This is a genomic window from Demequina sp., from assembly GCF_016278765.1.
Taxonomy (GTDB): Bacteria; Actinomycetota; Actinomycetes; order Actinomycetales; family Demequinaceae; genus Demequina.
This window is the reverse complement of the sequence record NZ_JADQBE010000033.1, coordinates 1-41518: the sequence shown is the minus strand read 5'-3', so window position 1 is coordinate 41518 and position 41518 is coordinate 1. Positions and strand designations below refer to the sequence as shown.

Here is a 41518-nt window from a genome sequence, read left to right as displayed (position 1 = left end):
CTCATGTGCCCAGCATCAAGCCAAAACCCCGCTCAACATTGGAGACACGCCCTAGCTCAGCGGCGCATTTCCCGCACGAAGATCCAGATCAGCCAGAGCCCCCCGGTGATGAGCACCAGGATGACATCGAAGGCAAAGCTGAGGAGACCGTACTTCTTGCGCGCCATACTTGAGCCTTTCGTGAGATCCGGTGATGCCGTTCAATAAACGGGGAGCACTTCGATCCTAACGACACCTCGCGTGACGTCTCGCGGTGCGGTCGGCTTGCGTCAGCCAGCGATCTCAGGCTTCCACTTCTCAGACTCGGAATCCCCGGCGATCCACCAATCGATGCCAAAGGCGTTGGCGGAATCGCTCAGTTCTCCAGTGTCGGAGTCGTATCCCCCTTGGTACCAAGCAACCCAGTCCGACAGCAGTTTCGGATCGATCACATCATTGAAGTACGCCATGTCGTGTGAACTGGTGAAATCGGCGATGGTGGTGTTCGACCTTGCGGCTGCGATCTCGGCATCGGTAACCACTTGCACGATGACCGAGGCAGTGCCCGCCTGGCGCGCAACGTCGGCAATGATCAACTTGACCTGATCCTTGTAAGCGTTCGTCGAGTAGTCGAGCTTGTCGGTGAGAACCCAGTACTGGTCCAATACGGAGAAGCCAGCATCTTCGTCGACGGTGATGATCTCGTATCCCGGACCTTCGTAAACGTACGGCGCAGCTTCCGGTGTGGGCGAGGGCTCCACTGAGGGAACGTCGTCTCCGGCCTCCGCTTCGTCACCGCAGGTGCGGTCGACTGTGAGTTCAGGAGTTCCCGTCACGGTCGCTCCCGCCGCTGGCGACTGGTCGCACACCTGCCAATTCGACTCGACGACAATGCCAAAGAGGCCGCCTCCGAGGACTTCGACATCACCCGTGAAGCCTGCGTCGTTGATGTCGCTCTTCGCGACGTCGAGCGCCTTTCCGGCTACATCGGGCATGACGATATCTGTTCCTGACCCGCAACCCGCGAGAGAAAAGAGCAGCAAGCAAGCGGCAGCGAAGCGAGTTGTTCGCATGTTTGAACCCCCAGGTGTCGACTCAAGACCGGGTCGAGCGTAGCGCTCAGGAAACGGCGCCCTGGGGGACCTTTGCCGCTCGACGTGTGCGCCGGGCCAACCCACCCGTGCTCATGGCGCCCATCGTGACATGGCAGTCCAGCTTCAGTTTGAGCATCGTCGCGTTTTGCTCGCTACGTGCGAATAGCTACTCGCCCTGTGCTCGAGGCTGAACCGGCCATCGCGCTAGCAAGCTCGTCTACCTGCGCCAAGATCGCGCGCGGTTCGACCGACAGATCAATGGGCCATTCCACGATCTCGATGCCTGTGTTCACGATCCTTCGCACACCGGGTCCTCGGTCACCGCGCGCGTAGATCAGCCAGCCCCGTTCGAGGCCTAGGGCCGTGCAGTACGCGAGCATCTGATACTTGTCGGCGTTCGGGTACTTCCCGCTGGCGCTCTCGGCTTTGTACTTCGCGTCGGCGACGACCACGGGCACACCTCGCATGAGGTGAACGATGTCAACGTCCATGTGCACCGCCGGCAGTGAACTTGGTCGGACATCAAGGTTGACGGGATACTGCTCCCTGGTCTCGCCTCGAGTTGACGACAGGGCGGTACGCAAGGCGGTGCCCACGAAGTCCTCAAACACCTTCCACATCGGCACCACGAACGCAGCCATCTCGACGTCACCCGCGGTGGTGGATGCGGACTGGTGCCGGAGGACGATTTCAGAGAGTCGGAGCGCATTGTGGTAGCGCAGGTTGAGGCGAGTCGGCACCCATTGGGGGAGCGGACGGCCGTGCTCGATGACTCGGACGCCATCAAGTTGCGCATCGACGATGGAGAGTTCGGTTCGCACCCGTTCCCCGACCTGGGGAAGCCGCGCCATCAGGCGTACCGCGCTGCGCAGGATCTGGTTCTCGGGCACGTCCGGGCTGTAGTCGTCGTACGTCACCTCAAGCGGGACTAGCAGGCCCGGTCGTCGGGTGATCTGATCTCCAATGCGAATGCGGCCTCGCACGGTGCGTGCGGCCTCATCCACGGAGACATACGCGTGGTGGACGCCTCGAGCGATCGCGCGGCGTGCTTGCCGGGCGAGGCTCTCGGCGAGGGCTGAGAGTAGGTGCTCATCCGTGGTCCCGCCTATGTCATCAAGCCTGAAGCCCGGGTCACGGGTGTATCCGAGCAGGAAGAGGAGTTGAGCCACACCGACCTTGTCTTTGGGGCGGACTTCGATTTGGAGATCACCGAGGCGTACGGCACCCACGTTGCCTCGCGGCAGCACCTCGTAACCTCCGCCCACCCGAGGTCGGAATTCCACCAGTTCGGTGGACTCGAGGCTGGCGACGGCATCTTGGGATAGGTGAACTACAGGACCGTGCGAATCGAGTTCGTCGAGCACGATCGAATGCGTCATGCGAGCTCGTCTTCTCCTGGATTCTCGCCAGTACTCGCGACGGCTTCTGCTACCGGGTATGACGCATCGATCAGCTCTCGAATCGCGTCGAGCCCAAACTCGGCCGTCACGACGGCCGCGTCCTTCGAACCGTAGAAGTGTTCGACGAGCAACGGAAGGATGTCGTAGTCCCAGATCTGGGCGAGACCGGTTTCGGTAGCTGCCTCGTCGCGCATGAAGTAAGAGGGGCCGACGCGCAGGTCGCGGACGTCGATGCTCAAGTTGAGCGCCTTCAGAAGGCGAGCCCTCTCGTCGGGAAAGCCCTTCTTCTTGAGAAAAGCCGAGAGCACGCCCTCGACCGGAGATGAGTCCGGGTGCAACTCAATGAACGGGAAGCGGCGCCGAATTGCAGCGTCGACGAGTCCGACGGATCGGTCGGTGGTGTTCATCGTGCCGATGATGAACACGTTCGGCGGGAGCGCGAACCTCTTCTCGGGGCTGTACTGGAGGGCGACGGCTTGGTCGCGATACTCGAGTAGGAAATACAACTCGCCAAAGACTTTGGCCAAGTTGCCGCGATTCATCTCATCGACAATGAGGAAGTACGGCCGTGAAAGATTCTCGGGCTTGCTTGCCTCGTCCGCCAAGAGTCGCAGTGGTCCCTTGGTCAACTTGAAACTCGCTTGGCCTCCATCGGTTACCGAGGGTCGGTAGCCCTCGAAGAAGTCCTCGTAGGCGTACGACGGGTGGAACTGCACGAGCGACATGGCATCGGTTCGCTTCCCTCCAGAGAGGTGCCGTGCGAGCCGCCTCGCAAGGTAGGTCTTCCCGGTTCCAGGCGGACCGTAGAACACCATCTGCTTTCGGGTCTTGAGGGCGTCGACGAAGCGTTGGACTTCCGACATCGGCATGTGAATGTCGCCGCAGAATTCGGGGGTGAGCGGTGCGAACATCTCGCCGTCGATCGGCTCTTTACCCGGCTCATCGCCGGGGTCGATCAGGCTGTCTATCGCGGCGATGACCGTCGTCAGCTCAATGACCACCCCGGGAGACTCGAGGGCGGCCTGGACTTGGGGTGGTGCCGCATCGAGTTCAATGAGACCAGGAAACCAGGCGACTTGGATCGCTAGCTCACCTGCAGAGTCCGTCTGGGGCGCAAGCGCGCCAAGCGACTCGCCAACGTGCAGGCTGCCGTCCACAGCGGTCACGAAAAGGTCGCCGGACTTGGCTCGTGACACAAAGGCGAACACTTCGCGCGCGCGGCGATCGCGAGCATCGGCGTCCATATCGAGGTGGGCGCCGCCGACGAGGTGCGTGACGGTGTCGAGGCTGGCGCCAGCGATTTCAGGAGTCACCTCAGGGGCCAACAGGCTCACCTCTTGCTCTTCCACCCAACGGTCCCAGGTCGCTTCACGATCCGCCGCGAGATTGACGAACCAAGCGCGCCGAGTCTTGTCGTTCTGCCACTGCTCGCCATAGGGGCTCTGGTAGAAACTCATGAGCGATCCCGAACGGTCTTCGAGCACCTCTCTGATGTCATAAATGTCACGAGAGATCGCGATGTCGGAGTCGCCTGAGGCGCCGCCGATCTCGTCGGCAAACGCGTCGCGAATCTTGCGCCGGTGGTCGGGGGAGACGATGTCCATGAACACGTTCGGCCACGCGTAATAGGCAAACACGTAGCGCATCGCAGGGATGTCGGGATCAAGACCCTCAAGCACTCGCGCAAACTCCCACGGGTTGGTGAGAGCAGAGGTTCGTGCCGACTCCGTGAGGGTGTCCCACTTGCCGACGAATTCGCAAAACCACAACATGTGGCGCCAGCGTTGTGCGCTGTACCCCTGACCGCCGTTGAAGGCACCACCTGCCTCTGCGGCGCTGCGGAGTTCCTCTGGAATCTCCCACGCTTCGCCGGACCAGTCGCGGATTTGTTCAACGCGCTCGAGCTTCGTATCTCCTCGCACGTTTACTAGCGGTAGCAAGTTCAGGTAGATGAAGTCCGCTGCAAGCCGATACACGGGTGCCGGAGCGCCGTCTAGCTGACGATGCAGCTTTTCCATATACGTGCCCGCGCCCGCCAGATCCTCGTCGGAGCACCTGCGACCGAGCTCGGCGGCGGTTTCCTGGGTCCACGCGCTCGGCGTTTGAGAAAGCGGCGATGGCTCGGACTTGAGACCCGCCAAGAGCACGCGCCAGCCACCGTCTTCGACAATCGGCTGTTGATGATTGCGTCGCTTGACGGACGCGGTGCCGCCGCCCACGACCCCCGTCCGCCACTCATCGAGATCGAGCGCTAGGGCACGATCTGGCACGGACTTTGCCCCGTAGTGCATGAGAGCCCAGAAATAGCCCTGGGCGTCGAGCCGGTCACGCACTTGCAGGCCAGCGGCTCGTAACCGCATTCCGAGTTCGTCCATGAGCCTTACAAACTGATCCCATCGGTCAGCGACGCTGTAGTCGTCCGCAGGCTCCTCGCCAACGAGGCGCGCAAACTTCTTGACTACTTCGCTGCGGTAGGGCGCAAACTCGCGCGATTCATCGGCGAAGAGCAGTACTGAACCAGTTGTGAGTGCGGCGCCAATATAGATCTTGGGATCCCGGCCGTTGAGGTACTGATGCCACGCGACCTGAGCGGCAGTCTTGTCCGTTTGGTTCCACAAGTTAAGGAGCGCGCTGCGAGCGCCTTCACGATCACTCTGCACGACTTCCGAGACTTTCATGATCGTCGTGAAGTGGATCAGATTCCCACGAAGGGCCCGGACGAGAGCCTGGGGCCACTCGGGATCGTCTGACTCGACACTCGAGCGCACCGCCCGCATGCGTTCAGAAATCTCTACCTTGTAGTCGCGCTCATGCTCGTCGAAGTCGACTACCTTTGATAACCGCTCTGCAAGCGCAACGACTTCGCGCCAATCCGATTCAGCCACGATGCTCCAATCCCCCGGGGTCCTCTCACCCTAGTGCGCACAGCGCAGGCGCTTCTGGTGCCGTGAGCCCTCGACACGATGGTGATCGACATTCCGTTGGATCTGCCCGCACAAGCTATCTGGTTCTAGCGTGAGCTGGCGAAGCCCTCATCTCCGCTACTTGCGCGGCTAGCTCCGCACCACAGAGACCTTGGGCTTGCCGTCTCCCGGCGAGCGTGACTGCACGTCGTAGCCAGGGTGCGCCTTGAGCAGTTCTGTGAGCTTGGATAATCCCCGCGAGCGGGTGTCAAAGTCGGACGCAAGCCGCGACAAGTTGGACCCGGCTGCTCCCAGGTGAGCCAGCCGTCGTCGTCCGGCAGAAAGCGAAGTCGGTAGGTCGCGATACGTTCTACTCAGCGCCGACACGCCGTCGGCGTTGCCACGACTGAGGGGGATCCCATGATCGATTTTCAGAACGCATCCTTTGTGAAGCTCCGTCGAGTCGACGACTCCGAGGCTGACTCCAAGCTTGCGCACCTGCTGCTTGACGGCGAGACGATGATGATGAGTTTCCGAGGCATGCGCGACATGGTGGTGTTCACGTCCAAGCGGATCATTGCGCTCAACGTGCAGGGCATGACCGGCAAGAAGAAGGACTACACGTCGTTGCCGTACAACAAGGTGCAGGCGTGGTCAGTGGAGACGGCGGGCACCTTCGATCTCGACGCGGAACTGGAACTGTGGTTTTCCGGACTTGGCAAAGTGCGCTTCGAGTTTGCGGGCAACGTGGACGTGGCGTACCTGTCAAAGTTGATCGGGCACTTTGTGCTGAACTAGCGCGCACTCGAGGGGCACTCGCTCGGACCTCCAACCTTCTGATCCGGAGTCGCCAACAAGCTCACGTCTTTACCGATCCGGTAAACGCTAGTATCGTGGACCGATGGAGGTGGATTATGAGAGTCCGCGTTTTGAAACGCTCCTTCACAACGAGCGAGCCCTGAAGAAGGCTTACGGAGCCGAGGTCGTCAAGAAGCTGGCGATCCGAATCACCACCATCCGCGAGTCCAAGAACCTCGCAGAGTCGCACTTCCAGGCCGGGCGGACCCACCCGCTCACCGGACTGAGGTACACACCATGACCACGACACACCCGCCCGGCCACCTTGTCGCCTCTCCAGGCGCCGTCCTGGAGGAGTGGCTCGACGAACGGCGCATGTCGCAGCGCGAGCTTGCCGACCGCACCTCCAAGTCCGAGAAGTTCATCAGCCAACTCATCAACGCCAAGGCGTCGCTCACCGCCGACACAGCCCATGACCTAGAACTCGTCACCGGCGTCAGCGCGGACACCTGGCTGCGGATGGAGGGCTCGTACCGAGCCATGCTGAGGCGACGCGAAGCCATCGAGGCGGCGGGCGCCTCCGATTCCCCCGTCGAGGCGTCATTACTGAAGTTCCTTCGCGATGCGGGGCTTGTGACTGCGCCGGCGCGAGCAAAGGGCGAACAGCTCGTTCAGGTGTTCGGCCTGCTCGGCGTGAGCTCGACCGACGGCTTGGACAGGTTGACGCGGCGGCATGCGGCAGCATTCCGGGTATCGGCCTCGTTCACGCCCCACCCCGTCGCCACCGAGGTGATGATCGCGCTGGCTCAACGCCAAAGCTCCCTGATCACCACAGAGGCATTCGCACCGGACGTGGTGCAGGCGACACTTCCGGCGCTGAGGGCGCTCACCCGCAACCAGCCCGCCGAGGGCGCGCGAGAGGCGCGCGCCTTGCTCGCATCGGCCGGGGTCGCGCTGGTGTTTCTTCCCAACGTCCCCAAGGCGCACTGCAATGGCGTGACGCTGTGGGGTCCCCATGGGCCCATCGTTGCGATCACGGACAGAGGCAGGCGCGAGGACATCTTCTGGTTCACGCTCTTCCACGAACTGTCGCACGTGCTCGACGGCCAGCGAGACGCGATCTATCTTGAGGGTCCCCGTGGCGGCGAGAAGTCCGAGGCAGAGCGCCGTGCCGACGAGTTCGCGACGGAAGTGCTCGTGCCGCGCGAGCAGGAGCACCTCTTGGCACACATCGAATCCTTCGACGATCTGGCTGTCGTGGCCCGGGAGTTGGGGCTCGGAACTGGAGTGATCATCGGGCAACTCCACCATCGCGGACTCAAGTTGCCTTCGTGGGGGCAGCGGCTCTTGGCGAACGTCGTTGTCGCTGGGGCGTAGGCGATCCACGACGCCCCCGGTAGGCACTCTGCAAGACCGAGACCGCCCTCACCTTTCCCGCAGCGATGAGCCGGCACTAGATCACTCTGGCCGACAGTGATGCCTGGTCCCTGGCTCGATGGGCACAGCGTCGTACGTGGTTCAGGGTCTCGGCAACGCCGTGGCGCTGAACTCCTCGCCGCACGGGGCCGGCCGGGTGTTCTCAAGGTCGGCCGCCAGGAAGCAGTTCAGCAGGGAGGACCTGCGGGCCTCCATGGTGGGCATCGAGTACGAGGACTCCGATGCGTTCATCGACGAGATTCCTGCCGCGTACAAGGACATCGATCAGGTGATGGCGGACGCCGCCGACCTGGTGGAGATCCGGCACACGCTCAGGCAGATCGTCAACGTAAAGGGGGACTGACGCTCTGAGTGGTCGCGCACGGGGCGCGGGCCTCGCCGAGAGGCGACGCGCCCGCCACGATCGAGTGCCACGTTGGCATTTCAGTCCCTACTTAAACGCTCCAGAATTGGCGTCGACCACCCACTCGTCGCCCGCATCGTCGCGTGTTGAGGCACTCTGAAGGTTTTCCACAGGGCCGAGCGCGAGCGTCGTGCCGGGCTCTAGCGTCGGCCCCGTGAGCAACAGCATCGGGCACAGGAGTCTATCGAATTGCGGTAGACACAATAAGGAAAGCGGGGGATACTGAGCCTTGTCGATCATGTGGGCCGCCAGTGCGGCCAAGCACGGTATCCCGCAGAACGAAGCGCTCTACGCGATCGCAAACGCGGAAATGTTCATCGAGTCTTTCGGACGTCCCCGAGTTGGCGATCAATCACCATCGCTCTTCATCGGTCCCAGTAGGTTCGGCACTCTCGAGGTGCTCACGATCATCACGCCGCCACGCGAGATCTGGATCTTTCATGTGATGGCACTGCGAGAGAGCACGGCAAGGGCGTCCGGATATGGCCGCTAGACGGGAGGACAGCATGACCGCGAGTCGCGAAGAGCAGGCGGCACGCTTCGCCGCGTCCCCAGAGGGCTGGGGCGAGGCCCAAGGTGTCCGCACCGCGGCGGACGCCGCAGCTCACGGACGCGCCGTGCTCGAGGCCGCAGGTGTGGACGTCGAGGCAGTCGAACGTCGCGTCGGCCGGCCGCGCATCGACGGCAAGGCGGGGCGCAAGGGCGAGCGCAGCGCGCGCCTCAACTTCGCCGTGACCGACGCCCAGGCCGCGCTCATCGACCGACTTGCTGGCAGTGGGCGGACCCGCAGCGACATTGTGCGCGAGGCGCTCGACGAGTACCTCTCCGCGCGGGCTTAAGCCAGAGTCAGCCCGCGCAACGCGAGACCGAAGGTCGCCGCGGGGCAGGAAGAAACCGGCTATCCCGTTCTCACAGGAAGAGGTCCCCTGGACCCCTTGTCACCGGCACTTTCGAGCATATGCCCAGTTCTGCTCAGGTGCATAGTGGGGCACCTCGAGTGTGGAGAGGACCTGTTCGAACGCGACTTGCGCTGACGAGTCCTCCCGCGCCGCGCGGCCACGATCCACGTGCACAGCAACGGCCTTTTCGCCCCTGGCTTGCTAATCCGCATGACTTGGGGTTATGATCCTGCTCATACGCATTAGCAAACGCGACCACTCTCCGGTCAACGGAGCGTGAGATAGACCGAAGGGCATCAATGACGATCTCCAAGGCCCCTGGCCCTCGCATGACTCAGCGCCGCATCGCCGAGCTCGTGGGCGTCAGCCAGGCAACCGTCTCGCTCGTGCTCAACGGCAAGGCGGACGAGGCGAGCCGCATCCCGGCCGCCACCCGCGACCGCGTACTCGAGGTGATCCGCGAGACCCGCTACGTGGCGGACCCCGCCGCCAGGCGTCTGGCCGGAGTGGGCAACAAGATCCTTGGCGTCTTCACCTACGAGTCGGCGTTCCCGACCGCGACCCAAGACTTCTACACCCCGCTCCTCACCGGCATCGAAGCAGCAGCGGAGGAGCTCGGTTGCGACCTGCTCCTCCTCACCAGCGCCCCCGTGATCGACGGCCGTCGACGTCTGCTTCACGAGCAGAACCGGCTGGGCCTCGTGGACGGTTGCCTCCTCCTCGGTCTCGAAATGGACACCGCGGAACTCGAGCAGTTGGTCGCGGAAGGCTTCCCCTTCGTGGCCATCGGTCGCCGCGAGGCCCAAGGCGTGCCCTACGTCGGCGCCGACTACGTGGGCGGCACCGCGGAACTGGTGCGGCGCGCGTACGCGCTGGGTCACCGGCGCTTCGCCTACGTGCACCTCACCAGCACAGGGGAGTCGATCCTTGACCGTCAGCGTGGGCTACACGAGGAGATCGCCGCGCTGGGGGACGCGACAGTGCTGATGCGCCCCTCCGACGGCACCGACTCCTCGGCGGACTGGCGCGCGGTCCGCGACTCGGGCGCCACCGTGCTCATCGCCGAGACGGTCCGCATCGCCGATGACCTGCTCGACCACGCGAAGGCGGACGGCGTCGACGTGCCGAGCGACCTGTCGGTGATCGCGCTCGGAGACGTTACCACCGCATCGCGTCAAGACGTTGACCTCACTCGCCTCGTGCCGCCGCGCACGCTGCTCGCCTCAGAGGCGACGCTGCTGCTCGCCCGCATCCTCGACCCCTCGCACGAGGTATCGCCAGAAGAGGCCCGAACCCTGCTCGATTGCGCCATCGTCGACGGCGCTACCCTCGCCCCCCTGCGAGCCACGCCATGACGGGCCCAGCCATGACGGGCCAAGCCATGACACGCCTACCCACAGAAAGCGAGACCACACAGTGATGCAGACGCAGAGGCGCACCCAGGTGCTTGTGGTTGGTGGAGGGCTCGGCGGCGTGGCCGCAGCGCTCGGCGCTGTCCGCCACGGTGCCCAGGTCATCCTGACAGAGGAGTTCGCGTGGCTCGGCGGCCAGTCGACGTCGCAGGCCGTCCCACCCGACGAGCACCCTTGGATCGAAGAGATCGGCTGCACGGCGAGCTACCGCGCGTACCGCGACGGCATTCGCGACTACTACCGCCGCTACTTCCCGCTCACGGACGAGGCCAAGGCGAGGCCAGACCTCAACCCCGGTGCCGGGTGGGTCAGCAAGTTGTGCCACGAGCCGCGCGTTGCGGTCGCCGTGATCGAGGCGATGCTCGCCCCGTACCGTAGTTCGGGCCGCCTTCCGGTGTTGCAGCCGGTGCGCCCCGTCGCGTGCGAGACAGACGGTGATCGGATCACCGCAGTGTTGCTGCGCTCGGTCGACGGCACCACAGAGACCATGGTGCACGCGGACGTCGTGATCGACGCGACCGAGACCGGCGAGCTGCTGCCGCTCGCGGGCGTCGAGTACGTGACGGGTTTCGAGTCCCGGGCCGAGACGGGGGAGCCCAGCGCGCCCGACCAGGCGCAGCCCGACAACATCCAGGCACTGTCGATTTGCTTCGCGATCGAGCACGCGGACGGCGACCACACCATCGACCGGCCCGAGCAGTACGACCACTGGCGCTCGGTGCGGCCGGATTTCTGGGGCGGGCCGCTGCTCGGTTGGGCGGCGCCGCACCCGCGCACGCTCGAGATCACCACCCGCACCTTCGAGCCCAACCCAGGCGACGACGTGCAGGCTGTGTTCGCCGACCAGAGCCAAAACCCGGGTGACGGCAACCTGTGGACGTTCCGGCGCATCGTCGCCCGCGACTTGTTTGTCCCCGGCGCCTACAGCAGTGACATCACGCTGGTGAACTGGCCGAGCATCGACTACTTCGAGGGCCCCGTGCTCGACGTCGACGAGCAGACGGCCGCCAGCCGCCTCGCCGACGCCCGCCAGCTCAGCCTCTCGATGCTGTACTGGCTGCAGACCGAAGCCCCCCGCCCGGACGGCGGCCACGGCTGGCCGGGCCTGCGCCTCGTGCCAGAGGTGATGGGAACGGCCGACGGGTTGGCTCAGGCCCCCTACCACCGCGAGGGCAGGCGCATCAAGGCGCTCCAGACGGTCGTCGAGCAAGACGTCTCCCTGGCCATACGGGGAGAAGCCGGGGCGAGGCGCTACGAGGACAGCGTCGGCGTCGGGATGTACCGGATCGACCTGCACCCGAGCACGGGCGGCGACAACTACATCGACGTGGGAGCGGAGCCGTTCGAGATTCCGCTCGGAGCCCTCATCCCGCGGCGCGTCCGCAACCTGCTTGCGGGTGCCAAGAACATCGGCACCACCCACATCACCAACGGTTGCTACCGGCTGCACCCCGTCGAGTGGAACATCGGCGAAGTCGCCGGCGTGCTCGCGGCCACCTGCCTTGAACTCGGACTCGACCCGCAAGAGATCCACGCCAATCCCAGCCACGTCACGCAGCTCCAAGCGGCGCTCGTCGCCGACGGCGTCGAACTTCACTGGCCCGACACCGTCCACGGTTACTGACCGCCTGGCGGCACGGCCCACCCGACTTCCACTTCCGACACACCACCACCAAGGAGAGAACAATGATCCACCGTCGTACCACTGTCAGCATCCTTGCCGCAGTCGCGCTGAGCACCAGCCTGGTTGCGTGCTCCGCAGGCTCCGATCCTGATCCATCCGCGACCAGTACAGGAGCCGCTCCACCGGCCGCGCCCGTGAACCTGACGATGACCGTCTGGACGGCCAACGAAGACCAACTCGCGCTCTTTGACGAGATCGCGCAGGGATACATCGCGGAGAACCCCGACAAAGTGGCCAGCGTCGACTTCGAGGTGATCCCGTTCGCGGACTACACCACCACGCTGACCACTCAACTGGCTGGTGGCTCCCCACCTGACCTCGCCTGGATTCTTGAGAGCAACGCTCCCGAGTTTGTGCAAAGCGGCGCCCTGACGGACCTGCGCGGCACGCTCGAGGGGACACCGGGCTATGAGGTAGACGACCTGGTCAGCAGCGCGCTCAGCCTGTGGGAGGACGGCGACAGCTTGTACGCATACCCGTTCTCGAGTTCGCCCTTCGCGATGTTCGTCAACACCGACCGCATCGCCGCGGCCGGGACGGCGAACCCTGCCAACCTTGTCAACCAGGGCGAATGGACGTATGACGCCGCGCGCGACATCTCCGCGGCCTCCGTTGCGAAGCTCGGCGGAGCGGGCCTCGTGGTGCGCGACTTCGAATACACCGTGTGGGAGAACCTCGCGACCGTGTGGGGCGGCTGGGGAGCCTCACCGTGGTCGGAGGACGGCACCACGTGCACCTTCACAGAGCCGGAGATGGTCGACGCGATGACGTGGATCCACGAAGCGATCTTCGCTGACAGTGCCATCCCTGGACCGGGAACGTCGGCCGACTTCTTTGCCGGTGAGACGACGATGACCGTCACGCAGATCTCCCGTGCATCGGCACTCGATGGCAGCTTCGAGTGGGACCTCCTCCCGCTTCCCGAAGGCCCAGAAGGCAGGCAGAACGTGATCGGGCAGGCAGGTATTGGCGTGTTCGCTCAAGGCGCCAACCCGCAGATCGCCGCTGACTTCCTCGCCTACTTCACCAACCCGACCAACGCCGAGCGCCTGGCGACGTACTTCCCGCCGCCGCGTGAGTCTCTGCTGACGGCAGAGGTGCTTGCTCAGGCCAACCCGCTGCTCTCAGAGGAGCAACTGCAAGCCGTGGTTGTCGACGGTATCCAAGGTGCGAAGACCAAGCCGTCGCACCAGAACTTTGCCCAGTTGCAAGACACGGTGCGCGCAGAGCTCGACGCCATGTGGCAGCCCGACGCCGACGTCGAGTCAGTGCTAGCCGACGTGTGCACGGCGATCGACCCGCTGCTCCAGGGCTGAGGAATGCCCTCAACCATCACCAGCCTCCGGGTGGGCCGGCCGACGCGCCGGTCCACCTGGAGGCGACGGGACAACGCCGTCGGCTACCTCTTTGTCGCTCCACAGGTGCTTGGCACTCTCGCGTTTGTTGTTGCCCCGCTCGTGATGGTGGTCTGGTACAGCCTGCACGAGTGGAACGTCCTGGCGAATACCTTCACCTTTGAAGGGGCAGGCAACTACGAGCGCATGCTTGAGGACCCCGGCCTGCGCAACTCGCTGGTGGTCTCCGGCTGGTTCTCGCTCGGACTGGTCGTCCTCAACATCTCGCTGGCGATGGTGCTCGCGTTGCTCCTTAACCAAAAGTTGCGGGGAACCACGGCGTTCAGGGTGATGTTCTTCTCGCCCGTCGTGGTCTCCCTCGTGGCATGGACGATCGTCTGGGGCTTCCTGCTCCAGGCCGACGGTGGCATCAACGGTTTCCTTTCCACCCTGGGCATCGAGGGACCCAACTGGTTGCGCAACGGCAACACCGCGATGATCTCCGTGATCGTCGTCCAAGTCTTCAAGAACGTCGGCCTGAACATGATCCTGTTCCTCGCAGCCCTGCAGGGTGTGCCCACCGAGATCCAGGAGGCGGCACAACTGGACGGAGCGAACGCCTGGCGACGGTTCTGGGCGGTCATCGTTCCGCTGGTCAGCCCGACCATCCTGCTGGTGTCCATCATCACTGTTGTCGGATCGCTTGAGGTGTTCGCCCAGATCGACGTGCTGACCCAAGGCGGGCCAGGGCACTCCACCACGGTGCTCGTCTACTACCTCTACCAGCAGGCGTTCGAGTTCAACCAGTTCGGGTACGCCAGCGCCGTGTCCGTGCTGCTGTTCGTGATAGTCCTCACGCTCACGCTCATTCAGTGGCAGACAAGAAAGAGGTGGGTGTTCCATGAGTCCTGATAGCCAACTGGAGCGACAGGACGAGGCGGTGACTGAGCCCCGCGATCCCGGCGGCGCGAGCCACCACGGAAAGCGTCGGACCTCTGGCGAGCGGGCCATGCGGGCATCCTTGTGGATGCTGATGGCGCTCGCGGCGGTGCCGTTCGTGTTCCCGCTGTGGTGGATGGCGACGTCCAGCCTTAAGTCGACGAGCGAGATCCTGCGCATACCGCCGACGCTGCTTCCGGAGTCGCCGACGTTCACGCCCTACCGCGAGGTGTTCGAGCTCCAGCCGTTCGCCCAGCAGTACTGGAACAGCATCTACATCGCCGTGCTGGTCACCGCAGGCACCATCCTGCTGTCCTCGCTCGCGGGGTACGCCTTCGCCCGGATCAAGTTCCCCGGGGCGAACGCACTGTTTGTCTTGGTGCTGGCAGGAATGCTGATCCCTGCGGAGGTGACGATCGTGCCGCTGTTCCGGTTTGTCAACAACTTGGGGCTGATGGACACACACTGGCCGCTGATCATCGTGCCGATCTTTGGGGCACCCAGCGTCCTTGCGACGTTCATCATGCGACAGTTCTTTCTGGGGCTGCCCTATGAGCTTGAGGAGGCTGGTCGGATCGACGGCCTTGGCCGCGCGGGGCTGTTCTGGCGGATCGCCTTCCCGCTGGCTCGGCCGGCGATCGCCGCCGTCGCGATCTTCACGTTCCTCAAATCGTGGAACCTGTATCTCGAGCCGATCGTGTACCTGTCCAGCCGGGACAAGTTCACGATCCCTCAGGCCCTGACACAGTACGTCGACGCATACGGCGGGCCAATGTGGAACGTCCAACTCGCGGCGACCACGCTGACCGTCGTGCCAGTACTCATCGTCTTCATCGTCGCGCAGCGGCAGTTCGTGCAGGGACTTGCCCATACGGGGCTCAAGGGCTGATCGTGCTCGGCCCGGGCGAGTCTGATCGTCCGGGCTGCGCCGACCAGGGCCCCAAAGGACGTGGTCTCCCCGGGAGTCGGCCAGCCGTACATGGCCGTGTATGCCGTTCTTGGGCTGGAGCATCGGCGTCGCCAGCAGCAACTCCTAACTCACCGCGCACATTTGACAACGGGGACACGCGACTGCGGGAAGGGTCCTGTCTCGCCCACGCTACTTGCGCGGCTTGCTCCGCACCACGGAGACCTTGGGCTTGCCGTCTCCCGGCGAGCGCGACTGCACGTCGTAGCCGGGGTGCGCCTTGAGCAGGTCCGTCAGCTTGGCGAAACCCCACGATCGGGAGTCGAAGTCCGACGCGAGCCGCGATAGGTTCTGGCCAACCGAACTGAGATTCGCCCAGCCGTCGTCGTCGGCCGAGGTCTCTACCGCCTCGGACAAGAGCCTGTCCAACTTCGTGTCGCCCTTGAGCGCAGGCTTCGCCTTCGCTGCGGTGCCCTCGGGAGTCGCTGCGGGCTTCGCCTTCGTCGCCTTTGCCTCGGGAGCCGCGGCCGCCTTGGGCGCAGCCTCCGCGCCGCCCAGGTTCTCCACGTAGACGAACTTGGTGCACGCCGCCACAAAGGGCTTGGGTGTCTTCTTCTGACCGAAGCCGTAGGCCATCAGGCCCTGCTCGCGGATCCGCGCCGCCAGCCGGGTGAAGTCGCTGTCGCTCGACACCAGGCAGAAGCCGTCCACCGTGCCACCGTGGAGCAGGTCCATCGCGTCGATGATCAGCGCGCTATCGGTGGAATTCTTCCCGGTCGTATAGCCGAACTGCTGGATGGGCTGCACCGAGTGCGCGAGCAGTACCGGCTTCCACTTGGCCAACTGCGTCGACGTCCAGTCGCCATAAGCTCGGCGCACGGTCGCCGTGCCGTACTTGGCGATCTCGACCAGCAGGCGCTCAAGATGCTGGGCGCTCGCGTTGTCGGCGTCGATCAGGACTGCGAGTCGGGCCTCGTCCGTAGGTTTTGCCATGGATCCACTGTGCCACCTAGCCAACCTGAGCGGGCGTTTTTGCGCTGCGTTGTCCACAATGCCCCGCGCAGCGGCAGTCGCGGGAGTACCGTCTGGGCATGGGGGATTGGGACCGGGCACAGGTGGTTGAGCGGGCACCGCACCTCGCGGCCCATGGGCATGAAGACGTCGCGACGGTGCTCGTCACCGTGAAGGCGTACCCGGCTATTGGCAAGCAGACCGGTGAGGCAGTCTGCGTTGCGGGCGTGCGTCTTGATCGAGAAAAGCCAGAGTGGATTCGTCTATTTCCAGTCGGGTTCAGGGCTCTTCCAGCCGACAAGCAGTTTAAGAAGTACCAGGTGCTGAAACTCAAGGTGCTGCCTGCCGCAAGCGACCGGCGCCCGGAGAGTCCCAAGCCAGATCTGAGTTCGATGCGCGTCGGAGACGTCATCCCGTCCGCTTCGGGTTGGGCGCATCGCCAAGCACTCATGGAGCCCCTCATCGGTGCGACCACCACGTGCGAGTTGCTTGCGGGTGTCCGAGCGGACGCGGGGGCGGCGCCCTCGCTGGGGCTGATCAAGCCGCGCGTCAGCGACCTGACGGTGACCGTGAATCCCGCCTACAAGGCGGTCGATGCCGGGACCGTCACGACTGACCTCTTTGGGCATGAAACGGACCTGCTCGAGGAATCTCCGGTGATCGCGAAGTTCAGGTACCACTGCGAGTCTCGCGACTGCGGCGGCCATCAGCAAAGCCTCATTGACTGGGAGTCAGGCCAGCTCGCGCGACGCAATCGGACTCGCGGAGCGGCCGAGATGCTCCGGCTCCACCGAGAGCGGTTCCTCGACCAGCTGTGTGCACCGGATCGCGATACCCATTTCTATGTGGGCAACATGCACCAGCACCCCCGGGATTTCTTGGTGCTGGGCCTGTGGAGTCCCCCAGCAGACGTCGCCGGACAGGCGACGTCTGCTGGGGCTCTAAGACTGCCTAGATAGTTGCCCTTGCTTGAAGCAGGGCGCGCTGGACTTCGGCGCGGTGGCACTGACTGGTTTCGGCCTCGAAGCACAGGAGTACCACTCCATCGCGGGCGCCGAGTTCCGTGAGTCGGTCTAGGGCCGCGGCGGCCACGTCAGTGGCAAGGACTTCGGTGCGGTAGCGCTCGCGCGCCACGTCGCCAGCGACTCCCTCAACGTCGGCGAATCCGGCCCTGTTGTCCTTGGGGTTCCCCAACTCCGGCAGGTGAAGATACTGAAGTCCATGCTCGGCCAATGCCGCGGCAAGCGCGCGCTTGGAGAATCCGGGTTTGCGTGACAGGGGGTTGAGTCGGACGTCGACTACCCACTCGGCTCCCATCGCCCGCGTGAACTCCACAAGGTCCGCGACCGTGCGTCCCTCGTAGCCCCAGCCTGCGATGCCGCTCGCCATGTCACGTCCTCCGTCGGTGTCGCTGAATGCGTCTTCACCGACACTACCTCGGCTCGTGTCCGTCGGAGCGCGGTCCACAGCGGAAATTTGAGTCGGCTGGGGGACTGTCAGGTGTACATATGTAGTCTGTACATTCAACAAGGAAGAAGAGGGAAGACGAGATGGCCACCGCGAAGACTCGCATCAACATGCGTATTGACGAAGAGAACCTCGCTCTCATCAAGGAAGCCGCTGATGCCAACGGTCAGGACATGACGTCCTTCGTGCTCGGTGCAGCGCTCGACCGCGCCCGCCCTGTGGTGCTTGAGGCGTGGGTCACGCGGTTGAGTGCCTCGGAGGCCGAGCGCCTCGAGGCCGCGCTTGACGCCGAGCCCAGCGTGATCCCCGAGCTCGCGGAACTCTTCCGAAGCGCGCGGGCGCAGGTGGTCCGAGCACAGGTGGCTGCGGCGCAGTAGTGTCGGGGCGGAGGGGGAAACCATGACCGACATCACCATCACGCGCTGGACCAAATACGGGCACCGGCGCGGGTATGCCACAGCAGCCGACGGCGCCAAGTTGGGTTGGATCGACCTGAAGACTGGCGCGGTGACCATCGAGGACGGCGCCGACGCGGTGGCTGTGACTGCCGCACTCGAGGCCTGGGGTGGCACCCCGGCGCCAGCGGCGACTGCGTCCGAGCCCACACCGGAACCCACCTGGACCGACCTTGCCACCCGCCGCCCGGGCCAATTGGTCCGGGAACAAGCCGCCGTCGCGTGGGAGTCCAGCAAGGATCGCTCCAAGATCCTCGCCTACGGCGCGCGGGTATTCAACGTTCACACCGACGAGCGGGCCTGGCGCGTCGGCGCGGATGGCGAGGAGGCCGTCGGCGCCCGCCTAGAGAAGCTGCGCGACCGTGGCTGGTACCTGCTCCACTCGGTGCCCGTCGGCAAGAAGGACTCGGACATCGACCATGTCGCGATCGGGCCCGGCGGCGCGTTCACGCTCAACACCAAGAACCACCCTGGCGGCAAAATCTGGGTGGCGAAGTATCAGATGCGCGTCAACGGACACGTGGTCCCGTACCTGCGCAACGCGAGTCACGAGGCGACCCGCGCGTCGAAGCTTCTCACCAAGGCGGCCGGGTTCGAGGTGTCGGTGCGCTCGTGCGTAGTGGTGCTGACCGGCTCAATCGTGCCTGAGGTCAACATCAAGCAGATGCCCGACGACGTGATGGTGCTGGACCGCATGGACGTGCCTCGCTGGTTCAAGAAACGTCCGGCGGTTCTCACCCCCGAACAGGTCGAAGCGATCTACGCCGCAGCCCGCCGCTCCGACACCTGGGTCTAGTGGTTCTCGCTGATGACGTCGGTGACCGGGCGCGCGTCACGCAAAGCAAGTACTGCAAAAGTATCTCTATTAGTGATATATTCGAAGCATGAAGTCCGCCACCGCGATGCGCGAGATCGCGAAAATCGCCGAAACGCAGGACGGCCTGGTGACCACCAGTCAGGCCGTCCGCGTCGGCGTGCCCCGACTTAATCTGGCGCGACTCGCTGAAGCTGGGGACGTGGAGCGGCTCGCTCACGGGGTATATCGCGTGCGCGGCGCCGATGCTGACCGGCTCACGGAACTCCGCGCAGCATGGCTCGCCGCCGACCCCGCGCGCAACGCCGCCGAGCGCGCTGCCGACCTGGGCCACCCGATCGTCGTCTCTCATCGCAGCGCCGCCGCCGTGCACGGCATTGGGAACATGTATGCAGACCGTCACGAGATGACCGCGCCCGTCCGCAAACAGAGCCGACGAAGTGACGTCATCGTCCACCGTGCAGAAGTCCCGCGGTCCGACATCACCATTGCCCGCGGCATGCTGGTGACCACTATTGAGCGAACGGTTGCCGATCTGGCGCGCACCGAGCCCGAACTTGGCGATGTGGCCGATGCGCTCGCGGACGCCTACCGCCGTGGGGCCGTGGACCTTGGGGCGCTCGCGCCGATGCTGGACGCGGCCGCGAGGCATCACGGAGCGCATGACGGCGCCGAACTCCTGGAGCGCATGCTCGAACTCACGGGGCTCGACGCCACGTCGGCGCTCGCGGAGCTGGCGCGGCAGCCAGATCTGAGCCGCCTCCTGGGCGCGGCCTGGGCGCCCGCAATCCAGAGTGCAGTCGAGGCGGCGGTCCGCGACGCTCTGGGGTCACGCAATCCAACTACCGCGGTGCTCGCTCGCGACCTCGGCCGGTATGACGATATGGCTCGCCTGGCACGACAGGTTCTCGTCGGACTGCCGTCCGGCATCGTCCGCGAGGTTGAACACGATGAGTAGGGAACCGGGGCTGCCTCTGAGTGCGGAGTCGATCAGAACCCGCGCACGGAACGCGGGGCTCAAGCCGGAGCGGGTCATACGCGAGGTCGCGATCAATCAGATGCACCATCGACTTGCGGCGGGAGCCATTGACTGGATCGTGAAGGGAGGCGAGGCGCTTGTCGCTCGCCGAGTCAGCAACCGCGCCACTCGCGACCTTGATGTGCGAGTGTCCGACCAGGATCTAGACGCGGCCGTTGCCTCACTGCGCCGAGCAGTCGAGCGCGACCTGGGTGACGGTCTCAACTATCAACTGTCGCTGCCCCGTCGGGATCTCTCCGACCTCAACACTGGAGGCTACGCCGGATGCACGGTGACGGTGACGGTCGCGCTGGGTGTCAAGCACTTTGATCGTTTCAACATCGATCTGGTGGCGGGCCGGGAACTGACTGGCTCTCCGACGCGTGCCGCCAGCCCACTTTCGCTTGAGATGCTCGGGCTCGAGCAGGCCTCCTTGCTGCTCTACCCATCGGCGGACCACATCGCCGACAAAGTCTGCGCTACCCATGCGCGCTACGGGAGGGATCAAGTGGCGTCGTCGCGCGTCAAGGACCTGTACGACCTCTGCGCTCTCCGGGGCGCCGACGACGTGCTCGCGTCCCAGTTGTATGAGGCGATTGCTGCCGAGTCGCTGGCGCGGGGGCTCGCCATCCCGACGCGATCCGCAGTGCCAGCCTCCATGCGGGAGCGGTTCGAGGACCTCTCTCGGAAGGAGCCTCATCCGATTGTGCCCCGCACCTTTGAAGACGCGGTGAGCGTCGTGGCCGCATTCCTCGACCCTGTGCTGAACGGAGCGGCTCGCGATGGGGCGTGGGATCCGACCGGCCTCTGCTGGGTGCGTGCCTAAGCCACTTGTGTCAACGTCGCGGCGACCGCTGCCCAGGCCGACCTGGTGCCCGCGCCAGCGTACAACGAGTCGCGCCCTCGTGCCTCTCGGCCCCATATTTCAGAAATAGTACATGTTATAATGACAACATGGAGTCGTTGACATCTGTAGCCGAGCGGTGCGACGCCGCAGTAGAGGCTGCCCGCGCCGAACTCGTCACCGCTGTGCGCAGCGCCTACTCGCACGGCATGACGCAGTCGGAGATTGCGGTTCAGATCGGTCGAAGCCAGCCCGAGGTCAATCGCTTATTGCGCTTCCACGGCTCGACTCCTCGGGCGCGAGCCCTGCGGGACCATTCCGCGCGCGTTCGCGCCGCGATCAAACACGCAGGCGGTGCCAGGGTGCGCGTCTTCGGATCCACGGCCGATGGCACCGACCGTCCGGACTCCGACGTGGACCTGCTGTTCGACATGCGCAAGCCGCTGAGCCTCATGCAGTTGTCCACTCTTGAACGTGAACTCTCGCAACTCATCGGCGCCCGCGTCGACCTTGTGCCCGAGTCCTCGATCCGTCCCGACTTGCGCGAACGCATCCTTCAGCAGGCCGTACCGCTGTGAGTCGCACAGCGCTCTCTCCGTGAGCCGTCGCAACCAGCTCTTCGGCGACCACTGGCCCGCCATGTGGGGGATGCGCGACCGCATCGCGCATACGTACTCTCGCGTCGAAGTGGCCGTCATCATCGCGACGGTGCGCGAGGACTTGCCCGAGATCCGCGCACGGATTCGTGCCTATCTTGACACCTCCGGATAATGCGTCGTCAACCCCGTTGCCACGCCGTGAGATCGCGGCCATGGCGCTGAACTCGTCCCCGCACGTCCGCCGTGCTACTTTGGAGTTACCAACCCGTCCCTCCACGCGAGGGCGGGTCTTTTTTTGCCCCAGTGGAGACGTCGCACCGCCGCGGATTGACGTTCCATGCCGCGCGAGGCCAGAACCGGCACGCCGAGTGCGCGCCTAGCGGCCTGGCCGACCGAGCACCTCCGCCCACGCTACTTGCGCGGCTTGCTCCGCACCACGGAGACCTTGGGCTTGCCGTCTCCCGGCGAGCGTGACTGCACGTCGTAGCCGGGGTGCGCCTTGAGGAGGTCGGTGAGTTTGGCGTAGCCCCACGTGCGGGTGTCGAAGTCGGACGCGAGGCGCGACAGGTTGGAGCCGACGGCTCCCAGGTGAGCCCAGCCGTCGTCGTCGGCCGAGGTTTCGACGGCCTCGGACAGGAGATTGTCGAGCTTGGTGTCGCCCTTGAGCGAGGGCTTCTTCGCCGTGGTCGGCGCCGCAGCCTTCGTCGTCCCAGTCGTCGCCGAGGGAGTGGCCGTCTCCTTTGCGGCGACCTCCTTGCCGCCCAGGTTCTCCACGTAGACAAACTTGGTGCACGCCGCCACAAACGGCTTCGGTGTTTTGCGTTGGCCGAAGCCGTAGGCCATCAGGCCCTGCTCGCGGATGCGCGCCGCGAGCCGGGTGAAGTCGCTGTCGCTCGACACCAGGCAGAACCCGTCCACCGTTCCCCCGTGCAGCAGGTCCATCGCGTCGATGATCAGGGCGCTATCGGTGGAGTTCTTGCCGGTGGTGTAGCTGAACTGCTGGATGGGTTGCACCGAGTGCGCGAGCAGTACCGGCTTCCACTTGGACAACTGGGACGACGTCCAGTCGCCATACGCCCGGCGCACGGTCGCGGTGCCGTACTTCGCGATCTCCACAAGAAGCCGCTCAAGATGCTGGGCGCCCGCGTTGTCCGCATCGATCAACACGGCCAGCCGGGCCTCGTCCGTAGGTTTTGCCATGGGTCCACTGTGTCACTGTTGCGCGTCAGTGCGCGTCGGTGGCCGCGTCCCGAGCAGGGCGAGGTGAACCGTTCTTGGCATTTCAGTCCCTGCTGAAATAGCCCAAATGGATTATCGACCACCGGCGACCTGGCTTGCCGCCCGCCCTCGGTAACCTGGTAGCAGGCCGCCCGCCCTCGGTAACCTGGTAGCAGGCCGCCCGCCCGCGCCGCGCCCCCGCCCGCAACACTCACCGGAGAACCCATGACCGTCCAGCAGCCAGATCCCGCCACCAAGGACCCAGACAAGGTACTCGAGGTGGTCGTGGAGCAGGCGCGCGAGACCGCCAAGTCCGACGTCACCAAGTCGAGGATCTACCAGGCCATCTCCATCCAGCGACCGGTGGTGCTGGAGTACCTGAAGTCGCTTCGCCGGGAGAAGCCGGACGCCACCGCCGCGGAGATTCTCAAGATGCTGGACAAGCGCTACGTCACCACCGTGACGGCGACCAGCACCGGGGTGGGAGCATCGGCCGCCATCCCCGTGGTGGGCACGGGCACCGCCCTGGCGCTGGGCGCCGCAGATCTGCTGTTCTTCTACGAGACCAGCGCCCTGTACGTGCTCGCCGCCACCGAACTGCACGGCATAGAAGTGACCGACGCGGAACGCGCCCGGCCGCTCGTGTTCGCCATGCTGCTGGGCGAGAAGTCGCAGAGCAAGGTCGCCAAGCTTGTGTTCCAGGCCGCCGGAGCCGGGAGCGTCGACCATGCCCGCACCCTCGCCGCCGGCACGCTCGGACGGGCCCTGCCCGACGGCTGGGGAGAGGTGCTCACCCAGCAGCTGCCCGACTCCGCGCTCGCGCCGGTGGCGACCGTCATCGCCCGCCAGGCACTGAAGACCAGCGCCAAGTTTGGGGCCGGGACGCTCGGCAAGGCCATCCCCTTTGGCGTGGGTGCGGTCATCGGCGGCGTGGGCAGCTTCACCTTTGGACGCGACGTGGTCAAGGCCGCTCGCATCGCCTTCCCCACCCCACCCACCGACTTCCCCGACGTGCTGCGCGACTTTGAGAGGGCGGACCCGGACGTCACCGCGCAGTCGCGTGCCGTGAAGGCGCTGCAATCCGCCGCGGGCACGGCATCGGAATTCACCGGGGCCGCGCGGGACAAGGCCACCGGTGCGGTCGGCGCGGTCACGTCGCGGTTCAAGCGCAAGAGCCACGACGACGACGACGCCACAGCGTAGCCGGAACCGAATCCGCTACGCGCTGTCCGCCATCGGCATCCTGCCGCTCTTGACCGCGGCCAGCAGCGCCGCGTGGTCGGCCTCGGTCTGGTCGGCGTAGGACTGGGCGAAGCGCGCCATCGCCTCGTCCAGCTTGGCGCTGCCGCCCACGTAGCCCGCGATCATCGACGCGCCGCTGGTGCGGGCGTGCCCCTTGGCGAGCAGACGGCCGGCGATGCCCGCGTAGTCCGCGAGAGACCCCGCAGAGATCGCATCCAGCGAGACCGAACCCTTCATATTGCGAAACTGGCGAACATAGAACTGCCGGCCGTCCACGGTGGTCCACCCGAGCAGCGGGTCGCTCACCGTCTGGAGGGCCTGCTGGTACTCGACCACCCGCTCGCCCTGGTGGCGGTGCCACGCGCTGTCGCCGTGCACATACCGCGCGAGCACCGACCGGCGGGCCTGCTTGAGTTGGAGGAAGATCACGTCGTCCTCGCTCGAACCCTCGAGAAGGGCGACATACGCGCGCAGCCCCACGGAGCCCACCCCCACCACCTTGTGGGCGACGTCCACCAAGGTGTACCCGCCTAGCACGCGCCGCCAGTGCGGGTCGAGCGTGGCGAGGTACTCGTCGAGGCCCTCGGCGAGCATCTCCGCCTCCTGGTAGGGCAGCCGCGTGATGAGGGGTGGCTCCTCGACAATCTGGCGGGTGCCGTGACGCTCGGTGGTGAAACGCGGCAGCGCGCGGTCGGAGGTGCGCTCGCGCGCGCGATTCGCGGCACGCTCAAGCTCGACGGCCAGGGGACTGTCCGGCGCGTGCTCGCGCATCCGGGTCATGTCGATGCGCTCGAAGGAGCGGGTGAACAGCGGCTGGTCGGCCAGGTACCGGATCTCCTCGCGGTAGGAGGCGGCACAGGCGCGCACCGCGGCCTCGCAGTCGTCCTCCGAGGAGCCGTTCTGGCGGCCCGCCACCCACGTGCTTGCGGCAAGCCGCCGCAGGTCCCACTCCCACGAGCCGGGGTGTGCCTCGTCAAAGTCATTGAGGTCCAGCACCAGGTCACGTTCGGGTGAGGCGTAGAAGCCCACGTTGCCCAGGTGCGCGTCGCCGCACACCACGGGCATGATGCCGGTCGCGGGAAGGCCCGCCACGTCGTCGGCCATGACCACCGCGGAACCCCGAAGGAAACCGTAGGGAGAGGCCGCCATCCGCGCCACCCGCACCGGAACCAACTCCGGGACGCGGCCCTCGTGGTTCTCCTCCACCAGCGCCACCGGGTCCCGGCCCGCGCGGGCGACCCGCCACTCGCCCAGCGCGGATCGCGGCACCTTGTGCCTCAGGGACCGGCCGAGCGCATACCGTTTGGCGCGTGTGTCCGGCCGCTTGCGTAGCGACATGTAGGCAAGCCGGTCGGTGTCGGTGATGACGTCGTGGCCCTCGGCCGATTCAGTGTCCGTAGCGTCAGTGTCCACAGGTGACTTCCCTCCGCCCCGCTCCCTTGACGGGCGACCTGACCATCTTCGCAGGGCGATGGCGGCCAGCGCACGTTCCGCTCGGCGTGATCGCCCCTACTGATACATCCCCGCGTTCGCGTCGACCACCCAGTAGTCGTTCGCGGCGCGGGTGCTCATCTGCGGGTTAGTCGGATCCATCAACAGGTAGTCGCGGCGCGGCAGCGTATCGGCAGCATCGTCCCAGGTGGTGTCGACCACCAGCCACCTGCCGTCAATCAGCACGCGATTCCACGCATGACTACCCGTGGTGACGCCGCCGTTCGCCTCGCCCGTCACCACCACCGATGTGATGCCCGACGCCGCCGCCAGCAGCTGGAAGGCCTGGGCGTACCCGTTGCACACGGCGGTGCCAGCGACCAGAATCCCGTACGCCTCCTGAGACTGCGCCACCGCGGGGGACGTCTCCGGCCGCGCCCCGGCGTTGATGGCCGCGGCCGCCGCACGGTCGTAGGTGGCGGCCTGCAGCACCGCGTCATGCAGGGCGCCGACGGTGTCGCGGGCACCGGCCGCCGCCGTCACCGAGGGATCGGCCATGATGGCCGCCACGGCGCTCGAGGTTTCCACACGGCGCCTCTCGGCCTCGTCGGCCGGATAGATGTAGTCGGGGAACACCTGTGCGCGGGTAGCCTCAACCCGGATGCGCCAGCCGGACACAAAGGCATACGGGTTTTGTGCCTGGGCCTCGGCCATGGCGTCGTCCACCTCGGCCACCACGTCGTGCCCTGTCGCCACAAGCCAGGTGACGTCGATGGATTCCTGCTGCGCAACCATGCCGCGGGCCAGGTAGGTGACCGTGTCGTCGGACCCAAACACGGGGTAGGCGACCTCCGGCCCGGCCGGCGCCGCCAGGAAGATCTGCGCGGGTCTCACCATCCATGCGGGGAGCATGTTCGCGTATGCCGCCGCGCCCACGGCGACCACGGTCGCCAGCGCCAGCATCATGATCCATCCGCGGACCACGGGGCGGCGCGTGGTCGTGGCCGATGCCGCGCCGGGCGCGCCGGGCGCATATGACGCCCTGGTGATCCGGTCGCGGGTCAGCTGCGTCCAGTCCCAGCCGTTCCAGTAGCGCTCGAGGTCCCGGTCGCTGGGGTCAGGAAGCCACCCGGGATCGGGCAGGCGGGGCACTCTCGGTTGCCCGGTGCCGTCCGTGTCCGTCATGACATCCCCTTGTGTGTGCGCAGGGGATTAGCGTAACCGCGGCGCGGCGTGCGCGCCGCGGGTCAGGCGAGCGATGCCTCGTAGATGCTGGCGATCGAGGCGTCGAGCGTGGCGTCGAACTCCTCTTGGCTCTGCTGGGCGGTGAGGCCCTCCGTGAGGGCGCGGGAGAAGCTGGCGACCACACCGGGGTTGCGGGCGAGCCGGTCGTTCGCCTTCTCACGGGTGAACCCTCCGGACAGGGCGACCACGCGGAGCACGTTGGGGTGTTGCACCAGGTCGGTGAGCAGGCCCGCAAGCTCCGGGAGGCTGAGCTTCAGCATGACGCGCTGTTCGGGGTTGAGTTGGTCCAGCGCGGCCAGGAGTTCGGCCTTGAGCATGACTTCTGCGACGGCCTTCTCTGGGCTGAACACGTCCACCTCGGGTTCGATGATGGGCACCAGGTCGACGTCGAGGATCTGGCGAGCCACCTCGAACTGCTGGTCCACCACGGCCTTCACGCCGGTCTTGTCGGCCAGCCTGATGACCGAGCGCATCTTGGTGCCGAACACGCCGTGGGTCTTGGCCCGCGCCAACACCTCGTCCAGGTCGGGCAGCGGCTTCATGGTGCGGGAGCCGTCGGCCGGTTCGGCCAGCCCCTTGTCCACCTTGAGGAAGGGAACGATGTTCTTCTCTTCCCACAGGTACTCGGCGGCTCCCTTGCCGCCGATCTCCCGCTCCATGGTCTTGTCAAAGAGGATTGCGCCGAGGATGCGGTCGCCGGTGAACACCGGGCTGGTCATGATGCGGGCGCGCATCTCGTGGATGAGGTCGAACATCTCGTCCTCGTTCGAGTACGCGGTCTCCGGGATGCCGAAGAGTTTGAGGGCCTTCGGGGTGCTGCCGCCGCTCTGGTCGAGCGCGGCGATGAAGCCCTTTCCACTCTTGATCTTGTCGAGCTGTTCGGTGTTCATGAGTCCGGCTCCTCGTATTGACGGGAGTTGTCAGCCCCTGCGCAAGGGTTGATAATTCCGGCTTACACCTGCGGCCGATGCGCGGCGCGGGGCCTAGGTCCCGCGCAGCGCGAAGCCGGGATCGGTCGAAGCGGCGGACGACGCAGGATCAGGTGTTCGAGGCCTCGTAGATGCTCGCGATCGAGGCTTCCAGAGCGGCGTCGAAGTCTTCCTGGCTCTGTTGGACGCTGAGACCCTCCGTCAGGGCGCGGGAGAAGTTGGCGATCACACCGGGGTTGCGGGCGAGCCGGGCGTTGGCCTCCTCGCGCGTGTAGCCACCGGACAGGGCGGTCACCTGCAACACGTGCGGGTGCTGCACGAGCTCGGTGTGGAAGCCGTCCACCTCGGGCAGCGTGAGCTTGAGCATGACCTGCTGGTTGTCGTCGAGCCCGTCGAGCGCGGCCAGGAGGGCGGCCTTGAGCAGCGCCTCGGCCTCGGCCTTCTTGGGGCTGGAGATGTCGATCTCGGGTTCGATGATGGGCACCAGCCCGGCGGCGAGGATCTGGCGAGCCACCTCGAACTGCTGGTCCACCACGGCCTTCACGCCGGCCTCGTTGGCCAGCTTGATGACCGAACGCATCTTGGTGCCGAACACGTCGTGGGCCTTCGCCAACTCGAGGACCTCCGCCAGGTCGGGCATCGGCTTCATGACCCGGGCCCCGTCAACTTCCTCTACCAGGCCCTTGTCAACCTTGAGGAACGGGACGATGCCCTTGTCCTCCCACAGGTATTCGGTGGCGCCCTTGCCCCCGATCTCGCGCTCCACGGTCATCTCGAACAGGGTCACACCGAGGATGCGGTCGCCGGTGAAGACCGGACTGGTGATGATCCGGGTGCGCATCTCGTGGACAAGGTCGAACATCGCCTCCAAGTTCGCGTACGCGTCGTCGTCCACGCCGTAGAACTGCAGTGCCTTGGGGGTGCTGCCGCCGCTCTGGTCGAGCGCGGCGATAAAGCCCTTTCCACTCTTGATCTTGTCGAGCTGTTCGGTGTTCATGAGTCCGCTGCCTCGTGTTGCCGGGAGTTGTCATTCCCTCTTCGAGGGGTGATTCTCTCGGCTTACACCTGCGGCCGATGAACGGGTCGGGGCGAAGGTCCCGAACAGGATCGGGATCGGACCGCCTCCGTCTACCTCTTGCGGCTCCCGAGCGAGGAGAAGAGAGCGAGCGCGACGCCCGCCACGAGGATGACGAGCCGCACCGTGATGTCCAGAGAGCCGTTGCGGAGCATGTCCACGAGCTGAATGAGCGCGATGGTCGCCGCCACGATGGCCGCGAAGCTCGCCGCCGTGCGGTTCTTCATGACGGAGAACGCGATGACCGCGAGCGCCGCGACGAACAGGATGAGCGGCACCGTCTCCTTGATGGCCGCGCCCGAGAAACTGACGGTGGTGCCGGTGAGGAACACGGAGATGGCAATGAGGATGCCGCCGATGACTCCCAGGACTGTGTTGCTTTTCATGAAAGCCTTCCCTCGGCCCGCGCCTGCGCATTGTTGCGCCTGCTCGCTTTGAGGGTATGCCCACGGCGGCGGGCGCGCTTGCCGCGCTCCCGTCGGTGACCGCTTGGCGCTTGCCCAGGCGGGGGTGGCGACCTCTTTGGATTACTCGTTTGGATTACTCAACATGTTGACTATCTCAAACTGGTCGAGCCCCCCACAACAACGCCGACGCTGCGAGTGGGTGGGTTATCCACAACCCCCAAGGTTGGGGCTACCAGGCGCCGCGGTCTCCCGGTAGGGTCCCGACATGGCTCGACTGCTGCGTTGTGCGGCGGTCGTAGCCCTCGTGGGGGGCGCGACCGCATCGTTGTCTGCGTGCTCAGGTGACCCTGGGCCGATCGTGACGGAAACCCCGTCAGCCACCCGGACGGTGGAGACGACGCCGTCACCCAGTCCGACGCCGAGCGTGACCTCGGAGGAGGAGTTGCTCGCGCAGATCCCGGAGGACGCGCGCGCCGAGAACTTCGTCAGTGCAAGCAACTTCGCAAAGTTCTTCGTCAGTCTCTACCCGCAAATGATGAAGACGCTCGATGGCGAGCTGTTCCAATTGGTGAGTTCGCCAGAGTGCGATTTTTGCCTGAGCGCTCTGGACACACGGCAGCGTCTAGAGGACTCTGCGGAATCGCGCACTGGCGGGGAACCATCGTTCCCAAATGAACCAGCATCCGGCGGGCAGGAACCGGATGGGACCTACACGATCGTCTTGGAGATGCAGACCGCACCCTCAACAACGATTGACTCAGCGGGTGCCGTAGTCGGGACCGGAGAAGGGGGATCTGGCACCGTAGGGATTTCCCTCGCGTTCGCTGAGGGCCACTGGGTGGTGCTTGGTGTCAACTATGCGCGAGCGGGTTAGAGATGGATTACTTGGGCGGCATGGCGGTCGTTCTTGCGATGCTCGCGGCGGGCGTCGGCAACGCCGGGGGCGAGGACTTCTGGGGAGAGACCGGACGCGACAACGTCACCCTCAACGGTGTCGAGGCGGGAACCTTTGGCGCCCCGACGTCGTCGGGCGGAGGTCATGACAAGTGGGTCCGCCACGAGATTTGTGAGGGCATGAAGTTCACATCGGCGGAGATCTTCGAGATGGCGATCCCTGACTGCGGGCCCGACTCGCCGGCCATCACCCCGCCAGTGACGTGCCCTGCGAACGAAGCGCCGCTGAACCCATGGTGGGTGAACCGCTTTGTGGGCGGCGCGTACCGCGGGTGGGAGCTCGCGTCCGGCTATCAGTGCACCACCGACCTGCTGCTGGCGCAGGTGGCGCAGGCGTGGGCCACCATGCCGATCGCCCCCAACACCTACGTCGTCCAGCCCGGTGACGGGTATGCGGTTGCGGAACTCGGCGTGAATCTCGCGGTCGACACCAACCCGCGCACCATGAACGCCACCCTCCTGGGCACCCCCGTGATCATCCGCGCCATCGCCACGCAATACACGTGGACCAACACCGACGGCACCACCTGGTCCTCCGCGAACCCCGGCAAGCCGTACGAGCAGGGCGGCACGCCGTTCACGTTCCCGCTCAGGCCCGAACACCGGACCACGTTCACGCTCACGACGACGTGGCGGGGAGAGTTCTCCATCAATGGCGGTGCCACCTGGCGGGACGCGCCTGGCACCGCCACCACCACCTCAACCAGCACCACGGTGCACGTCTATAACCCGCACGCCCACCGGGTGGACTGCGACCTGGACGGCAATTGCGTCAGCGGCACCCCGGGCGCTGGCAACCAGAAGACCCTCTTCGACCCCGACGGCGACGGCATCGACAACTACCTGATCCCCGACAGCAAGATCGACGCCTACCTGGCCGCCCGCGAGGCCGGCGCCACCTGGACGGACACCGCACGCAAGAGCATCGGATAGCGGCCGCACAAACCGGGCGCGGTCCGGCACCCCGTCCGGGAACTCATGACCAAGAACTCTTGTACGTTAGTGCTCAAAGCGGCGTCAGGTACCCGACAGACCACCGACGCGCTCGTACCGGCCGCAGGGCCGAAAGGAAGAGTGACGCGATGAATCCGGTGGTAGTGACTGCCTACTTTGAGCCCGCAGCTGGGAAGAGGGACGCCCTTGTGGACGTGCTCGGTGAGTTCATCCCCCGCGTGCACGAGGAACACGGCTGCGAGCTCTACGCCATTCACGACGCCCCCGACGGAAGCATCGTCATGATCGAGAAGTGGACTGCGGCGGCGGACCTCGAGGCGCACGCCGCCGGGGCGGTCGTCGCCGATCTCAATGCCGCTCTCGAGGGCCTGCTTGCGGAACCAATCCGTGTTGTCAGCCTCGAGCCGTTGCCCTTTGGAGACGCCCGCGGCTCCCTCTAGAGCCTCGCGCGCAATCTGTGGGATCAACACGGGCCATCCCGACCCGCCGCGCGACCACCGGCGTATCCTGAAAACGGCCGCACCTCGGGCCAGATCAAGGAGCCGCCATGAACGCGAACCACCCGATCCTGCCGCCCAAGTCCTTGGGCATCGCCTACGTCTTGTGGTTCTTCCTGGGCCTGTTCGGGGTGCATCACTTCTACCTGGGCAAGATCGGCCGTGGCATCGTGTACCTGCTCACGGCGGGCGTGTTCGGGATCCTGTGGATCGTCGACCTGTTCACCCTGCCCAGCCAGGTGCGCATGGTGAACACCCAGCGCTCCGTGGGCATCGGCTAGCACAAGGCATCGCCGGAAACCGAGGCCCAGGCGTTACGGCTTCTGCGCCTCGACCGCCGCCGCCTCGACCTCGGTGAGCCCGCACTCCCAGCCGTCGTACTGACCGCCAAACTCGTCCGCCACGGCGGCGCACAGGTCCACGCTCTCGCGTAGGAAGTCGGGGATGAGCCCGCGGTCCCTGCGCTCGGCGGTGACTCGCCAAGGATTGGGGGCCTCGGGGTGCTCGATCAGAAACTCCTCGGGAAGCGGGCTCACGGTGACCGCGAACCCCTTCGCGCGCAGTGCATCGGCCGCCGCCGTGGCCGTCACCCGCGCGGGAAAGTAGGAATAGAAGACCGTGTGCCGGATCGCGTGGAGGTCCGCACCCATCTGGGTCAGCTGGCCCAGAATCTGCAGGTCGCGATACCTGACGCCGTCCACGTGGGAGCGTTCGTTGAGTTCGGATTCGGACAGTGGGCGGCTGCGCCGGAAGCGGTCAAGGAATCCCATGCGGTCAATTTACCGGGCCCGCAGTGCCGCCCAGACCGCGCGCGTAGAGCGCGCCTCACCTACTCTGAGGAGGTGTCCCCCACCACCGTCCGGAGCGCTACCCGGAGTCCCCAGCAGCGCCTGATCCTGGCCATCGCCATCACCGCCAGCTTTGTCGCGTTCCTCGACATGAGCGTCGTCACCGTGGCCCTGCCCGCGATCGTCGATGACCTCGGCGGCGGCCTCACCACCCAGCAGTGGACCGTGGACGCCTACCTCTTGACCCTGGGCTCGCTGATTCTGGTGGCCGGCTCGGTGTCCGATGCGTTCGGCCGCCAACGGGTGCTGCGCATCGGCCTCATCCTGTTCGGCATTGCCTCCGTCGCCATCGCCGCCGCGCCCACCTCCGAGGTGCTGATCGCGGCCCGCCTGCTGCAGGGCGTCGCGGGCGCGATGCTGGTGCCATCGTCGCTGGCGCTCATCACCTCCACCTTTGATGGCGCCGAACGCGGCCGAGCCATCGGCACTTGGACCGCCGCGACGGCGGGCGCCATGGTCGCCGGCCCCCTGCTCGGCGGTCTGGCCGTAGACCTCGCGTCCTGGCGACTGGCATTCGTCATCAACGTCCTGCCCATTGCGGTGGCGCTGCTGCTGCTGGAGCGCGTCGAGGTGCGCGACGTCCGATGGGACGATGCCCACGTGGACCTGGTGTCCGCCGCCCTGTGCGCGGTGGGGCTGGGCGGCGCGGTGTTCGCGCTGATCGAGCAGCCCAACCTCGGGTGGTCCGACCCTGCGGTGTGGGGCGCAGGGCTGGGGGGTACGGCGGTGTTCGCGTGGTTTGTGTGGCGGCAGTCGCGCATTGCCCAGCCGATGCTGCCGCTCGCCCTGTTCGCGGCCCGCAACTTCGCCTGGGGCAACCTCTCCACCCTGCTGGTCTACGGAGCGCTGGGCCTCAACGGCTTTGTGGTGTCGGTATATCTGCAGGAGCGCGCGGGGCTGACGGCAACGGCCGCCGGCCTGTCGACGATGCCGATCACGCTCGCGCTCATTGTGCTCAGTTCGCGTGCGGGCGCCGTGGCCGGTCGCGTCGGTCCCCGGCTGTTCATGACCTGGGGTCCCATCACCATGGCGGGCGGCTCCCTGCTGCTGCTGACCGTCGGCGAACCCTTCTCCTATTGGACGCAAGTGCTCCCAGGGGTGCTGCTGTTTGGGGTGGGGCTCGCGGCGACCGTGTCACCCCTCACCGCCGCCGTGCTGGGCGCAGTCGACTCCTCCCGTGCCGGCATCGGCTCCGCGGTGAACAACGCGATCGCGCGCGTCGCAAGTCTGGTGGCGGTGGCCGCGCTGGGCGCGGTGGTGGGCGGCCAACTCGACCTGGCGGGCTTCCACCGCGCGGCCGTGTTTGTGGGGGTGCTGCTCGCCTTGGGAGGGGTGGTGTCGTGGCTGGGCATCAGAAATCCGGCGGCGCCCGACCCCGCCTAGGAGTTTCGGGGCTCCGCCGCGCCCCGAAAGAACACTCTCAAAGTTGACAAGATTTCGACAAAGGGTAGCGAGTTTCGTGCCCGTGGGTGTGTACTTGAAGGTGGAACGGCCCGGTCAACCCCCCCTCGACCGGGTCGTTCCTTTATTGCCGTGAGGCCAGCCCCACCGTAATGTCCGAAAACCGCTAGCGCGCGCGCCGTTTGCCGTGCAGTCTTGACCCATGACCGGGACCGCACTCGACGCCGACGCCTGCTACCGGGCATCGTCCGGGCGGGACCGACGCTTCGATGGGCAGTTTGTGATGGCCGTGCGGACCACCGGCATCTACTGCCGTCCCAGCTGCCCGGCGCGTACCCCCAAGCGACCCCACGTCGAATTCTTCACCACGTCCGCGGCGGCCCACCTCGCCGGCTATCGCGCCTGCAAGCGGTGCCTTCCCGAGGCGGTGCCGGGGAGCCCCGAGTGGAACTCTCGCGAGGACACGTCCGCGCGCGCCATGCGCCTCATCGCGGACGGCGTGGTGGACCGCGACGGCGTGTCCGCGCTCGCGGCGCGGCTCGGGTACTCCACGCGTCAGCTCACGCGGCTGCTCACGGAGGAGCTCGGCGCCGGGCCGCTCGCCCTGGCCAGGGCCCAGCGCGCCCACAACGCCAGACACCTGCTAGTGTCCACGCCGATGCCCGCGGGCGACGTCGCGTTTGCGGCCGGCTTCGCATCAATCCGGCAGTTCAACGATACGATCGCCGAGGTGTTTGGGATGACCCCCACGGCTCTGCGTGCCCGCGCGCGCCGGGTCGAGGCGGACGCCGGAGCCGCCGCGGCCCCCGGCACCGTGACCGTCCGGCTGGCCGCCCGCGAGCCCTTCGACGGCGCGGGGGTGATCGAATGGCTGGGCCGGCGCGCGCTGGCCGGCGTGGAGTTCGCGGCGGGCGGTGCGTATACGAGGGACGGGGCGTACACGCGATCGATGCGCCTGGCCAGCGGAGCGGCCACCATGACGATTGCGCCCGAGCCCGGAGCCGTGCGGGTCACGGCCCGGGTGGAGCACCTGGCCGACTTACCCTCGCTGCTGACCCGCGCCCGCAGGCTCGTCGATCTGGACGCCGACCCCGAGGCGATCGACGCGGCGCTCGCGACCCACCCGCTGCTCGCGCCTGCGGTGGCCGGGCGACCCGGCATCCGCATCCCCGGCGCGCTCGACCCGGTGGAGATGGTGGCGCGGGCCATCCTCGGCCAGCAGGTGTCGGTGGCCGCCGGCCGCACCGCCGTGCAGCGCATCGTGACCGCGCTCGCCGTGCCGTTACCCCAGGCGCTCGCCCACTCCGGCGTGACCCATCTGTTCCCCCAAGCCGACGTCATGGCAGACCAGGTCTACGACCTGATCGGCGGCCCCAAGGCGCGACGCGAGGCGCTCGTGCGCGCATGCGCCGCGATCGCGAGCGGCCAGGTGCGCCTCGACGTGGGCGCCACCCGCGAGGACTTCACCTCCGAGCTGGAGGCGCTGCGGGGTGTCGGCCCGTGGACCTCGCACTACGTGGCCCTGCGCGTGCTGGGCACCACCGACATCCTGCTGACTGGCGACTCGGCCGTGCGGGCGGGCGCCAAGGCGCTCGGCCTGCCTCACGACTCACGCGGCCTCGCCGAAGCCGCGACAACGCTCGCCCCCTGGCGCAGCTACCTGATGATGCACCTGTGGAGCGCGGCGGCTTCTCATGCATCGGCGCCGTCCACCACTACCCCCGGAGATCACTGATGTACACGTGCCAGCTGCTCGACACCCCTGACGGCCCGTTCACCCTCATAGAGGATGCGGACGGCGCCGTCGTCGCCTCCGCCTGGTCCGACGATCTGGCCACCGTCGCGATGCGGGCGGGCCTCGCGCCGGAAGGCCTCGGCCCGGGGGTGTGTCGCGCATCGTCCGCTGTGCGTGCGTTCTACGCGGGAGACGTCGCCGCCCCGGCGAGCGTGCCGGTCGCGCAGCGCGGCACCGCGTTCCAGGCGGCGGTGTGGAGCGCTCTGCGCGAGATCCCTGCCGGGCAGGTGCGCCGCTACGGCGAACTCGCGGCCGCACTCGGGAGCCCCGGCGCGAGCCGTGCGGTGGGCGCGGCGTGCGGTCGCAACGCGGTCGCGCTGTTCGTGCCCTGCCACCGGGTGGTGGGGGCGTCCGGGGCGCTGACGGGCTTCGCGTGGGGAGTGGACGTCAAGCGCTCGTTGCTGGCGCGCGAGGGTGCCAAAATGTCGTAGGTCTCGACTACAGGGGCTCCGTCACATCGGCCACGCGCGCGCCCAACACCTCCACCAGCGCCGCCGGATCCACCGACGCAGCCACCCCGTGTGCGCCGCCGCCAATCGAGACCGGGCCTTCGCGCGACGCGATCAGCGCGTCGGCGATCACGGGCCAGGGGGTTCCGGCGGGCGAGGGCAGCGACCCGAACGGCGTGATGGTGCCGCGCTCGTACCCGGTGACGTCGCGTGCCACGTCCTTGTCCGGCATCGACAGCCGGCTGACGCCCAGCAACTCGCGCAGCTTGGGCCAGCTGATCTGGCGGTCGCCGGGCACCAGCACCAGCAGGTAGTCGCCCTCGGCGCGCCTGACCACCAGGGTCTTGAGGATCTGCCGGGGCTCAAGCCCGCGCGCGGTCGCGGCCTCCTCGAGCGAGCGGACGGGTCCGTGCTCGGTCACGGTGTGGACGATCCCGGAGGCGGCGAGCGCGCGGGTGGCGGGGGTATCGGTCATGTCGGGTCAACGCGCGGCCGACGCCAGGGCTTCCGCACGCCTCACGTGGGGACGCGGGCCGCCGGGGAGCTTGCACCCCCGGCGTACACTGGGAATCCACCACTTCTTAGTGGGGACCTCTCGTTGACACCGGCCTCCTGGCCGGAACGATCCCGGCGCCTCCTCTGAGTCAGACTCGAGGCTTTGCAGTATGCGCCCGTTCACCACCCCTGTCCCCGATCTGCCCACGCCCGCGCGCCCGGCGGCGCGGCCCACGGCGGTCATCTACTGCGAGGGCAATTTCGCGAGCGTCGACGGCAAGACGGCCAACGGGCTGGTCCGGTCGAGCGAACGTTACCGCATCCTTGCCGTGATCGATTCGACGCACGCGGGGGCCGACGCTGGGGTTGCGTTGGGTGGCGACCACGCGGGCATCCCCGTGGTGGCATCTTTGGCCGCCGCCATCGCCGTGGCCGGGCGCAGTTCAGCCCACGTCACGGCGCCTGTCCCGCGTCCGGACGCCATGATCTTTGGGCTTGCGCCGCTCAGCGGGCTGATGTCCCCGACCGACCGCGAGGCCGTGCTCGAGGCGGTCACCGCCGGCCTCGACATCGTCTCGGGCCTCCACGAGTTCCTCAACGACGACCTCGAGATCGCGACGGCGGCCGCCATCTCCGACGTGATCCTTCACGATGTTCGACGCCCGCACGCCACCAAGGACCTGCGGATGTTCGACGGCGCGATCGACACCGTGGACTGCGTGCGCATCGCGGTGCTGGGCACAGACGGCGCGATCGGCAAGCGCACCACCTCGACCCTGCTCACCAAGGCGCTTAACGATGCCGGCATCCACACCGTCATGGTGGGCACGGGCCAGACCGGCCTGATGCAGGGCGCCAAGTATGGTGTGGCGCTCGACGCGATCCCCGCGCAGTTTGGCGTGGGCGAACTTGAGGGCGCCGTGGTGGCCGCCTGGGAGGGCGAGCACCCGGCCGTGATCGTCATCGAGGGCCAGGGCGCGCTCAGCCACCCCGCGTATCTCAGCTCCACGGTGGTGCTGCGCGCCTCGCGCCCGCAGGCGGTCATCATGCAGCACGCCCCCGCGCGCACCATGCTGTCCGACTATCCCGACGTGCCGATGCCGCTGGCGGCAACGGAGGTCGCCCTTATCGAGACCTTTGGCAAGACCCGAGTGATTGGCTTGACTATTAACCACGAGGGCATGACTCCCGCCGAGGTCGATGCCGCCGCGATCCTCTACGAAGCCGAACTGGGCATCCCCGCAACCGACGCCTTGTGGCGCGACCCGCGCGAACTCGTGGGAATGGTGACCGACGCCTTCCCGTCGCTGCTCGCCCCGTTCGCGCAAGAAGCGGAGATCAAGTGATTTCGCCCCGCATCGAGATCGACCTCACGGCGATCGAACACAACGCTCACGAACTGGTGACGGCGCTCAAGAAGCGCGGCATCGGCGTCACGGGGGTCACCAAGGCGACGCTCGGCTCGCCCGAGGTGGCGCGGGCCATGATCCGCGGGGGCGTCAAGCGGCTGGCCGATTCCCGCATCGAAAACCTCGAGGCGCTGCGCGACTCCGGCATTCGCGTTCCCATGACGTTGTCGCGCGCCCCCGCCCCCGAGTGGGCCGACCGCGCCGTGGCGTGTGCGCAATCGAGCATGGTGAGCGACCTGGAGATCGTGACCGCGCTGTCGGTTGCCGCCGGCAAGCGCGCCTTCACCCACGGCATCGTCCTCATGGTCGAGCTGGGCGACCTGCGCGAGGGCCTCATGGTGGCCGACGTGCTGGACGCCGCCCGCATCATCTCCCGCACCCGGCACGTCACCTTGGCGGGCATCGGCACCAACCTCGCGTGCCGCAGCGGAGTGATACCGGGCGACGACCAGATGCAGCAGCTGTCCGCGCTCGCCACCACCATCGCGTCCAAATTCGGCGTGCCCACGCCGATCGTCAGCGGCGGAAACTCCTCCAACCTGCAATGGGCGCTCGGCAAGGGCCGCGTCGGCGGGATCAACGATCTGCGGCTCGGCGAGTCGATTCTGCTGGGCCTGGACCCGCTCACCCGCAAGCCCCTCCCGCGACTGCGCCAAGACGCGTTTATGGTGGTCGCCCCGGTGATCGAGTCCATCGTCAAGCCGACGGCGCCGTGGGGTCTACGGGGTCAGGCGGCCTTTGGCAGGCCGGAAGCGGCGCCGGGCCGCGGCACGATCGTCCAGACGATCGTCGCGCTCGGCCGGCAGGATGTGGACCCGGACGGCCTCACGCCGCCCGTGGGCGCGTCGATCTTGGCGTCGAGCAGCGACCATCTGGTGCTCGAAACGCCAGGGCGGATCGCGGCAGGCACGGAACTGCGGTTCCTGCCCAACTACTCCGCGCTGCTGCGCGCCATGACGTCACCCTTTGTGCCGGAGCGACTGCTCACGATGGCCGTGCCCGCCTAGCGGCTGGCCTGCGCGGCGGCGATCCCGACTGGGCTGATCCCGACTGGGCTGATTCCGACCCCGGTGAGCATTGCCGCGAACGCGACCGCGGCAGGTGCCGGGTCGTGTCCCGCCGTCACAAAGATCTCTCGATACGTCGGGGGGTTGCTGGGCAGGGTCACGATGCCGGGCACGGGTGGACTTGCGTCGATCGCCATGCGTGGCAACAGCGCGACGCCCAGGTAGTTGGCCACCAGGTGCTGCGCCGTGACGTAGTCCTCGGTGACGAACGCGATCTCGGGCGTGAACCCCGCCTCCTTGGCCTGCGCGTTGAGGTGGTTCTGGCACCGGTTGCAGCCGGAGATCCAGCGATCGCCCGACAGGGCCGCCATGTCCGCGTGGGGGCCGCGGGCCTCGGCGTGGGCCTCGGGCAGCACGGTGAAGTATTCGTCGTGTTTGAGCCAGGTGAGCGGCAGGCCCGACGGCGGGGGCGTGGCGGTGTCCGCGAAGCCGATCACCAGGTCGGCGTCACCGGAACGCAGCAACGCGAGCGCGTCGTCGGTCTCGGCCTCGACCAGCCCGATCTCCACCCCGGGGTAGGTGCGGGCGAACAGCGCGAGCGGCGCCGGCAGCTCCATCGACGCAAACGAGGTAAAGGCGGCGATCTGGAGGCGACCCACGCTGAGCTCCGCGTGCTGGTGCAGCGCCCGCTCGGCATTGTCGAGGCTGACGGCGATCGCGTTCGCGTGCTCCAGCAGGGCCTGGCCCGCGGGGGTGAGTTGGGTGACGCGGCCCGCGCGCACGGTGAGGGGCACGTTCGCGGAGCGTTCGAGCGCGCGCAGGTGGTGGGCGACGGTGGGCTCGGCTACGCCGAGGGCGCGGGCGGCGGCGGCCTTGGACCCGTGCCGGGCCACGGCCCGCAGGATGAGGAGGCGTTCGACGTCGATCACCAGACCATCATCGCATTGAGGTCTAGATAACAACAACAATGGATTGTGTGAGTCCGCCCACCGGACGATGCTTGTCGTCATGATGAACCTTGCCGTCGCGAACGCGTTCGACCGCGTGCCCGGATACTTGGACACCGCGAGCGTCGCACTGCCGGCGCGCGCGACTTCCTTGGCCCTGCACGCCGCGGTGGACGACTGGGCCGCCGGCCGGGTGGACCCCAGCGCGCTCGACGCGCCGGTGGACCGGATGCGTGCCGCGTACGCCAGCATCGTCGGCGGCCGGCCCACGGACGTCACGCTCGCAGGGTCGGTGTCCCAAGTCGTGGGGATGGTGGCCGCGTCGCTGCCTGCGGGCTCGCGCGTGCTCGCGGCCGAGGGCGACTTCGCATCGGTGCTGTTCCCGTTCATGGCGGACGGCCGACTCGACGTCACGCTGGTGCCGTTCGAGGGCCTGCTGGACGCGGTGCGCCCCGGTGTGGACCTGGTGGCGGTCAGCGCGGTGCAATCGTCGGACGGACGCGTGATGAACCTCGATGCGCTCGCCAAGGCCGCTCGCCGTGCCGGCGCAAAGACCCTGATCGACGCGAGCCATGCGGCGGGGTGGCTGCCGATGCACTCGCGCGACTTCGACGTGGTGGTCTCCGCCGCGTACAAGTGGCTGATGGCCCCGCGCGGCATCGCGCTGACCGCCGTGAACCCGCGCGCCACGTGGCTGCGCCCGGTCAATGCCAGCTGGTACGGCACCGACGAGCCCTGGAACAACCTCTACGGACCCCCGATGCACCTCAGCGCCACCGCCCGACGCTTCGACACCTCGCCGCCATGGCAGCTGGTCGAGGCCGGCGCGGTCGCGCTCGAGCTGCTGGCCGGGCTACGCCGAACCGACGTGCGCGACTACAGCGTGGGCCTGGCCAACCAGTTCCGCGAGGCGCTGGGCATGCCGCCCAGCGACACCACCATCGTCTCCGTGAACGGTGACCCACGGCACCTGGCCGACGCTCGCGTCCGATGCTCAGGACGCGGAGGTCGCTCACGGCTGTCCTTCTACGTGTACAACGACCTCAGCGACGTGGAGCGCGCCGCGCGGGCTCTGCGGGTGAGCGCGGCCGCGTAAAGAGATGGCGCGGGGCTCAGCCGCTCGCGGGGGCCCGCCCTGGGGGGGCAGCGAGGCCGCGCAGGGGGTGGCCGACCAGTTAGTTGCCACCCGCGAGCGCGGCCCGGCGCGCCGCGAGCCCGTCGATGATCAGCGTGACCGTGAACTCGAACTCGGCCTGGGTGTCGCACGTGCTGAGCGAGCCGTCGGATTCGTGCGGGCCCATCTGCGCCAGCTGGAGCAGGTGCGGCATGCCCTCGGCCATGGCCAGCATGGCCTGCTCGTCCACCTCATCGTCGGTGCTCGGGTCAGGGTCGAACAGTTCGTGAGTGAAGCCCAGCACCATGGAACCCAGCGAGTGGATCGCCCGATGCGCAAGGTCGTAGTCGAAGCCCGCGCCGATGAGGGTGCCGACCAGTTCCTCAAAGAGGATGAACGCCGTCACGGGGGACTCGGTCTGCTGGGAGATCAGCCCCGGCGCCCAGGGGTGGGCAAGCATGATGCGACGGGCGGCGAGGCAACGCGCACGCACGGTGGCGCGCCAATCATCGCGGCGGATGGCGGCGCCGGTCATGGCGACCTGGCCCACGATCGCCTCGGCCCTTCCTGCCAGGAGCGCGTTCTTGTCCGCCACGTGGTGGTACAGGCTCATCGCCTCGAACCCCAGCTCGTCCGCGACCCGGCGCATCGTCACCGCCCTCACCACCTCGCCCAACGCTCGCCCCGCCGCCCCCACGCCAGCC

44 protein-coding genes and 1 pseudogene are annotated in these 41518 nt (G+C 66.8%); 28 read left to right on the top strand and 17 right to left on the bottom strand.

Translation table 11 applies throughout. The annotated features are described in order from the left end of the window. Positions 1–269: 269 nt before the first annotated feature. The 4 genes from QZZ29_RS06915 to QZZ29_RS12775 form a co-directional block, all read right to left on the bottom strand. On the bottom strand, positions 270–974 hold the full coding sequence (locus tag QZZ29_RS06915; RefSeq protein ID WP_291382260.1) for a PASTA domain-containing protein: 705 nt from the start codon (positions 972–974) through the stop codon (positions 270–272). Between the two features lie 251 nt (positions 975–1225). Continuing rightward, positions 1226–2452, bottom strand: a complete 1227-nt coding sequence (locus QZZ29_RS06910) for a restriction endonuclease (RefSeq protein ID WP_291382259.1) — start codon at positions 2450–2452, stop codon at positions 1226–1228. After that, positions 2449–5358 (bottom strand): AAA family ATPase, encoded by a 2910-nt coding sequence (locus QZZ29_RS06905; RefSeq protein WP_291382258.1) that lies wholly within the window; start codon positions 5356–5358, stop codon positions 2449–2451. The genes QZZ29_RS06910 and QZZ29_RS06905 overlap by 4 nt, the downstream gene beginning before the upstream one ends. A gap of 168 nt (positions 5359–5526) precedes the next feature. Beyond that, positions 5527–5763, bottom strand: coding sequence for an OST-HTH/LOTUS domain-containing protein (locus tag QZZ29_RS12775; protein WP_366479200.1), 237 nt, complete (start codon positions 5761–5763; stop codon positions 5527–5529). A 33-nt stretch (positions 5764–5796) separates the two neighbouring features. Between QZZ29_RS12775 and QZZ29_RS06900 the strand changes: the two genes are divergently transcribed. The 4 genes and pseudogenes from QZZ29_RS06900 to QZZ29_RS06885 form a co-directional block, all read left to right on the top strand. After that, entirely contained in the window at positions 5797–6174 is a 378-nt protein-coding gene (locus QZZ29_RS06900) for a PH domain-containing protein (RefSeq protein WP_291382257.1), read from the top strand. A 103-nt stretch (positions 6175–6277) separates the two neighbouring features. Next, a complete protein-coding gene (locus QZZ29_RS06895) occupies positions 6278–6475 on the top strand; it encodes a hypothetical protein (RefSeq protein ID WP_291382256.1) in 198 nt (65 codons plus the stop codon). Continuing rightward, positions 6472–7551, top strand: coding sequence for an ImmA/IrrE family metallo-endopeptidase (locus tag QZZ29_RS06890; RefSeq protein WP_291382255.1), 1080 nt, complete (start codon positions 6472–6474; stop codon positions 7549–7551). The genes QZZ29_RS06895 and QZZ29_RS06890 overlap by 4 nt, the downstream gene beginning before the upstream one ends. Before the next feature lie 103 nt (positions 7552–7654). Further along, a pseudogene (locus QZZ29_RS06885) lies at positions 7655–7954 on the top strand (RtcB family protein); the annotation flags it as partial. 87 nt (positions 7955–8041) lie between these two features. On the opposite strand, the gene QZZ29_RS06880 reads toward QZZ29_RS06885, so the two are convergent. After that, on the bottom strand, positions 8042–8182 hold the full coding sequence (locus QZZ29_RS06880) for a hypothetical protein (protein ID WP_291382254.1): 141 nt from the start codon (positions 8180–8182) through the stop codon (positions 8042–8044). Between the two features lie 338 nt (positions 8183–8520). Here QZZ29_RS06880 and QZZ29_RS06875 point away from each other — a divergent pair, with 338 nt between their 5' ends. The 6 genes from QZZ29_RS06875 to QZZ29_RS06850 all read left to right on the top strand — a co-directional run bounded on the left by QZZ29_RS06875 (position 8521) and on the right by QZZ29_RS06850 (position 15171). Then, the gene (locus QZZ29_RS06875) at positions 8521–8853 is read left to right on the top strand and encodes a ribbon-helix-helix protein, CopG family (protein ID WP_291382253.1); all 333 of its coding nucleotides are present in this window, start codon (positions 8521–8523) and stop codon (positions 8851–8853) included. 359 nt (positions 8854–9212) lie between these two features. Then, positions 9213–10268: a LacI family DNA-binding transcriptional regulator gene (locus tag QZZ29_RS06870; RefSeq protein WP_291382252.1), complete on the top strand. Its 1056-nt coding sequence runs from the start codon at positions 9213–9215 to the stop codon at positions 10266–10268. Between the two features lie 64 nt (positions 10269–10332). Further along, complete coding sequence (locus tag QZZ29_RS06865) at positions 10333–11949, top strand: FAD-dependent oxidoreductase (protein WP_291382251.1); 1617 nt, start codon at positions 10333–10335, stop codon at positions 11947–11949. Positions 11950–12011: 62 nt separating this feature from the next. Further along, positions 12012–13325 carry an extracellular solute-binding protein gene (locus QZZ29_RS06860; protein ID WP_291382250.1) on the top strand — a complete coding sequence of 438 codons (1314 nt, stop codon included), beginning with the start codon at positions 12012–12014 and terminating at the stop codon, positions 13323–13325. Between the two features lie 3 nt (positions 13326–13328). Beyond that, on the top strand, positions 13329–14255 hold the full coding sequence (locus QZZ29_RS06855; protein ID WP_291382249.1) for a sugar ABC transporter permease: 927 nt from the start codon (positions 13329–13331) through the stop codon (positions 14253–14255). Continuing rightward, complete coding sequence (locus QZZ29_RS06850) at positions 14245–15171, top strand: carbohydrate ABC transporter permease (RefSeq protein ID WP_291382248.1); 927 nt, start codon at positions 14245–14247, stop codon at positions 15169–15171. The genes QZZ29_RS06855 and QZZ29_RS06850 overlap by 11 nt, the downstream gene beginning before the upstream one ends. 210 nt (positions 15172–15381) lie before the next feature. Here the strand turns inward: QZZ29_RS06850 and QZZ29_RS06845 are convergent, their stop codons facing one another. Beyond that, positions 15382–16182: an NYN domain-containing protein gene (locus tag QZZ29_RS06845; RefSeq protein WP_291382247.1), complete on the bottom strand. Its 801-nt coding sequence runs from the start codon at positions 16180–16182 to the stop codon at positions 15382–15384. 98 nt (positions 16183–16280) lie between these two features. Here QZZ29_RS06845 and QZZ29_RS06840 point away from each other — a divergent pair, with 98 nt between their 5' ends. Next, positions 16281–17159, top strand: coding sequence for a hypothetical protein (locus QZZ29_RS06840; protein ID WP_291382246.1), 879 nt, complete (start codon positions 16281–16283; stop codon positions 17157–17159). Here QZZ29_RS06840 and QZZ29_RS06835 read toward each other — a convergent pair. After that, complete coding sequence (locus tag QZZ29_RS06835; RefSeq protein WP_291382245.1) at positions 17152–17589, bottom strand: DUF488 domain-containing protein; 438 nt, start codon at positions 17587–17589, stop codon at positions 17152–17154. The two genes, QZZ29_RS06840 and QZZ29_RS06835, sit on opposite strands and share 8 nt — an antisense overlap. Before the next feature lie 161 nt (positions 17590–17750). Here QZZ29_RS06835 and QZZ29_RS06830 point away from each other — a divergent pair, with 161 nt between their 5' ends. From QZZ29_RS06830 to QZZ29_RS06805, 6 genes are all read left to right on the top strand, one after another. Further along, positions 17751–18044: a DUF1778 domain-containing protein gene (locus tag QZZ29_RS06830; RefSeq protein WP_291382244.1), complete on the top strand. Its 294-nt coding sequence runs from the start codon at positions 17751–17753 to the stop codon at positions 18042–18044. 22 nt (positions 18045–18066) lie between these two features. After that, complete coding sequence (locus QZZ29_RS06825; protein ID WP_291382243.1) at positions 18067–18918, top strand: nuclease-related domain-containing protein; 852 nt, start codon at positions 18067–18069, stop codon at positions 18916–18918. Between the two features lie 88 nt (positions 18919–19006). After that, positions 19007–19894 carry a type IV toxin-antitoxin system AbiEi family antitoxin domain-containing protein gene (locus QZZ29_RS06820; protein ID WP_291382242.1) on the top strand — a complete coding sequence of 296 codons (888 nt, stop codon included), beginning with the start codon at positions 19007–19009 and terminating at the stop codon, positions 19892–19894. After that, positions 19887–20780, top strand: a complete 894-nt coding sequence (locus QZZ29_RS06815) for a nucleotidyl transferase AbiEii/AbiGii toxin family protein (protein WP_291382241.1) — start codon at positions 19887–19889, stop codon at positions 20778–20780. Before QZZ29_RS06820 ends, QZZ29_RS06815 begins: the two co-directional genes overlap by 8 nt. Before the next feature lie 128 nt (positions 20781–20908). Continuing rightward, positions 20909–21376, top strand: coding sequence for a nucleotidyltransferase domain-containing protein (locus QZZ29_RS06810; RefSeq protein WP_291382240.1), 468 nt, complete (start codon positions 20909–20911; stop codon positions 21374–21376). 19 nt (positions 21377–21395) lie between these two features. Continuing rightward, positions 21396–21569 (top strand): HepT-like ribonuclease domain-containing protein, encoded by a 174-nt coding sequence (locus QZZ29_RS06805; protein WP_291382239.1) that lies wholly within the window; start codon positions 21396–21398, stop codon positions 21567–21569. Positions 21570–21808: 239 nt separating this feature from the next. Here QZZ29_RS06805 and QZZ29_RS06800 read toward each other — a convergent pair whose 3' ends face one another. After that, a complete protein-coding gene (locus QZZ29_RS06800) occupies positions 21809–22597 on the bottom strand; it encodes an NYN domain-containing protein (protein WP_291382238.1) in 789 nt (262 codons plus the stop codon). Positions 22598–22840: 243 nt separating this feature from the next. Between QZZ29_RS06800 and QZZ29_RS06795 the strand changes: the two genes are divergently transcribed. Continuing rightward, the gene (locus tag QZZ29_RS06795; RefSeq protein WP_291382237.1) at positions 22841–23818 is read left to right on the top strand and encodes a hypothetical protein; all 978 of its coding nucleotides are present in this window, start codon (positions 22841–22843) and stop codon (positions 23816–23818) included. 15 nt (positions 23819–23833) lie between these two features. Here the strand turns inward: QZZ29_RS06795 and QZZ29_RS06790 are convergent, their stop codons facing one another. From QZZ29_RS06790 to QZZ29_RS06770, 5 genes are all read right to left on the bottom strand, one after another. Further along, complete coding sequence (locus QZZ29_RS06790) at positions 23834–25270, bottom strand: DUF2252 domain-containing protein (protein ID WP_291382236.1); 1437 nt, start codon at positions 25268–25270, stop codon at positions 23834–23836. Between the two features lie 96 nt (positions 25271–25366). Further along, on the bottom strand, positions 25367–26473 hold the full coding sequence (locus QZZ29_RS06785; RefSeq protein WP_291382235.1) for a transglutaminase domain-containing protein: 1107 nt from the start codon (positions 26471–26473) through the stop codon (positions 25367–25369). Positions 26474–26535: 62 nt separating this feature from the next. After that, entirely contained in the window at positions 26536–27423 is an 888-nt protein-coding gene (locus tag QZZ29_RS06780) for a fructose bisphosphate aldolase (RefSeq protein ID WP_291382234.1), read from the bottom strand. A gap of 148 nt (positions 27424–27571) precedes the next feature. Continuing rightward, complete coding sequence (locus QZZ29_RS06775; RefSeq protein WP_291382233.1) at positions 27572–28459, bottom strand: fructose bisphosphate aldolase; 888 nt, start codon at positions 28457–28459, stop codon at positions 27572–27574. Positions 28460–28590: 131 nt separating this feature from the next. Then, complete coding sequence (locus tag QZZ29_RS06770; RefSeq protein ID WP_291382232.1) at positions 28591–28923, bottom strand: hypothetical protein; 333 nt, start codon at positions 28921–28923, stop codon at positions 28591–28593. 286 nt (positions 28924–29209) lie between these two features. Here QZZ29_RS06770 and QZZ29_RS06765 point away from each other — a divergent pair, with 286 nt between their 5' ends. From QZZ29_RS06765 to QZZ29_RS06750, 4 genes are all read left to right on the top strand, one after another. After that, on the top strand, positions 29210–29818 hold the full coding sequence (locus QZZ29_RS06765) for a DUF6318 family protein (protein WP_291382231.1): 609 nt from the start codon (positions 29210–29212) through the stop codon (positions 29816–29818). 20 nt (positions 29819–29838) lie between these two features. After that, positions 29839–30831 (top strand): hypothetical protein, encoded by a 993-nt coding sequence (locus QZZ29_RS06760; protein WP_291382230.1) that lies wholly within the window; start codon positions 29839–29841, stop codon positions 30829–30831. Between the two features lie 149 nt (positions 30832–30980). Then, positions 30981–31292, top strand: a complete 312-nt coding sequence (locus QZZ29_RS06755; protein ID WP_291382229.1) for an antibiotic biosynthesis monooxygenase — start codon at positions 30981–30983, stop codon at positions 31290–31292. A 107-nt stretch (positions 31293–31399) separates the two neighbouring features. Then, positions 31400–31630, top strand: coding sequence for a TM2 domain-containing protein (locus QZZ29_RS06750; RefSeq protein WP_291382228.1), 231 nt, complete (start codon positions 31400–31402; stop codon positions 31628–31630). 33 nt (positions 31631–31663) lie between these two features. Here the strand turns inward: QZZ29_RS06750 and QZZ29_RS06745 are convergent, their stop codons facing one another. Next, on the bottom strand, positions 31664–32119 hold the full coding sequence (locus tag QZZ29_RS06745; RefSeq protein ID WP_291382227.1) for a ribonuclease E inhibitor RraB: 456 nt from the start codon (positions 32117–32119) through the stop codon (positions 31664–31666). 72 nt (positions 32120–32191) lie between these two features. On the opposite strand from QZZ29_RS06745, the gene QZZ29_RS06740 reads away from it, so the two are divergent. The 3 genes from QZZ29_RS06740 to QZZ29_RS06730 all read left to right on the top strand — a co-directional run bounded on the left by QZZ29_RS06740 (position 32192) and on the right by QZZ29_RS06730 (position 35824). Further along, complete coding sequence (locus QZZ29_RS06740; RefSeq protein WP_291382226.1) at positions 32192–33580, top strand: MFS transporter; 1389 nt, start codon at positions 32192–32194, stop codon at positions 33578–33580. A gap of 220 nt (positions 33581–33800) precedes the next feature. After that, on the top strand, positions 33801–35333 hold the full coding sequence (locus QZZ29_RS06735) for an AlkA N-terminal domain-containing protein (RefSeq protein WP_291382225.1): 1533 nt from the start codon (positions 33801–33803) through the stop codon (positions 35331–35333). Beyond that, complete coding sequence (locus QZZ29_RS06730; RefSeq protein WP_291382224.1) at positions 35333–35824, top strand: methylated-DNA--[protein]-cysteine S-methyltransferase; 492 nt, start codon at positions 35333–35335, stop codon at positions 35822–35824. The genes QZZ29_RS06735 and QZZ29_RS06730 overlap by 1 nt, the downstream gene beginning before the upstream one ends. 7 nt (positions 35825–35831) lie before the next feature. Here the strand turns inward: QZZ29_RS06730 and QZZ29_RS06725 are convergent, their stop codons facing one another. Continuing rightward, positions 35832–36317 carry a YbaK/EbsC family protein gene (locus tag QZZ29_RS06725; protein ID WP_291382223.1) on the bottom strand — a complete coding sequence of 162 codons (486 nt, stop codon included), beginning with the start codon at positions 36315–36317 and terminating at the stop codon, positions 35832–35834. 190 nt (positions 36318–36507) lie between these two features. Between QZZ29_RS06725 and QZZ29_RS06720 the strand changes: the two genes are divergently transcribed. Then, positions 36508–37683: a DUF1611 domain-containing protein gene (locus tag QZZ29_RS06720; RefSeq protein ID WP_291382222.1), complete on the top strand. Its 1176-nt coding sequence runs from the start codon at positions 36508–36510 to the stop codon at positions 37681–37683. Continuing rightward, complete coding sequence (locus QZZ29_RS06715) at positions 37680–38753, top strand: alanine/ornithine racemase family PLP-dependent enzyme (RefSeq protein ID WP_291382221.1); 1074 nt, start codon at positions 37680–37682, stop codon at positions 38751–38753. The genes QZZ29_RS06720 and QZZ29_RS06715 overlap by 4 nt, the downstream gene beginning before the upstream one ends. On the opposite strand, the gene QZZ29_RS06710 is transcribed toward QZZ29_RS06715, so the two are convergent. Then, on the bottom strand, positions 38750–39682 hold the full coding sequence (locus tag QZZ29_RS06710; protein WP_291382220.1) for a LysR substrate-binding domain-containing protein: 933 nt from the start codon (positions 39680–39682) through the stop codon (positions 38750–38752). The two genes, QZZ29_RS06715 and QZZ29_RS06710, sit on opposite strands and share 4 nt — an antisense overlap. Before the next feature lie 79 nt (positions 39683–39761). On the opposite strand from QZZ29_RS06710, the gene QZZ29_RS06705 reads away from it, so the two are divergent. Then, on the top strand, positions 39762–40796 hold the full coding sequence (locus QZZ29_RS06705) for an aminotransferase class V-fold PLP-dependent enzyme (protein WP_291382219.1): 1035 nt from the start codon (positions 39762–39764) through the stop codon (positions 40794–40796). A 79-nt stretch (positions 40797–40875) separates the two neighbouring features. Here the strand turns inward: QZZ29_RS06705 and QZZ29_RS06700 are convergent. Then, positions 40876–41518, bottom strand: a 643-nt coding sequence (locus QZZ29_RS06700) for a TetR/AcrR family transcriptional regulator C-terminal domain-containing protein (protein WP_291382218.1), incomplete at its 5' end; no start/stop codon positions are given.

Excerpts from the sequence above, each read along its gene's own strand:
- QZZ29_RS06770 (WP_291382232.1), bottom strand. The coding sequence starts at position 28,923 with ATGAAAAGCAACACAGTCCTGGGAGTCATCGGCGGCATCCTCATTGCC.
- QZZ29_RS06875 (WP_291382253.1), top strand. The coding sequence starts at position 8,521 with ATGACCGCGAGTCGCGAAGAGCAGGCGGCACGCTTCGCCGCGTCCCCA.
- QZZ29_RS06755 (WP_291382229.1), top strand. The coding sequence starts at position 30,981 with ATGAATCCGGTGGTAGTGACTGCCTACTTTGAGCCCGCAGCTGGGAAG.
- QZZ29_RS06750 (WP_291382228.1), top strand. The coding sequence starts at position 31,400 with ATGAACGCGAACCACCCGATCCTGCCGCCCAAGTCCTTGGGCATCGCC.
- QZZ29_RS06820 (WP_291382242.1), top strand. The coding sequence starts at position 19,007 with ATGAAGTCCGCCACCGCGATGCGCGAGATCGCGAAAATCGCCGAAACG.
- QZZ29_RS06850 (WP_291382248.1), top strand. The coding sequence starts at position 14,245 with ATGAGTCCTGATAGCCAACTGGAGCGACAGGACGAGGCGGTGACTGAG.
- QZZ29_RS06910 (WP_291382259.1), bottom strand. The coding sequence starts at position 2,452 with ATGACGCATTCGATCGTGCTCGACGAACTCGATTCGCACGGTCCTGTA.
- QZZ29_RS06880 (WP_291382254.1), bottom strand. The coding sequence starts at position 8,182 with ATGCTGTTGCTCACGGGGCCGACGCTAGAGCCCGGCACGACGCTCGCG.
- QZZ29_RS06890 (WP_291382255.1), top strand. The coding sequence starts at position 6,472 with ATGACCACGACACACCCGCCCGGCCACCTTGTCGCCTCTCCAGGCGCC.
- QZZ29_RS06705 (WP_291382219.1), top strand. The coding sequence starts at position 39,762 with ATGATGAACCTTGCCGTCGCGAACGCGTTCGACCGCGTGCCCGGATAC.
- QZZ29_RS06835 (WP_291382245.1), bottom strand. The coding sequence starts at position 17,589 with ATGGCGAGCGGCATCGCAGGCTGGGGCTACGAGGGACGCACGGTCGCG.
- QZZ29_RS06825 (WP_291382243.1), top strand. The coding sequence starts at position 18,067 with ATGACCGACATCACCATCACGCGCTGGACCAAATACGGGCACCGGCGC.
- QZZ29_RS06760 (WP_291382230.1), top strand. The coding sequence starts at position 29,839 with ATGGCGGTCGTTCTTGCGATGCTCGCGGCGGGCGTCGGCAACGCCGGG.
- QZZ29_RS06830 (WP_291382244.1), top strand. The coding sequence starts at position 17,751 with ATGGCCACCGCGAAGACTCGCATCAACATGCGTATTGACGAAGAGAAC.
- QZZ29_RS06775 (WP_291382233.1), bottom strand. The coding sequence starts at position 28,459 with ATGAACACCGAACAGCTCGACAAGATCAAGAGTGGAAAGGGCTTTATC.
- QZZ29_RS06855 (WP_291382249.1), top strand. The coding sequence starts at position 13,329 with ATGCCCTCAACCATCACCAGCCTCCGGGTGGGCCGGCCGACGCGCCGG.
- QZZ29_RS06785 (WP_291382235.1), bottom strand. The coding sequence starts at position 26,473 with ATGACGGACACGGACGGCACCGGGCAACCGAGAGTGCCCCGCCTGCCC.
- QZZ29_RS06865 (WP_291382251.1), top strand. The coding sequence starts at position 10,333 with ATGCAGACGCAGAGGCGCACCCAGGTGCTTGTGGTTGGTGGAGGGCTC.
- QZZ29_RS06860 (WP_291382250.1), top strand. The coding sequence starts at position 12,012 with ATGATCCACCGTCGTACCACTGTCAGCATCCTTGCCGCAGTCGCGCTG.
- QZZ29_RS06730 (WP_291382224.1), top strand. The coding sequence starts at position 35,333 with ATGTACACGTGCCAGCTGCTCGACACCCCTGACGGCCCGTTCACCCTC.
- QZZ29_RS06810 (WP_291382240.1), top strand. The coding sequence starts at position 20,909 with ATGGAGTCGTTGACATCTGTAGCCGAGCGGTGCGACGCCGCAGTAGAG.
- QZZ29_RS06725 (WP_291382223.1), bottom strand. The coding sequence starts at position 36,317 with ATGACCGATACCCCCGCCACCCGCGCGCTCGCCGCCTCCGGGATCGTC.
- QZZ29_RS06895 (WP_291382256.1), top strand. The coding sequence starts at position 6,278 with ATGGAGGTGGATTATGAGAGTCCGCGTTTTGAAACGCTCCTTCACAAC.
- QZZ29_RS06795 (WP_291382237.1), top strand. The coding sequence starts at position 22,841 with ATGACCGTCCAGCAGCCAGATCCCGCCACCAAGGACCCAGACAAGGTA.
- QZZ29_RS06720 (WP_291382222.1), top strand. The coding sequence starts at position 36,508 with ATGCGCCCGTTCACCACCCCTGTCCCCGATCTGCCCACGCCCGCGCGC.
- QZZ29_RS06780 (WP_291382234.1), bottom strand. The coding sequence starts at position 27,423 with ATGAACACCGAACAGCTCGACAAGATCAAGAGTGGAAAGGGCTTCATC.
- QZZ29_RS06765 (WP_291382231.1), top strand. The coding sequence starts at position 29,210 with ATGGCTCGACTGCTGCGTTGTGCGGCGGTCGTAGCCCTCGTGGGGGGC.
- QZZ29_RS06845 (WP_291382247.1), bottom strand. The coding sequence starts at position 16,182 with ATGGCAAAACCTACGGACGAGGCCCGACTCGCAGTCCTGATCGACGCC.
- QZZ29_RS06900 (WP_291382257.1), top strand. The coding sequence starts at position 5,797 with ATGATCGATTTTCAGAACGCATCCTTTGTGAAGCTCCGTCGAGTCGAC.
- QZZ29_RS06870 (WP_291382252.1), top strand. The coding sequence starts at position 9,213 with ATGACGATCTCCAAGGCCCCTGGCCCTCGCATGACTCAGCGCCGCATC.
- QZZ29_RS06745 (WP_291382227.1), bottom strand. The coding sequence starts at position 32,119 with ATGGGATTCCTTGACCGCTTCCGGCGCAGCCGCCCACTGTCCGAATCC.
- QZZ29_RS06915 (WP_291382260.1), bottom strand. The coding sequence starts at position 974 with ATGCCCGATGTAGCCGGAAAGGCGCTCGACGTCGCGAAGAGCGACATC.
- QZZ29_RS06800 (WP_291382238.1), bottom strand. The coding sequence starts at position 22,597 with ATGGCAAAACCTACGGACGAGGCCCGGCTGGCCGTGTTGATCGATGCG.
- QZZ29_RS06735 (WP_291382225.1), top strand. The coding sequence starts at position 33,801 with ATGACCGGGACCGCACTCGACGCCGACGCCTGCTACCGGGCATCGTCC.
- QZZ29_RS06815 (WP_291382241.1), top strand. The coding sequence starts at position 19,887 with ATGAGTAGGGAACCGGGGCTGCCTCTGAGTGCGGAGTCGATCAGAACC.
- QZZ29_RS06840 (WP_291382246.1), top strand. The coding sequence starts at position 16,281 with ATGGGGGATTGGGACCGGGCACAGGTGGTTGAGCGGGCACCGCACCTC.